This window comes from Streptomyces sp. NPDC053079 (genome assembly GCF_044546695.1).
Taxonomy (GTDB): domain Bacteria; phylum Actinomycetota; class Actinomycetes; order Streptomycetales; family Streptomycetaceae; genus Streptomyces.
The window spans coordinates 444516-499000 of sequence record NZ_JBITZJ010000002.1; the positions used below are offsets into that span (position 1 = coordinate 444516).

Consider the following 54485-nt stretch of genomic DNA (forward strand, 5'->3'; position numbering starts at 1 on the left):
TACGTCACCTTTAAACGGGGAGAACCTCCATGCCAGGCGCGATATACGCCGAAGGCCTGGTCAAGACCTTCGGCGACGTCACGGCTCTGGACGGCGTTGATCTCGACGTCCCGGAAGGAACCGTTCTAGGACTGCTCGGCCCCAACGGCGCGGGCAAGACCACCGCCGTGCGCGTCCTCACGACCCTCATCAAGCCCGACCGCGGCAAGGCCGTCGTCGCGGGCATCGACGTACTGAAGAAACCCAACGAGGTCCGCCACTCCATCGGCCTTTCCGGACAATTCGCCGCCGTCGACGAATATCTGACGGGCCGTGAGAACCTCCGGATGGTCGGCCGGCTCTACCAGATGAGCGCGCGCGACGCGAAGGCCCGGGCGGGGGAGCTGCTGGAGCGCTTCAACCTCGCCGACGCCGCCGACCGCGCCGCCAAGACCTACTCCGGCGGCATGCGCCGCCGCCTCGACCTCGCCGCCGCCCTCGTCGTCAGCCCGCCCGTGATGTTCATGGACGAGCCCACTACGGGCCTGGACCCGCGCAACCGGCAGCAGTTGTGGGAGGTCATCCAGGAACTCGTCGCCGGCGGCACCACCTTGCTGCTCACCACCCAGTACCTGGAGGAGGCCGACCACCTCGCGCACGACATCTGCGTGATCGACCACGGCAAGGTCATCGCCCGCGGCACCTCCGACCAGCTCAAGGCGCGTACAGGCGGGGAGCGCGTCGAGCTGGTCGTGCACGAGCGCGGCCACATCGACCTCGCCCTGGAGGTCATGCGCGCCTTCGGCAAGGGCGAGGCCACCGTCGAGGAGCACACCCGCAAGGTCATCGTCCCGGTCTCCGGCGGCGCCAAGCTGCTCGCCGAGGTGATCCGCGAGCTCGACGCCCGCGGCATCGAGCTCGACGACATCGGGCTGCGCCGCCCGACGCTGGACGACGTGTTCATCTCGCTCACCGGGCACGTCGCCGAAGCCGCGGACGAGGCCGACGAGGCCACGGCGAAGGAAGGGGTCACCCCATGAGCGCCGCCCAGGGCACCTACTCCCGGCGGCCCGTCCCCACGGCGCGCGGCGGTGCGGTCCAGTCCGTCCGCGACTCCCTGGTCGTCGCCCAGCGCAATCTGATCCGCATGGCCCGCATACCCGAAGTGGTGATCTTCGGGCTGATCCAGCCGATCATGTTCGTGGTGCTGTTCAGCTATGTCTTCGGCGGCTCGATCGCCGTGGGCGGCAGCACCGACCCCGACCTCTACCGCCAGTTCCTGATGGCCGGCATCTTCGCCCAGACCGTCACCTTCGCCACGGCGGGAGCGGGCGCGGGCATCGCCGACGACATGCACAAGGGCCTCATCGACCGCTTCCGCTCGCTGCCCATGGCCCGCGGGGCCGTGCTCACCGGGCGGACGCTCGCGGACCTGGTGCAGACCGCCCTCACGCTCGTCGTGCTGGCCGTCGTCGCCGTGATCGTCGGCTGGCGCATCCACGAGGGCGTCCTCAAGGCGCTGGCCGGCTTCGCCCTGCTGCTCCTGCTCGGCTACGCCTTCTCGTGGATCGGCGCACTGATCGGCCTGAGCGTCAGAACGCCGGAGGCGGCCACCTCGGGCGGGCTGATCTGGCTCTTCCCGCTGACCTTCATCTCCAACGCCTTCGTACCGGCGGACAACATGCCCACCGTGCTGCGCACCATCGCGGAGTGGAACCCGTTCAGTGCCACGGTGCAGGCGGCGCGGCAGCTCTTCGGCAATCTGCCGGAGGGGTACCCGGTGCCGGCGGCATGGCCGATGCAGCACCCGGTGTGGGCGTCGCTGATCTGGTCGGTGCTGATCATCGTCGCCTTCCGCTCGCTGGCGGTGCGCAAGTACCGCTCGGCGACGGCGTGAGGCGGGGGGCCGCACAGCGCCCCCGGAGCGCGGGAGAGCCCCGGACCCAGGCGGGTCCGGGGCTCTCCGGCGGCAGTGTCCTGCTCGGCCCTGCTCAGCCCTGGTAGGGCTTGGCCTCCAGGATGCGCACCATGGCCTTGCGGCCGTTGGGCAGCTCGTACTGGGCGTCCTCGCCGATCTTCTTGCCGTTCACGCCGGAGCCCAGGGGGGACTGCGGGGAGTACGTCTCGATGTCCGAGCTGGCGTACTCGCGCGAGGCGAGCAGGAAGTCGAGCGTGTCGTCCGGGTCGCCGTCGAAGGCGATGGTGACGACCATGCCGGGGGCCACCACGCCGTCGGCCGCGGGGGCCTCGCCGACCTTGGCGGACTCCAGCAGCTGCGTCAGCTGGCGGACGCGGAGCTCCTGCTTGCCCTGCTCCTCCTTGGCCGCGTGGTAACCGCCGTTCTCTCGCAGGTCACCTTCCTCGCGGGCCGCCGCGATCTTTGCGGCGATCTCGGTGCGAGCGGGACCAGACAGGTACTCCAGCTCGGCCTTGAGCTGGTCGTACGCCTCCTGAGTCAGCCAGGTGACGTTGTCGCTGGTCTGGGTCACAGGTGCTCCTCGTCGGTACTGGGGGAATGCTTGGGGTACATCGCGATAACAAATGAACGCCCTACTCAGAAGGGTGCACCTTCAAAGCGGGGCGAAACCACGAGCCTAACAATTACGTCCGTAAAGGGGGAAGAAGTAAAGGGGAGAAACCGCGCAAGAATCGCGTCAACGCAGGTCAGAGGGGGGTCTATCCCTTTTGACCATGGTGGCGGGTCAGCCGCGGGCCGCGCTCCGGCAGCCCTCGAGCTCCGTGGCGGTGGCCCGACCGGTCGTCCGGACGGTGACCAGCTCCGTGAAGTGGCCCTCGCGGCGGTCGAAGGTCACGTCCTTGCGCGCCACCTCGCCCCCGTCCTCGCCCAGCGAGCGCAGCGTGCACACGCCGGTGGCGTCCTTCTCCTTGCGGATCTCCAGGACCGCCTGCACCGTGTCGTCCGAAACGGTCTTGGAACGCACCAGCTGACCGCTGACGTCCGACTTCGTGACGTAGTGCACACCCGCCCAGGCGACGAAGCCGAGCAGCGCGGCGCCCAGCACCCCGCCGACGATCTTCAGCTTGCGGTCGGCGCGTTCGTCCGCCGAGCGGCCGTAGCGGCCCTCGGGCAGGGCGGCCTGGCGTTCCGCAGCCATGGTCGTTCCTCCTGGGTCTCGTTCACCGGACGCGGAATGAATCGGCGGCCGTTTCGGTCACTATAGGAGGCGCCCCGGCTGACCGATAAGAGGGGCCATGACCAGTGACTGAGGATCGAGCCTTGACTGAGCAGCTCCGACTGATGGCCGTTCACGCCCACCCCGACGACGAGTCGAGCAAGGGCGCGGCCACGATGGCCAAGTACGTGTCCGAGGGGGTGGACGTGCTGGTCGCCACCTGCACGGGTGGTGAGCGTGGCTCCATCCTCAACCCCAAGCTCCAGGGCGACCCCTACATCGAGGAGCACATCCACGAGGTCCGCGCCAAGGAGATGGACGAGGCCCGCGACATCCTCGGCGTCAAGCAGGAGTGGCTGGGCTTCGTCGACTCCGGTCTGCCCGAGGGCGACCCGCTGCCGCCGCTGCCCGAGGGCTGCTTCGCGCTGCAGGACGTCGACGAGGCGGCCGGCGCGCTGGTGAAGCTGATCCGCGAGTTCCGCCCGCACGTGATCACCACGTACGACGAGAACGGCGGCTACCCGCACCCCGACCACATCATGACGCACAAGATCACGATGGTGGCCTTCGAGGCCGCGGGCGACCCCGAGCGCTACCCCGAGGCCGGCGAGCCCTGGCAGCCGCAGAAGCTCTACTACAACCAGGGCTTCAACCGCGAGCGCACCCTGGCCCTCCACGAGGCGCTGCTGGCCCGCGGCCTGGAGTCCCCTTACGGCGAGTGGCTGGAGCGCTGGCTGACGGCCGGCCGCCAGCGGACCCTGACCACGTACGTCCCGTGCGGCGACTTCTTCGAGATCCGCGACAAGGCGCTGATCGCCCACGCCACCCAGATCGACCCCGACGGCGGCTGGTTCCGGGTGCCGCTGGACCTCCAGCGCGAGGTGTGGCCCACCGAGGAGTACGAGCTCGCGAAGTCCCTCGTCGACACTTCCCTCCCCGAGGACGACCTCTTCGCGGGCATCCGCAACAATTGACCCCATGATGAGCGCGACTGCAACCCTCGCCGCCACCCACCTCGTGCCGTTCGCCGCCGAGGAGCTGGACAAGAACAAGGTCACGCCCGGTGTGCTCGGCTTCCTCGTCTTCGCCGTGATCGGCGGGGCCGTGTGGATGCTGATGAAGAGCATGAACAAGCACATGAAGCGGGTGGACTTCGAGGAGGCGCCGGAGCCCTCCGCGGAGGCGCTGCCCGGCGGGGCCGGCAAGACGACGGCGTAGGAGTCGTCCTTCGATCGCCGGACGGGCGGAAGGTCCAGTCCGGCGATTGAGGACGGGGGGTCCGGGGCGGAGCCCCGGTTTCGTGCTGCCGTGGGGAAGGATGGCCCCATGCCGAACCGTCTGGCGCACGAGACGTCCCCCTACCTCCTCCAGCACGCCGGGAACCCGGTCGACTGGTGGCCCTGGTCGCCCGAGGCCTTCGCCGAGGCCCGGCGGCGGGGCGTGCCGGTGCTGCTGAGCGTGGGGTACTCCAGCTGTCACTGGTGTCACGTCATGGCGCACGAGTCCTTCGAGGACGATCCGACCGCCGCCTACCTCAACGAGCACTTCGTCTCCGTCAAGGTCGACCGCGAGGAGCGGCCCGACATCGACGCCGTGTACATGGAGGCGGTCCAGGCCGCCACCGGCCAGGGCGGCTGGCCCATGACGGTCTTCCTCACCCCGGACGCCGAGCCGTTCTACTTCGGCACCTACTTCCCGCCCGAGCCCCGGCACGGCATGCCCGGCTTCGTCCAGGTCCTCGAGGGCGTCCACGCCGCCTGGCGCGACCGGCGCGACGAGGTGGGCCAGGTCGCGGGGCGCATCGTGCGGGACCTGGCGGACCGGACGCTGTCCGTGGACACCGCCCGGCCCCCCGCCGCCGAGGACGCGCACGCCGCGCTGCTGGGGCTGACCCGGGAGTTCGACGCCGTGCGCGGCGGCTTCGGCGGCGCACCGAAGTTCCCGCCGTCCATGGCGCTGGAGTTCCTGCTGCGCCACTACGTCCGCACGGGCTCGGCGGCGGCCCTGGAGATGGCGGGCGCCACGTGCGAGGCGATGGCGCGCGGCGGCATCTACGACCAGCTCGGCGGCGGCTTCGCGCGCTACTCGGTGGACGCCGGCTGGGTGGTGCCCCACTTCGAGAAGATGCTCTACGACAACGCCCTGCTGTGCCGGGTCTACGCCCACCTGTGGCGGGCCACGGGCTCGGAGCTGGCCCGGCGCGTCGCCCTGGAGACGGCGGACTTCATGGTCCGCGAACTGCGCACGGCGCAGGGCGGCTTCGCCTCGGCGCTGGACGCCGACAGTGACGACGGTACGGGGCGGCACGTCGAGGGCGCGTACTACGTGTGGACGCCGCGGCAGTTGCGGGAGGTGCTGGGTGAGGCGGACGCGGCCATGGCGGCGGTCCACTTCGGGGTGACCGAGGAGGGCACCTTCGAGGAGGGCGCCTCCGTGCTGCGGCTGCCCGACACCGAACAGCTGTGGGACGCCGGGAAGGTCGCCTCCGTGCGGACCCGGCTGCTGGCGGCGCGCGATCAGCGGCCCCGCCCGGCACGGGACGACAAGATCGTGGCCGCCTGGAACGGGCTGGCCATCGCCGCACTGGCCGAGACCGGCGCCTACTTCGACCGCCCGGACCTGGTCCAGGCCGCCACGGACGCCGCCGACCTGCTCGTCCGCACCCACATGGACTGGCACGCGCGGCTGTTCCGCACCTCGCTGGACGGCGTCGCCGGCACGCACGCGGGGGTGCTGGAGGACTACGCGGACGTCGCCGAGGGCTTCCTGGCCCTGGCCGCGGTCACCGGCGAAGGCGTGTGGGTGGACTTCGCGGGCCTGCTCCTGGACACCGTGCTGATCCGCTTCACCGACGTGGACGGGGCGCTCTTCGACACCGCGGACGACGCCGAGATCCTCATCCGGCGCCCGCAGGACCCCACCGACAACGCCACCCCCTCCGGCTGGACGGCGGCGGCCGGCGCCCTGCTGACGTACGCCGCGTACACCGGCAGCTCCGCGCACCGGGAGGCGGCGGAGAAGGCGCTGGGCGTGGTGCGGACGCTCGGGGCGAAGGCGCCGCGGTTCATCAGCTGGGGGCTGGCGGTGGCCGAGGCCCTGCTGGACGGACCGCGCGAGGTCGCGGTCGTCGGCCCGGCCGATCACCCGGTCACCCGGCAGCTGCACCACACGGCGCTGCTGTCCACGGCCCCCGGCCTGGTGGTGGCGGTGGGCGAGCCGGGCTCCGAGGAGGTGCCGCTCCTGCACGGCCGAACCCTGCGCGACGGCCGTCCGGCGGCCTATGTGTGCCGGAACTTCACCTGTGACGCGCCCACGGTCGACGCGAAGGCCCTGGCGGAGAAGCTGGGCGGCTGAGGGCGGCGGCGCGCGCCGCGGTGGGGCCCGGAGCCCGGGTCAGCGGGTGAGGCCGCGGACGAGGACGCCCAGGGCTCGGTCGATCAGGGCCAGCGGGTCCTCGGTCTGCCCCTGCTCGACCCAGGCCATCATCGCCTCCTGCATCGCGCCGAGGACGGCGGCGACCGCCACCCGCAGCTCCAGGTCGTGCGGCGGGCGGCCCGTGCGCTCGGCCAGGACGGCGCAGAGCATGCGGCCCGTCCGCGCCATGCCCTCCGCCGACCGGCCGCGCAGCGCGGGCACCTCGTGGACGAGCCGGGTGCGCTGGCGGAGCTCGGCGAGGTCGGTGTCGACGAGGTGGCGCAGGCCGTCCAGGACACCCCGGCGGATGGACTCCAGGGGCGGCTCGCCCGCGGGGCGGGCCCGGATCGCGGCCTCCATCAGCGGGTCGTACTCGTCGGTGAGCACGATGTCTTCCTTGGTGGGGAAGTAGCGGAAGACGGTGCTGGGGGAGACGTCGGCGGCCTCGGCGATCCGGTCGACGGGGGTGGCGTCGTAGCCCTGCTCCGCGAAGAGGCGGTAGGCGGCGCCGCGGATCGCCCGACGGGTCTGGATCTTCTTCCGCTCCCGCAGCCCGAGCCTGGGCCCGGGCTGCCCGGTGGGGGAGGTCTGTGCTGAGGCCATGCCCTGCATTCTCGGTCATCCGTCCGTGACCGGGACCGGCCGGATCCTTGATGCCACACTGACTGTCAGTGCGGTGTGTGACGCTGTGTGCGGGGCAGGGGAACGATCAGTGAAATGATCGGAGGTAGTCATGACGGTTGTGGCTGTGAACGCTCTCGCCGTGCTGGTGGCGGGGTTATGCGTCGGGGGCTATGTGGTGGCCGGCGAGGCGGCCGTGCTCACCGTGGTGCTGGCCGGGGTGGCCTCGCTGGCCTGGCGGGTGGCCGCGGCGTCGAGGCCGCGGCCCGCGAGAGGACGGCGGGTACGGGCCGGGCGCCCGTCGCACCCGGCGTCCGGTCCGTCAGGCGTGGGAATAGGCCACCAGCGAGATGCCCACGTAGTGCGTGACGAAGGCGGCCAGGGTGAGGGAGTGGAAGACCTCGTGGAAGCCGAACCACCGAGGTGAGGGGTTCGGGCGCTTGATCCCGTAGATCACGCCGCCCGCGGAGTAGAGCAGGCCGCCGACGATCACCAGGACGAGGACGGCCACGCCGCCCTTGCGCAGGAAGTCCGGCAGGAAGAAGACGGCGGCCCAGCCCATGGCGATGTAGCAGGGGGTGTAGAGCCAGCGCGGCGCGCCGACCCAGAAGACGCGGAAGGCGATGCCCGCGAGGGCCGCCGCCCAGACCGCCCACAGCAGCACCTGCCCTCTGCTGCCGGGCACCAGCAGCATGGTCAGCGGCGTATAGGTGCCCGCGATGATCAGGAAGATGTTCGCGTGGTCGAGTCGGCGGAGCACGGCCGTCGTCCGCGGGCTCCAGTTGCCGCGGTGGTACAGCGCGCTGATGCCGAAGAGCAGACAGGCGGTCAGTACGAAGATCGCGCAGGCGATCCGGCCCCGGGTGCTGTCCGCCAGTGCGGTGAGGAAGACACCGGAGATGAGCACGGCCGGGAACATTCCCGCGTGCAGCCAGCCTCGCAGCCGCGGCTTGACCGCGTCCGCGACGGAGGAGGGGATGACATCGGGAGGAGCGGCGGTCGCGGCCGCGGCAGAAGCGGAGGGCGCGATTCGCGCTGCGTCGGGCGCGGAAGTCATGCCCGTCATGCTACCTACGCCACCGTAGGTTACGGACCGGTATCGCGTGGCGATGGTCACGGGGGTGCCCCCTGGACAGATCGGATGATGAGTCGGATGATCAAATGAGTGCGGGCGGCACCGGATGAGCGGTCACGAAGCGTCTGGGTCGCAGCCCCCAAGGGGCAACATGTGCAGAGGCGGGTACATACCGGGCATCCCGGTATGCAATTACCCGTTCCACCCTCAACATCTGACGCCGGACAGCGGGTTCCGGCGGGACGGAGCGATCGTGGCGCGCAGCAGTGCGGCTCCCACCACCCTCACCAGCCACCAGGAGCTGATCTCCTGGGTCGACCAGATTGCCGCCCTCACTCAGCCGGACCGCGTGGTCTGGTGCGACGGCTCCGAGGCCGAGTACGAGCGCCTGTGCGAGGAGCTCGTCGCCAAGGGCACCTTCCGCAAGCTCGACCCGGTCAAGCGCCCCAACTCCTACTACGCCGCCTCCGACCCCAGCGACGTGGCGCGCGTCGAGGACCGCACCTTCATCTGCTCCGAGAAGGAGGAGGACGCGGGCCCGACCAACCACTGGAAGGCCCCCGCCGAGATGCGGGAGATCTTCCAGGGCAAGGACGGCGACGGGGGCATCTTCCGCGGCTCCATGCGCGGCCGCACCATGTACGTCGTGCCCTTCTGCATGGGCCCCCTCGGCTCGCCGCTGTCCGCGATCGGCGTCGAGATCACCGACTCCGCCTACGTCGCCGTCTCGATGCGCACCATGACCCGCATGGGCCAGGCCGTCCTCGACGAGCTCGGCACCGACGGCTTCTTCGTCAAGGCCGTCCACACCCTCGGCGCCCCGCTGGCCGAGGGCGAGGCCGACGTCCCCTGGCCGTGCAACACCACCAAGTACATCTCGCACTTCCCCGAGGACCGCGAGATCTGGTCCTACGGCTCCGGCTACGGCGGCAACGCCCTGCTGGGCAAGAAGTGCTACGCCCTGCGCATCGCCTCGGTGATGGCGCGCGACGAGGGCTGGCTGGCCGAGCACATGCTCATCCTCAAGCTCACCCCGCCGCAGGGCGAGGCGAAGTACGTGGCCGCCGCCTTCCCCTCCGCCTGCGGCAAGACCAACCTCGCCATGCTGGAGCCCACGATCTCCGGCTGGACGGTGGAGACCATCGGCGACGACATCGCCTGGATGCGCTTCGGCGAGGACGGCCGCCTCTACGCCATCAACCCCGAGGCCGGCTTCTTCGGCGTCGCCCCCGGCACCGGCGAGCACACCAACGCCAACGCCATGAAGACCCTGTGGGGCAACGCCGTCTTCACCAACGTCGCGCTCACCGACGACAACGACGTGTGGTGGGAGGGCATGACCGAGGAGTCCCCGGCTCACCTCACGGACTGGAAGGGCAACGACTGGACCCCCGCGTCCGGCACCCCGGCCGCCCACCCCAACGCCCGCTTCACCGTGCCCGCCTCGCAGTGCCCGATCGCCGCGCCCGAGTGGGAGGACCCCAAGGGCGTGCCGATCTCGGCCATCCTCTTCGGCGGCCGCCGCGCCTCGGCCGTGCCGCTGGTGACCGAGTCCTTCGACTGGCAGCACGGCGTCTTCCTCGGCGCCAACGTCGCCTCCGAGAAGACCGCCGCGGCCGAGGGCAAGGTCGGCGAGCTGCGCCGCGACCCCTTCGCCATGCTGCCGTTCTGCGGCTACAACATGGGCGACTACATGGCCCACTGGATCAAGGTCGGCAAGGGTGCCGACCAGGACAAGCTCCCGAAGATCTACTACGTGAACTGGTTCCGCAAGAACGACGCGGGCAAGTTCGTCTGGCCGGGCTTCGGCGAGAACAGCCGCGTGCTGAAGTGGATCGTCGAGCGCCTGGACGGCAAGGCCGAGGGCGTCGAGACCCCGATCGGCATCCTGCCGACGCGCTCCGCGCTCGACACCGAGGGCCTGGACCTGCCGGAGGAGGACCTGGACTTCCTGCTCAAGGTCGACACCGAGGTCTGGCGCGAGGAGGCGGCACTGGTGCCCGAGCACCTGAACACCTTTGGTGAGCACACCCCGAAGGAGCTGTGGGACGAGTACCGGGCGCTGGTCAAGCGCCTGGGCTGACCGCTCCTCTTTTTGTCCTCAATCGCCGGACGGGCTCCATTGAGCCCGTCCGGCTAGGGGAAGAGAAAACCCGCGTGGGCGTGCATCCGCTCCGCCGCCAGGGCGGCGCTCGGCGCGTCGCCGCGCTGGGTGGCCACGACCAGGGCCTGGCCCGCCAGCATGTGCGCCCGCTGGTGCAGGGCGGCGAGACGGGCGGGGGCCACCGACCCCGTGGTCGGAGCCGCCCGCAGGGGCGAGTGGCCCAGCAGGCGCTCCACCCGCAGCGCCAGCCGCGCCGCCGCATCGTCCAGCGCGGCCGCCGGCGCCAGCACCCGCAGCTCGTCCGTCACCGTCAGCAGCGCCGTGAAGTGCCCTGCCAGCCGGATGTCCAGCTCCTCCTCGCGGGAGCGGTGCGGGCCGTGTGCGTGGACCGACTTGGTGCGGATCGGTTCGTACATGGATGGCCTCCTGAGTTACCTCTGAAGGCCATCCTAACTTAGACAGCGTCTAAAGTTATTGGCCGTAGCCGTCCAGGAAGTTCCCGATCCGGGTCACGGCCTCCGCCAGATCCTTGGCGTTCGGCAGCGTGACCAGGCGGAAGTGGTCCGGCTCCGGCCAGTTGAAGCCCGTGCCGTGCACGACCATGATTTTTTCGGCGCGGAGCAGGTCCAGCACCATCTGCCGGTCGTCCTTGATCTTGTAGACCTTGGGGTCGAGCCGGGGGAAGGCGTACAGCGCGCCCTTCGGCTTCACGCACGTCACGCCCGGGATCTGCGTCAGCAGCTCGTGCGCGACGTCGCGCTGCTCCAGCAGCCGGCCGCCGGGCAGCACCAGGTCGTTGATCGTTTGCTTGCCGCCGAGGGCGGTGGCCACCGCGTACTGCGCCGGCATGTTGGCGCACAGGCGCATGTTGGCCAGGATCGTCAGGCCCTCGATGTAGCTGTCGGCGTGGGCCTTGGGGCCGCAGACCGCCAGCCAGCCGCTGCGGTAGCCGGCCACGCGGTAGGCCTTGGACAGGCCGTTGAACGTCAGCGTCAGCAGGTCCGGGGCGATTGCGGCGGTCGGGGTGTGGGTCACGCCGTCGTAGAGGATCTTGTCGTAGATCTCGTCGGAGCAGACGATCAGGTTGTGGCGGCGGGCGATCTCCGTCAGGCCGCGCAGCATCTCGTCGTCGTAGACGGCGCCCGTGGGGTTGTTCGGGTTGATGATCACGAGCGCCTTGGTGCGGTCGGTGACCTTGCGCTCGATGTCGGCCAGGTCCGGCATCCAGTCCGACTGCTCGTCGCAGCGGTAGTGCACGGCCGTGCCGCCCGCGAGCGAGACCGACGCCGTCCACAGCGGGTAGTCGGGGGCCGGGACGAGGACCTCGTCGCCGTCGTCGAGCAGTGCCTGCATCGACATCTGGATGAGCTCGGAGACGCCGTTGCCGAGGTAGATGTCCTCGACGGACAGCTCGATGCCCTTGGTCTCGTAGTGCTGCACCACGGCGCGCCGGGCGGCGAGCAGCCCCTTGGCGTCGCCGTAGCCGTGCGCGTCGCCGACGTTGCGCAGCATGTCCTCGAGGATCTCCGGCGGGCACTCGAACCCGAAGATCGCGGGGTTGCCCGTGTTGAGCTTGAGGATGCGGTGACCTGCTGCCTCGAGCCGCATCGCCTCCTCGAGCACCGGGCCACGGATTTCGTAGCAGACGTTGGCGAGCTTCGTTGACTGGATCACCTGCATGACGGCCACCATACGGGGACGTCACGCGGCACGCGCGCCCTTTCCCGCCCCACCGGGAGCGCCCCGGCCGGGCCCCTCAGCCCGCGGGCGAGCGCCTGACCGTGCGTCCCGCCAGAACGTCCGTCCGGCGTCCGTCTTCCATCACAAAGCGTCCGGCAATCAGGACATAAGGAATGCCGGTCGGAAGCGTCCGCGGGGCTTCGAAAGTGGCACCGGAGGCCACCGTCAGGGGATCGAAGAGTACGAGGTCGGCGCGGTGTCCCTCGCGTACGAGACCGCGATCCGGCAGCCGCAACCGGGCCGCGGGCCGCGACGTGAGATGCGCCACGCACTCCTCCAGGGAGAACACGCCCAGCTCACGCGCGTACCGGCCCAGGTAGTGCGGAAACGTGCCGAAGGCACGAGGGTGGGGCTTCGCGCCGTGCAGGATGCCGTCGCTGCCGCCCGTGTGCACGCGGTGCCGCATGATCGCGCGGACGTTCGCCTCGTCCCCCACGTGCTGCAGGATCGTCGGCCCCAGCCGGTCCTCGATCAGCAGCCGGCGGGCCGTGGCGAACGGCGCCTCGCCGCGGTCGCGCGCACAGGCGGCGACGGTCCGGCCCACGTACTCCCCGAGGCCCGGGCCGGCCACGCCGGAGATCTCGACGGCGTCCCAGTCGATCGGCACGCCGTGGCAGCCGTCCGCGCCCGTCACCTCCATGGCGTGCCGGATCCGCCCGGCCGTGGCGTCGTCGCGCAGCCGCGCCAGCACCGCCTCCGGCCCGCCCTCGCTCGCCCAGCTCGGCAGCATCGCGGCGAGCGTGGTGCAGCCCGGCGTGTACGGATAGGTGTCGAGGGAGATGTCGGCGCCGTCCGCGAGCGCGGCGTCCAGCAGGGTCAGCAGCTCGCCGGCGCGCCCGGCGTTCACGCCGAAGTTCATGACGGCGTGGGCCAGGTGCAGGGCGCAGCCCGCCGTGCGCGCGAGGGCGATCATCTCCTCGTACGCGGCCAGGGCGCCCGCCCCGTACGAGCGGTGGTGGGGGCAGTAGTAGCCGTCGTACCGGGCCACGACGCGGCACAGCTCGGTCAGCTCGGCGTCGTCGGCGTACATGCCGGGCGTGTAGGTGAGCCCGGAGGACATCCCCACCGCGCCCTGCTCCAGGCCCTCGGCGACCAGGTGCCGCATGTGGTCCAGCTCGGCGGCCGTGGCCGGCCGGTCCGTCCAGCCGACGGCCAGCATCCGCACCGCGCCCTGCGGTACGAGGTAGGCGGCGTTGACGGCGATGCCCTGGTGGTCGAGCCGGTCCACATACTCGCCGACGGTGCGCCATGTGAAGTCGACGTCGTGGCCGTCGCCGTTCCAGCCGGCGATCGCCGTGCGGATCTGGGGGAGGGTGCGGTCGTCGACGGGCGCGTACGACAGGCCGTCCTGGCCGATGACCTCGAGCGTCACGCCCTGGGCGACCTTGGCCTCGTGGGCGGGGTCGCGGAGGAGGGAGAGGTCGCTGTGGGCGTGCATGTCGATGAAGCCGGGCGCCAGCGCGAGGCCGTGGGCGTCGAGGGTGCGTCTGCCCGTGGGGCGTGGCCCGTCGCCCGGGCGGTGGATCTCGGCGATCCGGCCTTCGGTCAGGCCGACGTCGGCGCGGTAGGAGGGGGTGCCGGTGCCGTCGATGACGCGTACGTCGCGTAAGACGGTGTCCATGGGCGGCGAGTCCTTTCCCCGATCCCGCCCCTTCCCGGGACGGCGGGTGGGCTAGAAGAAGGTGCGGACGTAGTCCGTGACCGTGCCGTCCGCCGTGGCGAGCGGGATCAGGGGCCACTTCTCGAACACCGTGCACGGGTGCGACAGCCCCAGCCCCACCCAGTCCCCGACTTCCAGCTCCGTGTCCCCCGAGAGGGCCACGAACGCGTGCTGGTCGGCGAGCCGGGTCACCGTCAGTCCCTCCGCCGGGCGCAGGGAGCCGTCCCGGGCGGAGCGGACGAGCTGGGGCTCCGGCAGGCCGAGGTCGTAGGAGACGTCGCGCTTGCCCGCGTTGAGGTAGGCCATGCCGGGCTCGGGACGGGAGACGACCTGGGCCCACAGGCGGAAGGCGGGCTGCAGGGCGCCTTCTTCGGGGAGCCGGTTGAAGGGCGTCTTGCTGCGGTACTGGCCGTCGTCGTGGGTGACGTACGCGCCGGAGCGCAGCAGCCTGAGCACCGGCGCGGACAGCGGCGGAAGCTCTGCGAAGACCTCGGCGACCGCGTCGAACCAGGCGCTGCCGCCCGCGCTGACGACGATCTCCTCGACGCCGGCGAAGCGGTTCTCCTTGTCGAAGGCGACGGCCAGCCCGGTGAGGCGGCGCATCCAGGCCCGTACGGTCTCCCCGTCGGCGTCGGGGATCTCCGCCTCGTAGCCGGCGACGCCGACCAGGCGCAGGGTGCCGGTCGCCGCGACGGCGTCCGCGACGCGGGTGGCGTCGGCTTCTGTGCGGACGCCCGTGCGGCCGCCGGTCTCGCCGAGTTCGACGACGACGTCGAGGGGGCGGCCGGCCCCGGCGTCGCGCAGGGTGGCGTCCATCAGCTCGACGCCGCGCACGGAGTCGACGTAGGTGACGATCCGGAGGTCGGCGTCGGCGGCGAGCTCCGCCGCGATCCAGCGCAGGGCGGCGGCGTCGACGACCTCGTTGGCCAGGAAGATCCGCCGGACGCCGAAGGCGCGGTAGACGCGGACCTGGGCGGCCGTGGCGGCGGTGATGCCCCAGGCGCCGTGCGCCAGCTGGCGCTCGAAGAGCCGCGGCGCCATGGAGGTCTTGCCGTGCGGGGCGAAGGCCAGGCCGTGACCGGCGGAGTAGCGCTCCATGACGGCGAGGTTGTGGTCGAGCGCCTCGGCCGACAGGGCGAGCACGGGGGTGGTGAAGCCGCCGGTGAACAGGGAGCGGCGCTCGGCGGCCAGCTCGCCGACGGTCCGGCCCTGTGCGTCCGGGGGCAGGCCCTTGAAGCGGTGGTCGACCCGTTCCTCGGCGAGGCGGGCGACGGCGTCGGCGGCTATGGCGGCCATGCGGGCCTCCCGTGAAGTCGTGATGCAGTCGTCGTGTTGCATTCTCTGCAACATCCATTGCGTGGAGCGCTGCGTGCTGTCTAACATCCCGCCAAGTACCGGGTCAACGGTACGAATCCCTGCGGGCCGGGTCGAGGGGGGCATACGACCGCCATCATGAGTACCCCCATCCCCACCGCCGGCTTATCGGACGTCGACGTCGTCTGCCTCGGCGAAGCCATGGTCGCCTTCCGCCCCACGGCACCGGGCCCGCTCGCCGACGCACCCTCCTTCGAGCGCGGCATCGGCGGAGCCGAGGCCAACGTCGCCTGCGCCCTGGCCCGGTACGGCCACCGCACGCGCTGGGCCGGCCGGGTCGGTACGGACGGCTTCGGGACGTACCTGCTGGAGGCCCTCGCCGCACACGGGGTGGACACCTCGGCGGTGCGGCGCGACCCGGCCCGGACGACGGGCCTGTACTTCCGTACGGCCGGGGAACGGGCGACTGCCGCCGCCCCCGCCCGCGAGCCGTACGCCGAGGTCGCCTACTACCGCTCCGGCTCGGCGGCCTCGGCCATGTCACCGGAGAACGTCGCGCGCGAGGTCGCCTGGTCCGGGCGCGTCCTCCACCTCACCGGCATCACCGCCGCCCTCTCCGCCGGCTGCCTCGCCCTGACGCGCGCCCTGACGGCCCGCGCACCCGGCCGCCCCCTGGTCTCCTTCGACGTCAATTTCCGCGCCCCGCTGTGGCCCGCGGCGGCCGGGGGCCCGCGGACCCTCGCCGCGCTCGCCCGCGGCTGCGACGTCGTCTTCGTCGGCGAGGACGAGGCACAGGACCTCTGGGGCGTCACCGGCGCCGACGCCGTACGGGCCCTCCTGCCCGAGCCGCCGCTGCTGGTCGTCAAGCGCGGCGCCGCCGGGGCCACCGCGTACACGGACGGCACCGTGGTCGCCGTCCCCGCGCCCGCCGTCGACGTCGTCGCGCCCGTCGGCGCCGGTGACGCCTTCGCCGCCGGGTTCCTCTCCGCGACCCTGCGCGGACTGCCGCTCGCCGCCCGGCTGCGGCACGGCCACCTCATGGCCGCCTCCGCCCTCACCGCCGCCGGCGACCTCGGCGAGCCGCCCGCCCGGGCGCGCGCCGACGCGCTCGCGGGCCTGGATCCCGGCGCCTGGGGAAGACTGCGACTCGGACCGGGCTGGGAGGAACACACCGCATGAGCCAGACCGTCGACCGCGCCCTGAGCATCCTGCCGCTGCTCGCCGAGGGACCCGCCAACCTCGAACAGGTCGCGAGCCGCCTCGGCGTGCACAAGTCCACCGCGCTGCGCCTGCTGCGCACGCTGCACGAGCACGGCATCGTCCACCGGCAGCAGGACCAGCGCTACCGCCTGGGCGCGCGCCTCTTCGCCCTCGCCCAGCAGGCCGTCGAGGGCCTGGACGTACGGGAGATCGCCCATCCCCACCTCGTGGCGCTCAACGAGCGGTGCGGGCACACCGTGCACCTCGCCGTGTACGAGGAGGACGAGGTCCTCTACATCGACAAGGTCGAGAGCCGCTACCCCGTACGGATGTACTCCCGCATCGGCAAGCCCGTGGCGATCACCGTCGCCGCCGTCGCCAAGGTGCTGCTCGCCGACCTGCCGGAGCCGGAGCGCCGTACGGTCGCCGAGCGGCTCGACTACCCCGCCTACACCTCCCGCTCGACCCCGCACGCCGCCGCCTTCCTCGAGGAGCTGGGGGCCGTACGGGCCCGGGGCTGGGCCACCGACTTCGGCGGCCACGAGGAGTCGATCAACTGCGTCGGGGCGCCCGTCCGCGGTGTGGACGGCCGGGTGGTCGCCGCCTGTTCGGTGTCCGCGCCGAACGTCGTCGTCACCGCCGACGAACTCCTCGCCCTGCTCCCGCTGGTCCGCCGCACGGCGGACGCGATCAGCGCGGACTACTGCGGAAGCACCCCACCCACGAAGGCGATGCCATGACCGAGAAGACGGCCGTCATCCCCGCCGGCCACACCACTCCTCCCGCCGCGTTCTCGCACGGCGTGCGCAAGGGCAACATCCTCCAGGTCGCCGGCCAGGTCGGCTTCCTGCCCGCCGGGCCGGGCGGCCCCGCCGCCCCGGTCGTCGCCGGGCCGACGCTGCGCGAGCAGACCCTGCAGACGCTCGCCAACGTCCGGGCGGTGCTCGAGGCGGGCGGCGCGAGCTGGGAGGACGTGCTGATGCTGCGCGTCTACCTCACCGACACGGCCCACTTCGCCGAGCTGAACGAGATCTGGAACGCCTACTTCGCCGACCTGGAGCAGGCCCCCGCGGCCCGGACGACGGTCTACGTCGGCCTGCCGCAGGGCCTGCTCATCGAGATCGACGCGATGGCGGTGCTGGGCTGACGCCCGGCCCCGGCCGTTCACCGGCAGTACTGCGCCTCCTTGCCGATGGACCGGTACATGCAGTCCGCGTTCTCCAGCAGCTGCAGCACCGCGTCGCGGTTGCGGGCGGTCTCCCGGTCGATGACCTCGTCGGGCGGGTAGAAGCCGCCCCCGGCGCCGCTCGAGCCCGGGTACATCTCGAAGGTGTAGGCGAAGACCTTCTGGTTGCCCCACAGCCAGTCGTCGATCGTGCCGTCGGTGATGTAGAGGTCGCTCGACTGCTCGGGGGTGTAGCGGTTGCTGGCGGCCATGGACTTGCCGACGGTCGCGAAGGCGTCGCGGTCGTCCTTGGTCATGCCCGGCGCGGTGTCGTCGTACGTCCAGCCGAACGGCCACAGCACCAGCTCGCTGTAGGTGTGGAAGTCGATGGCGGCCTTGATCTGCTGCTTGCCGCCCACGATCCGGCTGCGGACGAAGTCGGCGACGACCTTCACCTCGGGCGCCGACTCGGGGGCGGTGCCGCGGTACGTCTCGGAGCCCGTGCTGCCGGAGGAGCCGCCGCAGCAGCCCCACTTGTAGTCCCAGTTGCGGTTGGGGTCGGTGCCGCGGGCGGAGGAGCCGGCGTTGGGCTGGCGGTTCTTGCGCCAGCTGCGGTAGCTGCCGGTGGCGATGTCGTACTCGCCGCCGTCGGGGTTGAGGTCGGGCACGACCCAGATCACGCGCTCGTCCACCATCTTGGTGACGCGCGCGTCCTTGCCGTACTGGGAGCCGAACTCCTCGATCAGGTACAGGGCCATCTCCACCGTCAGATGCTCACGGGCGTGCTGGTGGGCCGTGAAGAGCACCTCGGGCTTGGCCGCCGCGCCACCGGGCGGCTTCTTCGCACCGTTGGTGATCTTCACGGCGACGATGTCCCGGCCCTCGTAGGACTTGCCGATGACCTGCTTGCTCATGATGGCGGGGTGCGCGGCGACGTCCGCGTCGATCTCCGCCATCGCCTCCTTGTAGTTGTGGTACTTCGCGTCCGCGGGCGGGAAGTCGAACGGCGTGGCCTTGCGGCCCTCGCTGCGGTCCGGCGGCCCGGGCAGGACCCGGACCGGGTAGCCCAGGCGGCGGACGCGCTCGACCTGTGCGGCGTCCGCGCTGATCACGACGGAGCCGGGGCGGACGGCGTCGACGGACGCTCCGGTCGCGGCGACGGCCGTGCGCTGGGCCGCGGTCCTCGGCCCGGTGACCTCGTACGACCGCGAGCGTTCCGCGCTGTTCGACGACGCCGGTGTGGCCATGGCCAGGGCGAGTACGACGGCGGTGGCGGCCGTCGCCACTTTGCCGCGCAGCCTGCGGGACCGCGGGATTCGGGGGGTGGGGGGTCGCATGCGGCCTCCTGAGGGGTCCGTTCGTGCGACGAATGCGGTGGGTGAGCCTTCCCAGTGTTCGAGTAGTGACATGAACCGGTCAAGCGCCGCCGTGCGGGTGAATCAGGCCAACTTCCCCTTCACATCAGACTGGCTGATTGCCTGTCGGTATCACCGGCCCCAACAATGCTCACGTCAATCCGAATGCGCTGTGTGATCGGAGAGGACCACCCCCCATGAGACGACCCCTCGTCTGTGCGCTCACGACCCTGCTGTTCGCGGGCGGCGCGACCGTCGCCGGGACCGGCGCCGCCGGCGCGGCGCCGCAGGAGCGGACGGAGTCGACCAAACCCAAGGCCGTCGACTTCGCCGGCACCGTCGCGCTCAGCAACTGCTCCGGTTCCCTCGTCCGTCTGCCGGGCTCCGCCGACACCGACCCCGCCCTCGTCCTGACCAACGGCCACTGCCTGGAAACGGGCATGCCCGGCGCCGGCGATGTCATCACCGACCGGCCCTCCAGCCGGAGCTTCAGCCTCCTCAACTCCACCGCGGGCAAGGTCGCCACGCTGCGGGCCGTCAAGATCTCGTACGCCACGATGACGGACACCGACATCACCCTGTACGAGCTGAACACCACCTACGCGAAGATCAAGCAGCAGTACGGCATCAGCGCGCTCGCCCTCTCGGGCGACCGCTCCACCGCCGGGACACCGATCAAGGTCGTCTCCGGCTACTGGAAGCGGATCTACACCTGCAACGTCGACGGCTTCGTCCACCAGCTGCGCGAGGCCGACTGGACCTGGAAGGACTCGCTCCGCTACACCCCGTCGTGCAACACGATAGGGGGCACCTCCGGCTCGCCCGTCGTCGACGTCAACAGCGGCAAGGTCGTCGCCGTGAACAACACCGGCAACGAGAGCGGCGAGCGCTGCACGATGAACAACCCGTGCGAGGTCGACGAGAACGGCCAGGTCACCGTGCGCCGCGGCATCAACTACGCCCAGCAGACGTACGGCATCACCAAGTGCTTCGGCACGGGCAACAAGCTCGACCTCGACCTGCCGGGGTGCGAACTGCCGAAGCCGTCCGAGGACGACGAAGAAGGGATGGCGGCCCTGCGCTGAGGCCGTCCGGCCACCACCCGTCGACCCCGTGCTCCCGGCGTCGGGCGGGCCGGAACTCCGGTCCGCCCACCGGCCCGTGGCGAAAATCGAGGAACGGTTCTCAGCCGCTCCATTCGTGGATAAAGTGCGGAGGCACCTAGCACCGGGCAGTATCGATCTGCGACCGCCGGAGCCCCAAGCGGCCGGAGTGAACGGGGAAGCCGACGTGCCGATTGCGATAGCGGTCACCAGCTCCGACCTGGTGCTCCCCCCGCCCGGCGGGCCCGCACCGGCCGCCGCGGTGCTCCAGCCCCCCGAGGCGCAGCCCCTGGAGACGGCCGTCACACAGGCGGCCCTGCTGCTCGAGCAGTGCGGCCATCTGGTCGTGCTCTACCCCGACACCCTCCCGCCCGCGTACGTACGGCGCCTGCACACCGTGCGGTCGGTCCTGGAGAGCGACCGCGTGGCCCTGCTGCCGGTGGCGCTGCCTCCGCTCGCGGTGGCCGTACTGGCGCGTCAGTTAAGGCAGTTGTCGGTCTCGGACCTGAGTCCCGGCGTGCTCGCGTCCGCCGCGCGGCTGCTCGCGCACTACATCTACGCGGGCGCGCAGCTGGCCTCCGTCTCCCGGCTCGACCACGTGGACGTCGGCCTCGGCGCGCACGTCACCTCCCTCCTGCCCGGCGCCCACTTCGGCGTGCTCGTCAACCCGGGCAGGCAGCTGGTGCGCACCGCCGCCGGCGAGGTGCCCGACGGCCCCGGCTTCGCCACCCGGATGACCGTCGCCCGGGGCAGGCCCCGCAAGGGCGAGGACTGGGTGACCGACACCGTCGCCCCCGCCTGGCGCGTCCAGGGCGTCCAGGAGATCCAGCCGCTGCCCGCCGAGTCCCGGCGCTGGTGGGGCACCCACCGCGCGGTGGAGTTCGCCGCCGCCATCCCCGACCCGACCGTGCTGTACCAGCTCGTCGCGTCCGTGCGACGGGACGAGTGCCACTGGTGCGGCCTCGAACTCATCGGTGACCGCTGCGGGTTCTGCTCCGCGCCCGTGCCGCGCACGGGCACCGCCCACGCCCTCGACCCGCCGCCGGGTACCGGGCGGAGGGCCACGGCCCCGGCGGCCACGGGCCGGGCCGCGCCGGCGGCCCGCCGCTAGCCCGCGCGCCGGGCCCGCCCGACGGGCCACCACCCGGTCACATCCCCTACCGAGGTCCCGAACGAGGTTCGCCGTCCCATGAATTCACGCCAGCGCCGCGGGGTCGTCCTGCTGCTCCTGTCGGTCCTCTGTGCCGTCGGCGCCTTCGCCGGAGTGTTCTCGGTCATCCACGACGCCGAGTCGAAGGTCGGCCCCGAGACGACCGCCTACCGGCTCAAGTCCGACGTCCCCGCCTACCAGGACCTGGAGCGGGAGACCGGCGCGTTCGAGAAGATCTCCATGCCCCGCCGCTGGCTGCCCGCCACCGCGGTCACCGACCTCTCCGCCGTCCGCGGCAAGATCGCCGTGACCCCGCTGCGGAAGGGCTCGCTGCTGCAGAAGGACATGATCGTGGCCCGGCCCGCGCTCGCGGCCGGCAAGCAGGAGATCGCCATCATGATCGACGCGGCGACGGGCGTGGCGGGCAAGATCCGGCCGGGCTCGACGGTCAACATCTACGCCACCTTCGACGCCAAGGAGCAGGGCGCCAAGCCCGTGTCGAAGGTCATCGTCAGCGGCGCCCAGGTCATCGACGTGGGCAAGCTGGCCCCCTTCAAGCGGGACGGGGAGGGCCGGGGGAGCGGCACCACGACACGGCAGGCCGGGGAGGCGGTGCCGATCACGTTCGCCCTGGACACCAAGGACGCGCAACGCGTCGCGTACGCCGAGTCGTTCGCCTCCCACGTGCGGCTCGCCCTCGTCGCGCCCGGCAGCGACGGGACGGTCAGCGGCGGCGACCGCACGTACACCCTCGACGGCGACAAGTAGTCCGGAAGCGGCCCGGAAGGAGTCCAGCGGTTGTTGTGGATGGAGGCAGGGACACGGTGACGATCAGAATCCTCCCGGCCGTCGGCGACCCGGACGCCGCCCGCGCCGTCAGCGGGCTGCTCGGTCAGCTCCCGGGCGTCGAACCACTGCAGACCGTCGGGGACTCCACCCGCCTGCTCGACACCCTCGCCGTGCTGGCCGCGGCCTCGGTCGACGACCTGCCGGAGGTCGTCCTCGTCCACGAGCGGCTCGGGCCCGTCCCCGCCCTCGAACTCATCCGTGAGATCGCCCTCCGCTTCCCGGCCACCGGCTCCGTCCTCCTCAGCGCCGAGGCCGGGCCCGCGCTGTACGCCGCCGCCATGGACTGCGGCGCCCGCGGCCTGGCCGCACTGCCGCTGTCGTACGAGGAGCTGGGCACCCGTGTCCAGGCCGCCGCCCACTGGGCCACGGGCGTCCGCCGCCACCTGGGCGCGGGCGCGGCGGCCGAAGGCCGGCCGGGGCCGGGCGGCGGCCCGGGCGGCAAGCTGGTCGCGGTCGTCGGGGCCAAGGGCGGGGTCGGCACGACCGTCACCGCCGTCCAGCTCGCCCTCGCGGCCCGTGCGGCCGGGCGAAGCGTGGCGCTGGCGGACCTGGATCTGCAGTCGGGCGACGTCGCCTCGTATCTGGACGTGCAGTTCCGGCGGTCGATCGCCGATCTGGCGGGCATCAACGACATCTCGCCGAGGGTGCTGCAGGACGCCGTCTTCCCACACCCCACCGGGGTCGGCCTGCTGCTGGCCCCGGCGGAGGGCGAGCGCGGCGAGGAGGTCGGCGACCTCGCCGCGCGGCAGATCGCCGCCGCCCTGCGCGGCCGCTACGAGCTCGTCATCGTCGACTGCGGCACGCAGATCACGGCCGCGGGGGCCGCCGTGATCGAGACGGCGGACGTGGCCTTATTGGTCACGACGCCGGACGTGGTGTCCGTCAGGGCTGCCAAGCGCATGGTCCGGCTCTGGGAACGGCTACAGATCCGCAAGCCCGAGGAGACGACGACCGTGGTCAACCGCCACACCCGCACCGCCGAGATCCAGCCGCCCCTCGTCGCCCGGACCACGGGCACCCGCACCGCCCGCACCACGATTCCCGCCGGCTACAAGGAACTTCAGGGCGCCGTCGACTCCGGCCGGATGCAGGACCTGGACGCCCGCTCCGGGGTCCGCCAGGCCCTGTGGACCCTGGCCGGCGAACTGGGCCTGGCCGCCCCCGCCCCGCGCGGCGGCGCCGCCCACGCCGGGCACGCCGACCGGTCCATCACCGGCGGCCTGCGGCGCCGCCGCGCCATAGGGGGCGGCGGCCCCGAGACCCCTGCGAGCGGCGGTACGGGCCCGGACCAGCTGGCCCCCGTGCCCAGCGGCTCACCCCTGCCGCTGAGCCGCTTCCGCCGCCGCGGCGGGGACCGCGGCCAGATCGCGGTGGAGTTCGTGGGCCTGCTGCCCCTGATCCTCGTCGCCCTGGCGGTGGTCTGGCAGTGCGTCCTGGTCGGCTACACCTACTCCCTGGCCGGCCACGCGGCCGACAAGGGCGCCCGCGCGGGAGCGGTGGGCCGCGACTGCCCGGCGGCGGCCCAGTCGGACCTGCCGAGCGCCTGGCAGAGCAAGCCCACGTGCGGCCCCCAGGACGGCGTCTACCGCGCGAGCGTGCGCCTGAAGGTGCCGGTGCTGTTCCCGGGCTCGGTGGACTGGCCGTGGCCGGTGGAGAGCACGGCCGGCGTGGCACGGGAGGACTGAGGGGATGGCGTTACGACCATCAGTCCGTGCCGGGCACAATCCAGCCCGTCCGGCGTTTGAGGACCGGGGGTCCGGGGGCGGAGCCCCCGGAAGAGACAGAGGCTCCGCCTCCGTCGAATTCCTCGGCTTCCTCCCCGTCCTTCTCCTCGTCGCCCTCGCCGCCCTCCACCTCGGCCTCGCCGCCTTCGCCGCCCAGCAGGCCGGCACCGGCGCCCGCGCCGCGGCCCGCACCGCCACCCTCGACGAACCGGAGGCCACCCCCGCCGGGGCGGGCGGCGCGGCGATGACGGGCTGGGTCGCGGACCACGCCACCGTCGCCGCACAGCCGTGCACGGCCGCCGACACCCGGATCACCGCCACGGTCACCGTGACCGTCCCGGCGATCGTCCCCGGCGCGGACTTCACCGTCACCCGCCGGGCGACGATGCCCTGCCCGGCGGCAGCCACCGAGATCGCGGCCCCGGGCGGCGCCCCATGAGCCTGAGAGCCCGCATCGTCGCCCCCGAGGCCCCGCCCGACGGCCGGGAGTCGGACCACCTCGTCCCCGTCTACCGCGCGAAGCTCCTCGAGGAGATCGACCTCGCCGAGATGTCCGCGCTCGCGGCCGGTGAACGCCGCTCCCGCCTGGAGCGTGTCCTCGGCCACATCATCAGCCGCGAGGGCCCGGTCCTGTCCACGGCCGAGCGCGACCGCCTCATCAGACGGGTCGTGGACGAGGCGCTCGGCCTCGGGGTGCTGGAGCCCCTCCTGGAGGACCCGTCCGTCACCGAGATCATGGTCAACGGCCCCGACCAGGTCTTCGTCGAACGGGCCGGCCGCGTGGAGCCCGTACCCGTGCGGTTCGCCTCCAACGAGCAGCTGATGCAGACCATCGAGCGCATCGTCTCCACCGTCAACCGCCGCGTGGACGAGTCGAATCCGATGGTCGACGCCCGCCTGCCCTCCGGCGAGCGCGTCAATGTGATCATTCCGCCCCTCGCGCTGAACGGCGCCACCCTCACCATCCGGCGCTTCCCGCGCGCCTACACCCTGCGCGAGCTGATCGGCATGGGGACGCTGGACGAGCACATGCTGATGCTGCTGGCCGCACTCGTACGGGCGAAATTCAACGTCGTCGTCTCCGGCCCCACCGGCGCGGGCAAGACGACGCTGCTGAACGCCCTGTCCGGGCTGATCCCGGACGGCGAGCGCATCATCACCGTCGAGGACGCGGCAGAGCTGCAGCTGCAGCAGTCGCACGTCATCCGGCTCGAATCGCGCCCGCCCAACGTCGAGGGGAAGGGCCGCATCACCATCCGCGACCTCGTACGCAACTCACTGCGCATGCGGCCCGACCGCATCATCGTGGGCGAGGTGCGCGGCGGGGAGACCCTCGACATGCTGCAGGCCATGTCCACCGGTCACGACGGTTCGCTGGCGACCGTGCACGCCAACAGCGCCGAGGACGCGCTGATGCGGCTGCGGACGCTGGCGTCGATGTCGGAAGTCAGGATCCCCTACGAGGCGTTGCGCGACCAGATCGACAGCGCGGTGGACTGCCTGGTCCAGCTCACGCGCACCGCGGACGGCTCGCGCCGCATCGCGGAGGTCGCGCTGCTGGACTCCGCGGGCGGCGCCGGCTGGGGCGGCGGCTCCCGCCTCGTGACCGTGTGCCGCTTCGACGCCGAGCCGATGGGCCCGGACCGCGTCGTACGGGGGACGTTCGCGCACTTCCCCCTCCCGGAGCGGGTGGCGGAGCGGCTGCGGCTGGCCGACGAGGCCGTTCCGCCCGCCTTCGGGGTCGCCGCGTTCCCCAGTGAGCTCACCACCCGAGAGGCCGGGCAGAACGGAATGACGCATGGCTGACATGAGCGGTCCCGCGACGCTGACCGCCGGCGCCACCCTCCTGTGCGGGGCGCTCGCCGTCGCGGGCGTACGGGCGTACGTCACCGGCCGGGACCGCCACCAGGCGCTGGTCGAGCGCCTCTCCGACGCCCCGCCCCCGCCGCCGGCCGGGCGGACGCGCTACTTCGGGCGTACGGACCGGTGGCTGCGCGCCACGCGCTTCGGCAGGCGGCTGGAGCTGCGGATCGCCTCGACGGGCCTGGACGTCACGGTGGGCGAGTTCACGGCGTGCGTGGCGGGCACGGCGGCCGGCCTGTGGCTGCTGGCCTCCACCGTGCTCGCACCGTTCTTCGGACCGCTGGCGGCGATCGTCGCGCTCTGGTCGGCCCACGCCTTCCTGGCCTGGCAGCGACGCAAGCGGATCGAGAAGTTCATCAACCAGCTGCCGGAGCTCTCCCGCATCCTGGCCAACGCCACGCAGGCCGGCTTGGCCCTGCGCACGGCCCTGGGCATGGCCGCCGAGGAGATGGAGGCCCCGGCGGGCGAGGAGCTCGCCAAGGTCGCCGACCGGCTCGCCGTGGGCCACTCCGTCGACGAGGCCCTGGGCGAGCTCGCCGAGCGGCTGCCCTCGCGGGAACTGGTGGTGCTGGTGACGACCCTGGTGCTCTCCAATCGCGCGGGCGGCACGGTCGTCAGCTCGCTGCGCAACCTCACGGCGACGCTGGAGGAGCGCAAGGAGACGCGGCGCGAGGTGCGCACCCAGCTGTCCCAGGTGACGGTGACCGCTTACGTCGTGCCCCTGATGGGCATCGGGACACTGCTGCTGATGGACCGCATCGCGCCGGGCTCCATCGAACGGATGACGGCCGACTGGCTGGGACAGGCGGCGGTCGTGGCCGCCTTCGGCCTGTACGGGCTGGGGTTCTTCCTCATCCGCCGGATGTCGAAGATCGACGTGTGAGGGGGTGGAGGCGATGGGGCTCATGGGATTCCTGCTGGCGCTGACGGCCGGGGCGGCCGTGGCGGGGGCCTGCTACGGCGTCGCGCTCCTGCGCGGCGAGGCCAGGCTGCCGCCCGACCTGGCCCTCGCCCTGGAGGTCGGCTCCACCCGTACGTCGGCCGTCGGTTCGGCCGTCGACCGGCTCGGCATGCGGTACGCGCCGCTGGTGCTGCGGATGATGGGCGACAAGCGCGTGGCCAAGGTGCGGCGGCGCATCGACCGGGCGGGCAACCCGGGCGGTCTGACGGTGGACCGGTACGCGGCCCGGCGCGCTGTCTACGGCGCGCTCGGCTTCGGCGGCGCGCTGGTCATGCTGGGCAAGGGGCAGCCCCTGCTCGCGCTGCTGCTGGTCGGCTTCGGGCTGTTCTGGATCGAGGTCGGCATCTGGGCGGCCGTGCGCGAGCGCCGCGACGCGATCGAGCGGACCCTGCCGGACTTCCTGGACGTCCTCGCGGTCGTGGTCAGCGCGGGCCTGGGCTTCCGCCAGGCGCTGGACCGGGTCGCGGAGCGCTACGAAGGGCCGTGGGCGGACGAGCTGCGGATCACCCTGCGCCAGATGGACATGGGCGTCAGCCGCCGGCAGGCGTTCGACGAACTGCGCAAGCGCAATGACTCGGAGCAAGTCGCCCAACTCGTCACGGCGTTGCAGCAGGGCGAGGAGCTGGGCGCCCCGATCGTCGACACGCTCATCGGCATCGCCACGGACATGCGCCGCACGGACGCCCAGCTCGCCCGCCGCAGGGCCGCGCGGACGGTGCCGAAGGCGACGATGGTCATCACGACGTTCATGGTCCCGGGAACGGTCATCCTGCTGATTGCGGGATTCTTCCTGGGATCCGGTACGGATTTCGGCTCCATCACGGGGGATTGAGGTGCATACGTCGATGCGGTCGGTCGCCGGTGCGCCATTGTCCGGGACATGGCCTGTGAGAGGAGACCCCACCATGCCGAACGCTTCCCAGCACATATCACCGCACCACGCCGCGCCCTGCTCGGAGGGGGCGGGAACGGTTCCGCGGCCGGGCCCGATGCTCATGTCGGTGGAAATGCGTAAAGACCGTGAAGGACCTTCGCGCCTGCAATCGGATGTGGGACATTCGACGTCCGAGGGCGCGGCCGAGCGGGGGTGAGACCCATGGTGTCCCAACTGCCTTATGGGGGAAGGGAATGGAGTCGTACTCGCGCAGTGACTCACCCGCCGGCCCGCAGCGGTCCGGCGGACACCGCCCATGGAGGGCAAGATGATGCGGAAGCCGATGCCGGAGCCGATGCGCAAGCGCCTGGGGCGGGACCGCGGGTGCCGCGGGGACGATCGCGGCCAGACCTCGATCGAGTACCTGGGCATCATCGCCGTGGTCGTGGCGATCATCCTGGTGCTGATGACGACGGACTTCGGCACGATGATCGCGACCGCCATCACCAACAAGATCACGCAGATCACCGGCTGAGCCGCCGCCCCGGTGGGTCCGACGCGGGCCAGGCGTTCCCCCTGTACATCACGGCCGTGGCCGCGCTGCTCTTCCTCGCACTGGTCTTCTTCGCAGTCGGCCGGGCCGGGGCCACCAAGAACGGCGCCCAGACCGCCGCCGACGCGGCCGCGCTGGCGGCGGCCCAGGACTACCGGGACCAGCTGCTGACGGGCTTCCTCGCGGCCCTGGGCACGGGCGGCGGCTGGAACGACTGGCTCGCGGGCCGCGGCGCCGAGGCCGGCCGGGCCTGCCAGGCGGCGGCCTCCTACGCGGACCTCAACGGCGCCCGGCCGGACATCACCTGCGACGAGGCGGGCGGGCCCGGCTCGTTCACGGTGACCGTCACCTCGGCGAAGGCGGTGGGGGACTCGGCCGTACCCGGGACCGAGAACCGGCACGCCACGGCGACGGCGAAGGCGGTCGTCGCACCCCGTTGCACCGCCGGGCCGCCGAAGCCGGCGCCGGAGCCTCCGCGCCCGGAGGGCACTCCTCCGGCGGACGGCGGGCAGCAGCGGCCGCCCGGCCCGGCCCCTCTCCCCGGCCTCGACCTCACCTGCGGCGACAAGGTGCTGGTCATCGACCCCAAGCGCCCGGACGCGGTGGTGAGGGCCACGGACCTGTTCGCCGTGCACCTCGCCGACTGACCGCCGACCGACCCGCTGACCGACCAGCAAAGGAACGTACCCATGAGCTCGAGGATGGCCAGAGCCGGAGCGGCGCTCGCGGTCGTCATATCCCTCGCGGTGGCCGGTTGCGGCGGCGAAGGCGACGACGGGGACAAGAAGATCGACCTGGACTCGGCGAAAGCCACCGCGGCCCCCCGGACCGGAAGCGCCACGGCCCGGCCCGCCCCCCGGCCGACGGAGACGATCGGCGAGATCAAGGGCCCGGAGGGGATCGTCGTCACCCTCCACTCGGCCGTGCGCGACAAGGGCGGCTTCGTCACGGTCAACGGCACGGTCGCCAACCGGGGCACCAAGCCGTACACCCCGCTGACGTGGCGCTCCAAGGAGACGGAGCTCAAGTCCCAGTCCTCGGTGTCCGGGGCCTCGCTGATCGACCAGGCCGGCAAGAAGCGCTATCTCGTCCTGCGCGACACGGACGGGGAATGCCTGTGCACCACGGGCCTCGTGGGCATCCGCCCCGAGGAGAGCCGCGCCGTCTTCGCCCAGTTCCCGGCGCCGCCCGACGACGTCAAGGAAGTCGACTTCCAGCTGCCGACCATGCCCTCCGTCCGCATCAAGATCTCGGGGTGAGGACCGATGCCGTCGACGATCCTCCACGGCACGGTCACGGCCCTGGCCACGCTTCTCCTGGCCACCACGGCCGCCCACGCGGACAGCGGGCCCGGCACCCCCGCGAACACCACCCCACCGGTGAAGATCGACGCCGGCGCGCCCGGCCTCAAACTGCGCTCGGGCGCGAAGCTCGCGCCCGGCCGCGTCCTCGACATCAAGTCCGTCGTCGAGACGGACGGCGGCGAGGAACGCCGTGAGGACACCAACGTCAACGTCACCTTCGCCCTGCAGGCCGAGGTCCTCTTCGACAAGGACAGCGCCGAACTGAGCGGCGCCGCGACCGCCCGGATCGGCGCCATCGCGAGCGAGGTCAGGAAACAGCACGCGACGGCCCTGCGCATCTTCGGCTTCACCGACAACCTCGGCTCGTCGGACCACGGCGTGGCCCTCTCCAAGGAGCGCGCCAACGCGGTGCAGAGGCAGCTCGCGAAGGACCTGGGCTCGTCGGCGATCCGCTACGAGATCCGCGGATACGGCGAGCAGTACCCGATCTCCGACAACGGGACGGAGGACGGGCGCAGGAAGAACCGCCGGGTGGAGGTCAGCTTTCCGAGGAGGTAGGAGGGGCCGGCCCTTGGCGCGGGGCCGGTCGGGAGGGCACCCTCTGTGAGTGGACAACGACACGAGAACCGATGAACCGACCCCGCAACCGACCTCCGACGGCAAGGTGGCGGAGGGTACATGGGGCGCGCCCCTGGTCCTCCTCATACCGGTGCCGCTGATCAGGTACCTGAGCGACCTCTCCACGCCGTGGCTGGTCACGGCGTGGGTTCTGGTGGCAATCGTCGCCGTGCTGACGGTCGCGGGGTGGGTGAGCGTGGTCCGCCACGGTGCGCGGGGCGCCAAGGGGTGGGGTACGTGCGTACTGCTGCACGCCAGCCTCGTGTTCCAGGTGACGGCTCTCGCCTGAGGTCAGTGCGGCAGGCCCAGACGGCGGGCGTGGAGTTCGGCGCGGGCCGCTTCCAGGAGGCGGCCCATCCAGTTGCGGCCGTCGCCCTCGTGGCCCCAGAAGGCGATTTCGGAGAGGGTGAAGGAGTTCGCCCGGTAGAGGATGCGGGCCGATCCCGTGGCGGTCAGGATGTCGGCGAGTGCGGGGTGCCGGTCGTACTTGGCCCGCAGGAGCGCGGCCATCACCGCCGTACGGGCCTCCGGGGCCGGATCGATGGCCTGCCAGGCCTCGTGAACGCTCGGATAGGTGACGTCGCCGATGCGGATGGGAGCGGGGTATTCATTGCGGAGGGCCTCGGCCGGGCCGGGTTCCTCGGGCCAGTCTCCCGGCGCGTGCCACTGGTGGAGCAGGACGGATCCGTCCGCCGACTCCGGCTGGGGCGCCCGATCCCTTCGGGTGAGCCACTCCAGCGGATCGCCCCACTCCTCGTCGAAGTAGTCCAGCGACTCCTGGTACTCCTCCGGCGTCACGTCCCCGCCGGGGCCTATGGCCAGGTCGTACAGCGGGCCGTCCCCCACGGAGTGATCCGCGAGCGCCGCGTGCCGCTCGTGCTCGGGGATTTCCTCGTACGCGGCACGCAGCACGGCCCGCCGCTCCTCGGTGGGATCCGCGCGGAACTCGTGCAGGGCGCGCCAGGCCCGGTCAGTGGAGTCGGGCCGGCCGTTCAGGTCGTCGATGTCGTCGCGGATCTCGGCGTACAGCGACTCCGGCGTGAGATGGCCGTTGACCTTGCTGAACTCCCACTGGACCGTCTCATGGACCGCCGCCCGCGCCCCCTCCTCGAACCGGGTCACGATCCTGCCCCGGCGCAGGTCGGCGGCGAACTCCTCGAGCGTGAGCAGCTCCCAGCAGTCGATCAGCCCGTCGGCGTAGATGCCGAGCTGTACGAGGTAGTGGTGGTCGCCGTTGCGTACGAACGCGGGGCGGGACAGCCCCGGTATCCGCTCGCCGTCGACGATGCGGAAGGTCGGCTGCTTGCTCACCGGGGGAGTCTAGGCCCTGGGAGAAGGAGCAGCCGCGGGCTGCTGGACCACGATGAATGCGGTACCCCGCGTGAGATCGATGGCGGAGCGAGGAGGCGCACCGTCGCTCTCGTCCTCCCGGATCAGCCCCTCCACCCGCCGCTGGTCCAACTCCACGGTCTTGTTGCTGTTCACGGAAGGCGTGAACTCGTCGAAGGCGACGGCGGACAGGGACACTTTGCGGCGCTGCGGCAGCCACGGTATGGCCTTCGTCAGCCGGGCCCATGTTCTGTCCAGCAGGGCGAAGAGGAACAGCGCGCAGGCGAGCGCCGGGAGGGTCAGAGCGAACGCCATCAGCATTGGTTACTCCCCTTACCTTTGCGAAGATCAAGGGAACAACGTAGGCCGAGGTCATGACGTTCCCGTAGCCCACCCCCGGTGCCCGGCCTGTTCAGAGCAGGTGGTCCGCCTTGCCGGCTTTGATGTCGCGGATGAGCGTGCGGAGTGCTTCGCGGGTGTCGGTGAGGTAGTGGTCTTCCGCTCCGTTGACGGCGATGTAGGAGTGCCCGTCGCGGTCGGTGCCTATCCGGAAGCAGTTCGCGCCTTCGCCACAGCAGGCCTCTTCCCAGGTGATGTGGTTCATGGAGCTCCTCAGAGGAGGTGATCGGCTTTGCCTGCCTTGATGTCGCGGATGAGGGCGCGTAACGCTTCGCGGGTGTCGGTGAGGTGGTGGTCCTCGGCGCCGTTGACAGCGATGTAGGCGTTGCCAGCGGTGTCGGTGCCTATTCTGAAGCAGTTGTTCCCCTCGCCGCAGAAGGGGACTTCCCACGTAATGTGGCTCATAGGTGCCTTCCTTATAGGTCGTGCATAACGGTGCGCATGAAGTCCCGCGAGTGCGCTGCGCTCAGGGCGGCCGTATCCATCCAGTCGAGGTGCGTACGGTATTTGATGAGCTGTGATTCGGCATGGATGAAGTCTGGGCCAGCCTCCGAATCGACCTGGACCGTGTCCAGTTGCCTCACGGGGCCCTCGGCATACAAGGTGGCATGCCCCGCGCCGGGGAACGCCCCGGTGCCGACGGGCACTACGCGAAGCAGGATGTTGGGGCGTTCTGACGCCTCGATGAGGTAGTTCAGCTGGCTCTCGGCTACCTTCCTGCCGCCGAACTGCATGCGAAGCGCCGCCTCATGGATGAACCCCACGTAGCCGAGTGGTTCCGCGCGTTCGAAGACCTGCCGTCTCTGCATCCGGTGTGCCACGCGAAGCTCCACCTCCAGTCTCGGCAAGCGGGGAAGCACTGCTTCGAAGATCGACCGAGCGTAGTCCTCAGTCTGGAGCAGGCCGGGAAGGTGCATCACCTGTGACGTCTGTACCCGTACCGCATGCCACTCCAACTCGGCGATATCCAGTAGCCCGGCAGGCAGGGTCCCCCTGAACTGCTCCCACCAGCCTCGCTCCCGGCTACCGGCCATGGTGGCCAGCGCCTCGATGTAATCGCTGTCGTTGGAGGCGTAGTTGCAGGCGAGTGTCCGCACCCGATCCGGTGTGATGACTCGGACGCCGGACTCGATGTTGGAGATCTTCGTCCGGTCTACGCCGAGCAGTGCGGCGGCGTAGTCGGTCGAAAGACCGGCAGCGGTGCGCATCTTTCGCAGCTCGGCGCCGAGTCGTCGCTGGCGCTCGGTAGGTGTCTTCCTGGGAGGCATGCCCCCTTCCTACAGGTGCTGAGCGGGTCGCCCGTACACACTCAGCTGCCCATCACTCGATCGAGGCAACGATCCACCGAAAATGTGGCACGCGTGTCACGCCCGTCGGTAGCTTCCGTCGTGCAGCGCAAAACCCCGCGTCAGCCGGAAGCGCATCCGCGAACATGCCCGCATCCTCCTGCCCTGGGAGGGGTGTGTCCGCGCCAGGGAGACAAGCCACCGGCGCCGGTCCGAAGCGCCTGCGCGAGGCCTAACAATCGCCCACCCCACACCGGGAGCCGCCCCATGTCGGTATCCGCATCCGTATCCGCGCCGGTCAGCCTCTGCCCACTCGTCACTCCGGCCACCCGCGAACCGGCCGAGCACCTCCGTCACACCCCCACCGCCCTCCGCGAGCCGGCCACCCTCGCCTACAGCTACGCCATCCCCGGCGAACCGCACGCCGCATCCGTAGCGCGCAGCAACGTGTACAACGCCCTACGGGCACACGGCCTCACCGAACTCGAGGCCCCCGCCCTCCAAGCAGCCGGCGAACTCGTCGCGTGTGCGGCGATGTTCGAGCCCGGCAGGACCCTCTACCTCTCCCTCGGCTGGAAGGACGACGGCGTCCGCATCGTGCTGTGGGACCCGCACACGAAGCACGCCGACCCCCGGTACTCGGCCCAGTGCACCGCGCGCCGCAACAAGATGCTCTACCTGCTGGCGTGCGTGGTGCACGAGTGCGGTGGAAGCTGGGGCATCGACAAGCCCGCGCCCATGCGTGAGGGCACCAGGGTCTGGGTCAACCTCCCCCGCGCCGGCGCCGCCTCCTTCGGCAAGGCCCGCTGTTGAAGCGTCCCGTATGGCCGAGGTCCCCCACTGCGGTGGGGTTCGGGGACGGATATGGACGGGCCGGGCGGCGGGCCGGACAATTGCCCGCACGAAACGCCCCGAGGTGACCGGGAAGTAGGGGATTGGGATGGTTGCCGTGCTGGTGCAACGAGCCGCCAGGCTCACGGACACGTTCGCCGACAAGGCCATCGGCAGGGAGGCCCCGCGGGCTCTCCAGTTCTGCGGCAAGCAATGCCGAAACCCCAACCAGTGCGGGGGCTTCTGCCCCCTCTGCGTCCTCGGCCGTTGCGTCTAGCGCCCCGCGCATCGTGCTGTACGTCAGAACGGGGTTGTGCGGCGTGCTGGTCGTCGTCTTCCTCGCGGCCGCGGTGTCGAAGTGCCGCAGCCGCAGCGCATTCGCCGGGTTTCGGGCCGCGGTAGCCGCATTGATGCCTGCCGCCGCACATGTGGGCCCGGCGATCGCGGTCGGCGTCATCGCGGCCGAGTGGGCCGTCGTGGTGCTGCTGGCGGTGCCCGGCACCGTCACCGTGGGGTTCGCGCTCGCGGCGACGGTGCTGGGGGCGTTCACGGCGGTGACCGTCACGGCAGTGCGCCGTAGGAGCGGGGTCGGGTGCCGGTGCTTCGGGGCCCGGGCCAGGCCGGTCGGGGCCGTGCACGTCGTGCGCAACGTCCTGCTGCTGGCCGCGGCCGTGGCCGGGCTTGTGTCCGGACTCCTGCCCGCGGCGGGGCCGGGGGCCCCGGCCGGCGTCGCGGTGGCCGCAGGCGTCGGTGGGGGAGCCGGGTTCCTGCTCACCGTGCTCGACGAGCTCGTGGACGTGTTCACCTCGCCCGATCCCCTTCTCTGAGAGGCGTATCCCCCATGGGGCTGCTCGTCGCGGTGGTCGTCGTGCTCGTGGTCACGGCAGTGCTGAATCTGACCCTTTCCGTCGGATTGGTGCGGAGGATTCGCCGGCATACCGACGTGCTGAACGGCCTGGTGGCCGACGACCGGGGGCTTCTGCCCGTGAGCACGCGGATCCCGGAGTTCACGGCCGTAGCGGTCGACGGCACGGTCGTGGGGAAGGGCACGTCGGACCCGCCCGAACTGGTCGTGCTCCTGTCGGCGGACTGCCCGGCCTGCCACGACACCCTGCCGGACCTCGTCGCGTACATCGGGGCCGCGGGCCATCCGCCCGAGCGCGTTCTGGCGGTCGTCTGCCACGCCCGGGACGGTACGGACGCGGCCACCGCCATGGTCGAGGCGCTCGCGGGCATGGCCACGGTGGTGGAGGAACCGTGCGAGGGCGGGGTCGTCGGGCGGGCGTTCTCCGTCGACGGGTTTCCCTCGTTCTACGGAGTCGACGGCGGAGTGATCACCGCCGCCGCCCGTGCCGTGCACCTGCTCGCCGTGCCGCGGCAACAGCCCCTTCCCGAACCGCAGTAGGCCGCAACAGTCCGTGGCGGACGGTCGCGCACCCCGTGGGTACCAGGGCAGGATGGGCCGCCCGGAGGGGTAGGGGAGCGGTGAGGGAGGCGGGACATGAGGGGCGGGCTCGTCGGTGTGGCGACGGCGTTCTGCGTGTTCGTGGGGGGTGCCGGACGGGCCGGGGGCGTCGAGGGGGCCGACGACGCGGTCGCGTACCGGATGGCACCTGGCGCGATCGCGGTGCGCGGCTCGGCCGGTGGCGCGGACGCGCCGCTGCTGAAAGCGGACGCGAGTACGTACACGGACAGCCTGAAGCCCGGGGAGCGGAAGTACTACAGCGTCGAACTGGACGCACAGTCCAGCGCCTACGTCTCCGCCGTCGCCGTGCCGACGCCCGGCGCGGCGATGGGGCTGCGGGACGGCATCGACGTGTCCTTACAGGCGGCCGACGGGACCTCGTGCGGCGCCGGCCGGCACCGCTCGTTCCTGTCGGCCGGAGGCGCTTACCCCGTCGCCGACTACGTCGAGCGCATCGTGAAGCCGGGCGGGGCCTGTGGGGCGGCCGGGGTGTACCGGTTCGTCGTGGAACGGGGGGACGCGGGCGGCGGGGACGGTTCGGCGGTGCCGGTGGAGCTGAAATTCACGGCCGAGCCGGCACAGAAGGGCGAGGCCGACGGTCCGACGGCCCCCGGGACCTGGAGTTCGCAGGCGCCGTCCAAGGTGCCGCAGGGGGAGGGGGAGCCGATCACGGGCGGGACCGGGTTCAACGACGCCGCCGAGCTGCGTGCGGGCGCATGGAAGGACGAGCTCCGGCCCGGTGAGACCCGCTTCTACCGGGTCTCCGTGGATTCCGGCGAACAGCTCTTCGCGGACGCCGAGTTCGGACTGGCGCAGAGCTCCGGGCCGTTCGTGGTGAGCGGCGTACGGGTGGGGCTCAGCAACGCCGCCCGGGGGTACGTCATGAACAAGACCGGCCCCTACCAGGGCAAGCCGACGACCGTCTCCCTGGCCACGCCCCCGGCGGCGTACGGCAGCGGCAACGGCGGTGAGGCCGCGCGCGGCATGCGCTTCGCGGGCTGGTACTACCTGCAGGTCAGCCTGAACCCCAAGGTGCGCCAGGCCACGCACGACGGCCGGGTGCCCGTCACCCTGCGGGTCGACGTCGCCGGCGCGCGCAGGGCTGATCAGGGGTTCGGGAAGATGCAGGGCGGCGGCGTCGGCGGCGAGCTGGTGGCTGCGGCGGGCACCCGCAGGAACGAGCGGATGAGGGTCATCGGCTACGCGGGCATCGGGACGGGGACGGCGCTGCTGGTGGGGCTCGGCGCCTGGACCCTGATCGCGCGCCGCCGCGACGGCTGAGTCACCGCGACGGCTGACTCACTGCGGGCCGATGCCGACGCGTACGCCGGGGAGCAGTCCCCAGCGCGCCATGGCCCCCGCTTCGGCCTCCAGGACGTGGCGCGCCCTGAGCCGCGGGGCTCCCAGGCGGCCGGGGCGCATGGTGCGCACGGCCAGCACGGTGAAGTCCCGGGACAGATAGGCCACATCGATGGGGAAGCGCATGCCGAAGGTGTGGACGCTGCCGGCGGGGGTGAGCAGCAGGGCCCCCTCGACGGAGTCACGGCCGAGGAGGCCCCGGGTGCGGGCGCGGTAGGAGGCGGCGATCTCCAGCGGGACCGGCAGGGGGGCCGGGGCCAGTGGAGCGTCACCGATGCGGAGTTGGGCGAATCCGTCCTGCCAATCGGCCATGCCGGAAGGTTATCCACAGGGCGAAGCGGAGGTCGGCGTTCGTCCGTAATCTCGGGGCATGTACTGGCTGTTGATCGTCGTTGGCGCTCTGTACGGCGCCGTGGCAGGGGCGTTGGTGCCGCGCGCCCGGTACCGGCTGGCCGTGGAGCCGGAGGAGGAGTGGCGGGCGATCGGGGAGTGCGGGCACGCGGTCGGCGGCTGGGCGGGGCCGGCCCGGTGCGGGGTGTGCGGGGGGAGGTACGGGCCGGGGGCGCTGTGGCCGGCCGGGGTGACCGCGGTGCTGTGCGGCGGGCTCGCGGCGGCGGTGGGGGTGCGGCCCGAGCTGGGGGTGTGGTGGGCGGCGGTGCCGGTGGGCGTGCTGCTGGCGGCGGTGGACTGGTCGGTGCGGCGGCTGCCGGACGTGCTGACGCTGCCGCTGGCGCTGGGCGTGGCCGCTCTGCTGGGGGTGGGCGCGCTGATACCCGGGGCGGCCGGGTCGTGGCCGCGGGCGCTGCTGGGCGGGCTGGCGCTCGGGGGCGCGTACCTGGCCCTGTATCTGCTGCACCCGAGCGGACTGGGCTTCGGGGACGTGAAGCTCGCGCTGGGGCTGGGGTGCGCCCTGGGGTGGTACGGGTGGTGGGTGCTGGTCCTGGGCGCGTTCGCGGGACTGCTGCTCGGCTCCCTCTACGGAATGGGGCTCATGATCACGCGGCGGGCGGCGGTGATGCCGCTGGGGCCCTTCCTGCTCGCGGGGGCATGGCTGGGGGTGGCGGGAGGAGGGTATTGGACTGGTTGATCCAAAAACTGTTACGGTCGGGTCATGGCCCGACCGAGGAAGTTCGACGAGGAGCGGGCGGTCGACGCCGCGCTGGAGGCGTTCTGGACCGCCGGGTACGAGGCGACCTCGACCCAGGATCTGTGCGAGGCCACCGGTCTGGGCCGCAGCAGCATCTACAACACCTTCCACAGCAAGCGCGATCTCTTCCGCCGGACCCTCGCCCTCTATATGGAGCGCAGGACCGGCGAGCTGAACGAGCTGCTCGACAGCGAACTGACGGCGCGTGAGAAAGTGCGCGCCATCTTCGAGCGTGTCGTCGAGGAGGAGGCCGAGCACGGCCGGGGGTGCTTCTTCGTCAACACCGCCGTGGAGCTCGCCGATCGCGACGCCGAGGTGGCGGGCGAGCTGGAGCGCGACTACCGGCGCCGGCTCGAGTCGCTCACCGCGGCCATCGACGCCGGGCGGCGCGGCGGCGACATCGACCCCGCCAAGGACGCCCGCGCGCTGGCCCACTTCGTGATCGCCACCGTCAGCGGCATCCGGGTCTCGGCCCGCGCCGGGGCCGGCCGGGACGTACTGGAGAGCGTCGCCCGGACGGCCCTCGCCGCCATCTGATTCCCGGGGCGCCGAGCCCCGGGGTGCCCCCTCGCCGTTCCCTCCTCCCTTTGCCCGGCCCTGTCATGCCCTGATTTTGAACCGACCGATACAAAACCGAGGAGTGCTGTGCCCCGCGCTGTATACGTGCTGGCCCTTGGCGTGTTCGCCATGGTGACCAGCGAGTTCGTCGTCGCCGGACTGATGCCCCAGATGGCCGACGGGCTGCACGTCACCATCCCGCAGATCGGCTATCTGATCACCGCCTTCGCGGTCGCCATGTCCGTCGGCGGCCCGTTCCTGACCATGACCGTGACGAAGCTGCGCCCGAAGCGGGCCCTGGCGGTCCTCTTCGCGGTCTTCCTGTTGGGCAATGTGCTGGCCGCCACCGCCTCCGACTACGCGGTCATGGTCGTGGCGCGCGTCGTCACCGGCGTGGCCTCGCAGGCCTTCTTCGGCGTCGCCCTCTCCATCTGTGCCCAGGTCACCCGCCCGGAGGTACGCGGCCGGGCCATCGCCGTCACGATGAACGGGCTGATGCTCGGCACGCTGCTGGGCCTGCCGCTGTCCACGCTGATCGGGGAGCACCTCGGCTGGCGTGCGGCCTTCTGGGCCATAGCCGTCCTGACCGTGATCGCCGCGCTGTGCACGGCCGTCGGCGTGCCGCACCTGGAGCACGCCGACGGCGGCGGAAGCCTCCGTGAGGAACTGGGCGTCTTCCGGAACCGCACCCTGTGGCGGGTGCTCTCCACCAGCACCTGTGTCATCGGCGCGACGTTCTGCGCCTTCAGCTACCTCAACCCCATCCTCACCGAGGTCACCGGGTTCGCCGTCGGCACCGTTCCGCTGCTGCTCATCGCCTACGGCGCCGCCACGGTGATCGGCAACAGCGTCGTCGGGCGGCTCGCCGACCGGTATGCCGTGCCCGTCCTGTTGTGCGGTCTGGTGCTGAACTTCTTCTTCCTCGTCGGATTCGCCCTGCTGGCCCATCTGAGCGTCCCCGCAGTGATCTTCATGCTGGGTATCGGCCTGGTCGGCGTCACCATGAATCCGGCCATGGTCACGCGCGTTCAGCGCACCGGCAACGCCCGGCCGCTGGTCAACACCATCCATTCCTCCTTCATCACCTTCGGCATCGTGATCGGATCCTCGGTCGGTGGAGTGGTCATCGGCCGCTTCGGTCTGCGGTCGCCGCTCTGGCTGGGCGCGGCCATGGCCCTGGTCGGCGTCGCCACGCTCGTACCCGATCTGCTGCGACGCGAGCGGCCGGACCGTATATCTGAAGAAATGCCGCAAAAGGTGGCCATACGGGTGTGAGCGCGCCCCTGGCGATGACGGCGAGCCACCGGCCGACACGCGGGTGACGTCAAGAACGTCGGAAATTGACGTCAGGCCGATGATGAATTTGCAAGACATTTTCCGCGGGCGCGGTGGCCGGGATTCCGCTACGAACCGGATGGCTGGTTCTGCGCCTTCGCCCAGCGCTGAAGGGCTCGACGGACCTCGAAGCACCCCTGTGCGCCCCCGCGTTCAAGATCAATTGGATGGCCGCAAGTCAGCACGCCACGCATTGTCACCCCCGTCGGTGCACGAAGCACGGCCTCGGACCGGTTATGGTGGAAACCCCCCCTCGGGCCGGTCCGTATCCCCCCCACGGACCGGCCCGTTTTTCTTCCCTGGCGGTCACTCTCCGTGTCGAAGCGTGCGAAGCCCGCGAGTTGATCGTGAAGACACGCCGGGCCGGCCCCGTGTCGCGCTTGAGTTGATCTAGGAATCTCCGCGGCGGGCCCAGATGTTGACGCCCTCCGTGCTGACCGCCAGGGCATCGATTTCGGCCAGCTCCGCCTTCTCCAGCGGCGCCGCGCGCAGCGCGGCGATGTTGGCCTCCAGCTGGCCCACGCTCGACGCCCCGATCAGCGCCGAGGTCATGCGCTCGTCCCGGAGCACCCAGTTCAGCGCCAGCTGCGCCAGCGACTGGCCGCGCCGCGCGGCGATCTCGTTCAGGCCGCGCAGCCGCCGCACGACGTCGTCGGTCAGCAGCCCCGGGTCCAGGGACTTGCCCTGGGCGGCCCGCGAGCCCTCCGGGATGCCGGAGAGGTACTTGTCGGTGAGCAGCCCCTGGGCGAGCGGCGCGAAGGCGATGCAGCCCATGCCCTCGTCCTCCAGGGTGTCCAGCAGCGCGTCGTCCTCCGTCCAGCGGTTGATCATCGAGTAGGACGGCTGGTGGATCAGGGCCGGCACACCCATCTCGCGCAGCAGCCGCGCGGCTTCGCGGGTCTGCTCCGCGCTGTAGGACGACACGCCCGCGTACAGCGCCTTGCCCCGCTGGACGGCCGACGCCAGGGCGCCCATCGTCTCCTCCAGCGGCGTATGCGGGTCGAAACGGTGCGAATAGAAGATGTCGACATAGTCGACACCCATCCGGGCCAGCGACGCGTCGAGCGAGGACAGCAGGTACTTCCGCGATCCCCACTCCCCGTACGGGCCGGGATGCATCAGATAGCCGGCCTTGGTCGAAAGAATGAGTTCGTCCCGGTAGGGCCGGAAATCCTGGGCGAAGAGCTTGCCGAAGTTCAGCTCGGCGGAACCGGGCGGCGGCCCGTAGTTGTTGGCCAGGTCGAAGTGGGTCACCCCCAGGTCGAAGGCCCTGCGCAGGATGGCCCGCTGCGAGTCGAGGGTGCGGTCGTCGCCGAAGTTGTGCCACAGTCCCAGGGAGATGGCGGGCAGCTTGAGCCCGCTGCGGCCCGTACGCCGGTACTCCATGGAGTCGTAGCGCGTTTCGGCCGCGCGGTAGAGCGAGGGATCGGTCATGTGCATCTGACTATCACGGTCCTGTGACAGGCCGAGTTGGGTCCTCGCGACACGCTGGCAGTAGTGTGGCGCCCTCGGGGCGACCGCCGTGGCATGGAGGGGCAGGAAGAGTGAAGTTGCGCGACCTGGTGTACAGGCTTTACGCACGCCGGGTGGAAGGCCGCCTCGACCACGACCAGGTGCCCAAGCACATCGGTGTCATCCTCGACGGCAACCGCCGCTGGGCGCGTGCGGACGGCCGCACGCTCGAGCAGGGCCACCAGGCCGGCGCCGACAAGATCTCCGAGCTGCTCGGCTGGTGCGCCGAGACCGACGTCGAGGTCGTCACGCTCTGGATGCTCTCCACGGACAACCTCGACCGCCCGGCCGACCAGCTGGGCCCGCTGCTGAACATCATCGAGAACACCGTGCGCGACCTGGCCGCCGACGGCCGCTGGCGCGTGCACCACGTGGGCACCCTCGACCTCCTGCCGGACCGCACCCAGTCCGTGCTGAAGGAGGCCGAGCAGGCCACCGTCGACGTCGACGGGATACTCGTCAACGTCGCCGTCGGCTACGGCGGCCGCCAGGAGATCGTGGACGCGGTGCGCTCCCTGGTCCTCGAGGCGGCGGACCACGGCACCTCGTTCGAGGAGCTGGCCGAGATGGTGGACGTCGACCACATCACCAAGCACCTGTACACGCGCGGCCAGCCCGACCCGGACCTCATCATCCGCACCAGCGGCGAGCAGCGGCTGTCGGGCTTCATGCTCTGGCAGAGCGCCCACTCCGAGTACTACTTCTGCGAAGTCTTCTGGCCCGCCTTCCGCAAGGTCGACTTCCTGCGCGCGCTGCGGGATTACGCCGCGCGACACCGCAGGTACGGGAACTGACGGGGTGCGCCCGAGGGCCTTCCGGCCGGGGGTGCGGGGGTTGTCCCCCGCAGGATGCAGCCTGCGCGCGCTGCGGGACTACGCCGCGCGACACCGCAGGTACGGGAACTGACGGAACGCCGGTTCGGGTAAGGGTGGCACGGCAGTACGAGTAACGGTGGATTAATCGTTCACCTGCTCGTCGCATATGCCGTTGCATGGGCAAGCGGTCCAGCGGGAATATCCCCTGCAGGCCGACGGTCGGAACTGCGACCGTCGCTCTGCCAGCGAGCGGCATGGGGCCGCCCGCCCGGGAGGCCCTTTGCACCAGGACGACGACCGTACGGACCGAGCGGACCACAGGGTCCGCGCGGCCGCCGCGGCGGGCCGGTCGGCCGGCCCCCCTGGAAGGGCATGGACCCGGCCCACTCCCCGCGCCCCCGTTCCTCACGACGGCGGTGCGCCCTTACCTCTGCACGAGGGGGTTCGTCCACCCGTGGTGACCAGCAAGCAGCGCCGTGATAGCGACCGGCGCACCTATGTCCTCGACACCAGCGTCCTGCTGGCCGATCCAGGAGCCATGTCCCGCTTCGAGGAGCACGAGGTCGTGCTGCCCGTGGTGGTGGTCACGGAGTTGGAGGCCAAGAGGCATCACCCCGAGCTCGGCTACTTCGCCCGCAAGGCCCTGCGCCTGCTGGACGAGTACCGGGTGCAGTACGGCCGGCTCGATTCGCCGATCCCGATCGGCGAGCTGGGCGGCACGCTCAGGGTGGAACTCAACCACTCGGACCCGGGCATACTGCCCGCCGGCTACCGCCTCGGCGACAACGACTCGCGCATCCTCGCGGTCGCACGCAACCTCCAGGCCGAGGGGTACGACGTCACCGTCGTCTCCAAGGACCTGCCGCTGAGGATCAAGGCGTCGTCCGTCGGACTGCTGGCCGAGGAGTACCGCGCCGAGCTGGCGATCACCGACTCCGGCTGGACCGGCATGGCGGAGCTCACCGTCACGGCCGAGCAGGTGGACGAACTGTACGCCGCCGAGCGCGTGCACGTACCGGCAGCCTGCGAACTCCCGGTGCACACCGGGCTGGTGCTGCAGTCCGAGCGGGGCAAGGCACTCGGCCGCGTCGCGGCGGACGGTTCGGTCCGGCTGGTGCGGGGCGACCGCGAGGCGTTCGGGATCCATGGGCGCAGCGCCGAGCAGCGCGTGGCGCTGGACCTGCTGCTGGACCCCGAGATCGGGATCGTCTCCATGGGCGGCCGGGCCGGTACGGGCAAGTCGGCGCTGGCGCTGTGCGCCGGGCTGGAGGCCGTGCTGGAGCGCCGGCAGCACCGCAAGGTGATGGTCTTCCGCCCGCTGTACGCCGTGGGCGGGCAGGAGTTGGGCTATCTGCCGGGCAGCGAGGCCGAGAAGATGAGCCCGTGGGCCCAGGCCGTCTTCGACACGCTCTCGGCGGTGACGACCTCCGAGGTCATCGAGGAGGTCGTGGGGCGCGGCATGCTCGAGGTCCTGCCGCTCACCCACATCCGCGGCCGGTCGCTGCACGACGCGTTCGTCATCGTCGACGAGGCCCAGTCGCTGGAGCGCAACGTCCTGCTGACCGTGCTGTCGCGGATCGGCGCCAACTCCCGGGTGGTGCTCACCCATGACGTGGCGCAGCGCGACAACCTCCGGGTCGGACGGTACGACGGGGTGGTCGCCGTGGTCGAGAAGCTCAAGGGCCATCCCCTCTTCTCACACGTGACGCTGACGCGTTCGGAGCGTTCGCCCATCGCGGCGCTGGTGACCGAAATGCTGGAGGACGGCCGCATCTGAGGGGACTGGGGCGGGGCTGAGCAGATACGTACGGCGGCGGCGCGCGGCGAAGCCAAGGAGCTTAGCCGCGCGTTGTCGTGCCGCGTCGAGGTTTCCGTGAAAGCGCAGGAGTAAACGGAGTGTGAGCTTTCCCACGTGACCGGGAATTGCCTCCGAGCGTGCCGTTCGGGCAGAGTCTGGGTCCTGTCAGGCCCCGCATACGGCACTTGAGTCCCTCCAGGGACAGTGCTTCACCAGCAAAACTGAACAGCGTCGCCGTATGCCGCCCGAGCACATGCGGACCTCCTTCGCGGGAGGGCCCACCGGGTCCGTGCCTCCAGTGACCGGCCGGTCCCTCGTGGGGCCGGTGCAATCGGAGGCCAGCGCCAGGGGCACGATCGCGTCCGCGAGGTCACCCATGCGGGCGATGCTGGAAGGAAAACGTGTGAGCCGGATTTCTGTCCGGGGATTCGCCGTGGCCTCTGCCACCGCGGTCACCACCGTCGGCGCCGTTGTGGGTGTCGCCGCGGGCAACGACCAGGGCGCGACCGACAGGGTCGAGGCCACCGCTGCCGACGCGACGCTTCTCGCGGACATCCCCGCAGGACAGAACGTCCAGGCCCAGACCGCTTCCCTCACGCAGCAGGCGGACACGCAGGCCGAGGCCGCCGACACCGCCGCGAAGAAGGACGCCGAGGAGTCCGCGCGCAAGCAGGCCGCGGAGGACGCCACCGCGAAGAAGGAAGCCGCTGAGGAAGCGGCGAAGAAGAAGGAGGCCGAGGAGAAGGCCAAGGAGCGCGACAAGGAAGAGGTCAGCAGCCGTTCGGCTACGCGTGACGCCTCTTCGTTCGCGGTCAAGGGCTCCTACTCGGTCGCCGAGGTCCAGGCCATGGCCCGGCAGATGGTCCCCGCGGACCAGTTCCAGTGCTTCAGCAACATCGTGAACAACGAGAGCACCTGGGACTACACCGCCACGAACCCGTCCTCGGGTGCGTACGGCCTGGTGCAGTCGCTGCCCGCCAGCAAGATGTCCTCCGCGGGCGCCGACTGGCGGACCAACCCGGCCACGCAGATCAAGTGGGGCCTCGGCTACATGAACGAGTCCTACGGCAGCCCCTGTGGCGCCTGGTCGTTCTGGCAGGCCAATCACTGGTACTAGGCCCCCGGGCCTTACCCCGTACAGCTGTCGAAGCCCCCGGCCGATGCGGCCGGGGGCTTCGTCGTATCCGGGGAGAGGTAACGTCGACGCGGATGGTCACGGGGGAGTGGGGGTAGAGGAAGAAGAATGTCCAGATTGCCACGATGGGTCGGAGGCCTCGGTACGGGGCTGATACGGCTCGCCGAACGGCTCGACGCCCGCAAGGCGGGTACGGGGCCCGAAGCCGAGCCCGAACCCGCGCCCCGGTCCGCGTCCGTACGCCCGTCAGCTCCCGGTCCCGACTCGGATCCGGCCGTCATGCCCGCACCCGAGCACGTCCCCCCGCCGCCCGGCGGGGCGCCCGCCGCGGCCGGCCCGCGGCCCGATCCCGTCGCCGCCGTCCCCTGGGGCGTGCGGGTCGCGGCCGAGGTCGGCTGGCGGCTGCTGGTGCTGGCCGGAACGCTGTGGGTGCTGATGCGGGTCATCAGCGCCGTGCGCCTGGTGGTGCTGGCGTTCGTCGCCGGCCTGCTGATCACGGCGCTGCTGCAGCCGACCGTCGGATGGCTGAAACGGCGCGGTGTGCCGCGCGGGGTCGCCACCGCGATGACGTTCGTCTCCGGCTTCGTCGTCATGGGCCTGGTCGGCTGGTTCGTGGTGTGGCAGGTCACGGAGAACCTCGACGACCTGTCCAAGCAGGTGCAGCACGGTATCTCGGAGCTCAAGCGCTGGCTGCTCAACAGCCCGTTCCATGTCACCGAGGACCAGATCAACAACATCGCCGACAAGCTCAGCGAGGCGATCGGCACCAACACCAAGGACATCACCACGGCGGGCATAGAGGGCGTCCAGGTGATCATCGAGGTGCTGACCGGCATCCTGCTCGCGATGTTCAGCACGCTCTTCCTGCTCTACGACGGCCCCAAGATCTGGCAGTGGCTGCTCAAGCTGGTGCCGACCGCGGCCCGTGAGGGCGTGGCGGGCGCGGGCCCGCGCGCGTGGGCGACGCTGACGGCCTATGTGCGCGGCACGGTGATAGTGGCCCTGATCGACGCGATCTTCATCGGCATAGGGCTGTTCTTCCTGGACGTGCCCATGGCCGTGCCGCTGGCCGTGTTCATCTTCCTGTTCGCCTTCATCCCGCTCGTGGGTGCGGTCGTCTCCGGTGCGCTGGCGGTCGTGGTGGCGCTGGTGACGCGCGATGTGTTCACGGCGGCGATGGTGCTGATCGTGGTCCTCGCGGTGCAGCAGATCGAGGGCCACGTCCTGCAGCCCTTCATCCTCGGCCGTGCGGTGCGCGTCCACCCGCTGGCGGTGGTCCTCTCGGTGGCCGCCGGTTCCCTGGTCGCCGGCATCGGCGGCGCGGTGGTCGCGGTGCCGCTGGTGGCGGTGACCAACGCGGTCGTCGGATATCTGCGGGCCTACGCGAAGGAGGCCGCCGAGAAGGCGGCGCGGGCGAGGCTGGACGTCACGCCCGAGGAGGCGGCGGCGGTGGCGGCACCGCCACACTCGCCCCCCGCGTGACACACGCATGACGAAGCGGGCCCCGACCTCTGGTGAGGTCGGGGCCCGCTTCGGCGTCGTGCGACGGTCAGCCGTTCAGCACGGCCTCGGCGTCCAGGGTGGCGCCGACGGCCTGGAGGACCGAGGCGATCTTGAACGCTTCCTGGATCGTCTCGCGCTCCACGCCGGCCTTGCGCAGCACCTGCTCGTGGGAGTCGAGGCACATGCCGCAGCCGTTGATGGCGGAGACCGCCAGGGACCACAGCTCGAAGTCGACCTTCTCCACGCCGGGGTTGCCGATGACGTTCATCCGCAGACCCGCGCGCAGGTTGCCGTACTCCGGGTCCGACAGCAGGTGCCGGGTCCGGTAGTAGACGTTGTTCATCGCCATGATCGCGGCAGCGGCCTTGGCGGCGGTGTACGCCTCGGGGGAGAGGTTGGCCTTGGCCTCCGGCTCCAGCTCGCGCAGCACGATCGGCGAACGGGTCGCGATCGCGCAGGAGAGCACGGTGCCCCACAGCTGCTGCTGCGGAAGGTCGGAGTTGCCGATGACCGAGCCGAGGTTCAGCTTCAGGTCCTTGGCGTAGTCCGGTATGGCGGACTTCAGCTCATCGAGCGCCATGGGGAATCAGCTCACTCGCCGGCGAGGAGCTTGACGGCGTCGAGGGTGTCCTCGCCCTTGGACCAGTTGCAGGGGCACAGCTCGTCCGTCTGCAGCGCGTCGAGGACCCGCAGGACCTCCTTGGGGTTACGGCCGACGGAGCCGGCGGTCACCATGACGAACTGGATCTCGTTGTTCGGGTCCACGATGAAGACGGCGCGCTGGGCGTAGCCGTCCTCGCCCTCGACGCCACAGGCCTGCATGAGCTCGTGCTTGGCGTCGGCCAGCATCGGGAAGGGCAGGTCACGCAGGTCGGCGTGGTCCTTGCGCCAGGCGTGGTGGACGAACTCGGAGTCGCCGGAGACGCCGAGGATCTGGGCGTCACGGTCGGCGAACTCGTCGTTCAGCTTGCCGAAGGCCGCGATCTCGGTCGGGCACACGAAGGTGAAGTCCTTGGGCCAGAAGAAGACGACCTTCCACTTGCCCTCGTAGGTCTTGTTGTCGATCTGCGCGAAGGCCTTGTCCGCGTCGAGGTCCACACAGGCGGTCAGGTCGAACTCGGGGAACTTGTCACCGACAGTGAGCACGCGCTCTCCTTGCAACGGAGGAAAGCCCTGTTCATGGGGTTTCCTGCGGGTTGGACGAGAACCACAGTGCCACAGGAGGCATTGATAGCGGAAATAGCTAGACTGGGTCGTGTTGATCGGAGGTGGTTATCAATGACGTCGTCCATAGCCCAGCCCGTGCCGCCGGCGCGGCCCCGCCAGCCCAGCTTCGCCCAGCTCCGGGCGTTCGCCTCCGTGGCCGAGCACCTGCACTTCCGGGATGCCGCGAGCGCCATCGGGATGAGCCAGCCCGCCCTGTCGGGGGCCGTCTCGGCGCTGGAGGAGCTGCTCGGGATTCAGCTTCTCGAGCGTACGACGAGAAAGGTACTGCTCTCTCCCGCGGGTGAGCGGCTGGCCGCCCGGGCCCGTACGGTGCTCGACGCCGTCGGCGACTTCATGGAGGAGGCCGACGCGGCCCGCGCGCCCTTCACGGGCGTCCTGCGGCTCGGCGTCATCCCGACCGTGGCGCCCTACCTGCTGCCCATCGTCCTGCGCCTGGTCCACGACTCCTACCCGGACCTCGACCTCCAGGTCCACGAGGAGCAGACCTCCTCCCTGCTGGACGGCCTCACCCAGGGGCGGCTCGACCTGCTGCTGCTCGCCGTGCCGCTCGGCGCGCCCGGCGTCACCGAAATCCCCCTGTTCGAGGAGGACTTCGTCCTCGTCACGCCCTGCGACCACTGGCTGGCCGGGCGGGGCGACATCCCCCGTGCCGCGCTGCGCGAGCTGGACCTGCTGCTGCTGGACGAGGGGCACTGCCTGCGCGACCAGGCCCTCGACATCTGCCGCGAGGTGGGGCGTACGGAGGGGACGCCGATGACGACGAGCGCGGCCGGGCTGTCCACGCTGGTCCAACTGGTCGGCGGCGGCCTCGGGGTGACCCTGCTGCCGCGCACCGCGCTGCGCGTGGAGACCGGGCGCAGCGACCGCCTCGCCACCGGGTACTTCGCCGAGCCCGCGCCCTCGCGGCGCATCGCGCTGGCCATGCGGTCGGGGGCGGCGCGGCAGGGGGAGTTCGAGGAGTTCGCGGCCGCGCTGCGGGTGGAGCTGGGGCGGCTTCCGGTGCGGATCGTCGACTGAACCGCCGTACGGGCAAGGGGTGCTGACCCCCGTCCAGTGCCCCTTGCCCGTACTTCCGGTGCGGTCTACTCCGCCCGGAGTCCGTCCGGGCGCATCATGCGCCACAGCGGTGGCAGCGCGGCGAGCGTGACGAGCGCGATGACGCCGAGGCCCAGGCCCACGACGGGCAGGAAGGCGAACCGGTCCGGTACGGGGACGTCGAACGGCGACAGCATCGACCGGCCGAGGGCGAGCCCTCCCAGGACGGCGAGCGGCATGCCGAGGGCCACCGGGACCGCGGTCTGCCACACCACCGACCAGGCCACGGTCGAGCGGGGTGCCCCGAACGCGGCGAGCGTGGCCAACGGCCGCCTGCGCTCGCGCAGTTGCTCCACCGTGGTCAGCAGCAGGCTCGTCGCGACCAGGCCCAGGGTCATGGCCGCCGCCCAGGGCAGGATGCCCAGCATGGTGCCGTACTCACTGGCCCCGTCCTGATCGGGGAGGTACCGGATCTCATGACCGGGGCCGATGGCGGCGCTGGTGTTGCGGACGTGTTCCAGGGCGTCCGGGAACGGCGGTAGGAGCTGGACCAGCAGGTCGGCGCCGGCGTCCGGCAGGCCGCGGACGTCCACGGCGGAAGGGGTGGCCAGCACCGCGGCGTCGACCGGCCGGAAGTCGGACGTGTCCTGCCGTGTCACCACGGGAGCCGTCGCCGGCACGGTCCAGCGCGGTACGTCCCCGGCGTCGCGCCGCAGGCTGAGGTCCGTGCCGGGCCGCACCGGTACCGGGTTGTGCGGGGTGCCCCGGTCGACCACGAAGACGTCGCCGTCCGCGCAGGACTCCAGCCCGGCCGCCCGGCGCAGGGACGCGCAGTCACCGACGGCGAGCGTGACGATGCCGCGGTCGCCGGCCCGTGCCACCGGGACGTGTGTCAGGCCGGCCACGGACCGGACGCCCCGCGTGCCGCGGAACCGCTCGGCGAGCGCCCGTGCGTCGTCCCCGGGCCCCAGCCGCATCGACACGCCGACGACGTCCCGCTCCTCGGCCCACGACGACGCGGGAGCGCCCACGCCGGCGAGCAGTGTCTGTACCGCGATCGCACCGGCCACCGCGACGGTGATGCCGGTGACGGCCCGGGAGGCGGGGCCGCTGTCCAGCTGCAGCCGCCGGATGGCGAGCTGCCAGGACGGCGGGCCGCCGCGCAGCCGGCGGACGACGGCTTCGACCAGCCAGGGCAGCAGCGTGACGACGCCCAGGAGGACCAGCGTGCTGCCGACGACCGCACCCAGACCCCGGTAGTCGAGCATCCCTTCCTCCGCCGCGATGCGGAGCCGGAGGGCGTACGGCGCCAGCACCACCAGGCCCGTCACGGGCACGGCGATCCGCCACCACATCCGGCGCCGCGGTCGCGCCTGCCCGCGCACCACGCCCAGCGGCTCGATGGCGACGGCGCGCAGCGCGAACAGGGCGATGACGACGGCCGCCAGCGGCACCCCGAGCACGATCAGCGCGAGGGACAAGGGGCCCGGCGTGAAGTCGGCCGGGAAGAAGCCGGTGCCCCGCAGGGACAGCCGCGGCGCGAACTGCCGGGCGCCGGCGAAGAGCGCCCCGCCGAGCGCGAGGCCGAGCAGCGAGGCGCACACCGTCTCGCCGGCCGCGACGCGGCGCGTCGTGCGGTTGTCCGCGCCCACCAGCCGTAGGGCGGCGAGCCTGCGATCGCGGCGTTCGCCGCCGAACCGCACGGCCGTGGCGATGAGCACGCACACCGGCAGCAGCAGGGCCGCGCAGGCCATGCCGCCCAGCAGCGTCTCGGCGGGGCCAGGCTGGGGTTCGCCGAAGCCGTCGCCGAAAGCGGTGATGCGTGAGGGTTCCGTCGGGAGGTGGCCGCGGACGGCGAGATGGTCGTCGCCCGCGTAGTAGAGGAGCTCGTCGGGGCCCTTGAGCCCCTGGTCGCCGACGGTGCCGGCGATGCGGTGGGGCAGCCGCTCGCGCAGCAGCGCCCCCCGTTCGGAGGTGAGCAGATCGCGCAGGGCGGGGGAGACCGCCATCTCGCCCGGCGCGGGCAGTGCGGTGACGCCCGGCGGCTTCGGCGCCCGCGGCCCCTCCGGCCGCAGCAGCCGGCCCCGGATGCTCCGGCCCCGGTAGACGGTGTCGGCCTCCTGCACCAGCAGGGTCGCCGCACCGGCCCGGTCGGCCGTCCGGCCGTCGTCCCCGCGCGCCTCGGCCCGGGTGTTCCGGGCGTCCAGCGCCTGCGGCAGCGCGGCGGCGAACAGGAGCAACGCCACACCGATGCCGACGCCCGCCGCCGTCAGGGCGGTGCGTAGCAGGCCCGCGCGGCCGCCGGTGACGGCGAAGCGCACCCCCATGGCCAGGTCGCGGGCCCAGCCGCGTAAGACGGTCACCGCGCACCCGCCATGTCCCGTGCCCTGCCGTCGCGCACGATGACCTCGCGGTCGGAGTAGGCGGCGATCCGGGCGTCGTGCGTGACCAGCACCACGGCCGCCCGGGTCTCCCGCGCGGCGTCCGTCAGCAGCTCCATCACGCGCTCGCCGTTGAGCGAGTCCAGGGCGCCGGTGGGCTCGTCGGCGAAGATCACCCGCGGGGCGGTGACCAGGGCCCGGGCCACGGCGACGCGCTGGCCCTGGCCGCCGGAGACCTCGCCGGGGCGCTTGGCGCGGGTGTCGGACACCTCAAGGCGCTCCAGCCACCGCAGGGCCTGCTCCTCGGCATCCTTGCGCCGGAGGCCGCCCAGCCGGAGCGGCATGGCGACGTTCTCGACGCAGGTCAGCTCGGGTATGAGCCGGCCGAACTGGAAGACGAAGCCGAAGTCGCCCCGCCGCAGGGCGCTGCGCCCGGCGTCCGGCATCTTCGTCAGCTCGTGGTCGCCGTAGCGCACGGAGCCGGCGTCCGGGCGCACGATCCCGGCGAGGCAGTGCAGCAGGGTGGACTTGCCGGAGCCGGAGGGGCCCATGACGGCGACGACCTCGCCGGGGTGGACGGAGAAGTCCGCGCCGTCGAGCGCGACGGTCAGCCCGTAGGACTTGCGCAGGCCCGTGGCGGCGAGGATCGATCCGGCGGGCGTCATGTGCGCACCGCCGAGGCGAGCTGGTCCAGGCGGGCGGCGGTCAGCTCCAGCCAGCGCAAGTCGGCCTCCAGGTGGAAGAGCGCGTGGTCGCAGATGAGCTGGTCGGCGAGGTCGCCGCCGCGCTTGCGCCGGGTGAGCTCGCGCATCAGGCGCAGGTGCTCCGAGCGCTGGCCGTCGAGGAGGTCGGCCGCGTCGCGGCCGGTCAGCAGCGCGAGGACGACCTTCGTGTAGAGCGTGGACTGCAGATACGGCTCGGGCTTCTCGGGCTGGGCCAGCCACTGCCCGACGTCGGTGACGCCGGCGTCGGTGATGGCGTAGCGCTTGCGGTCGGGGCCGCCGCCCTGTTCGACCCCGTCCACCTCGACCAGGCCGTTCTTCAGCAGTCGCGACATCGTCGCGTAGACCTGGCCGTAGTGCAGGGGCCGGTCGTGACCGAAACGTTCGTCGAAGGCGCGCTTGAGGTCGTAGCCGTGGCGGGGTCCGGACTCCAGCAGGCCGAGGAGCGTGTGTCCGATAGACATGGAAAGGACTCTACATCGCGTGTATACACGCTGTGTATAGGCGTGCATGAAGAAGCCGGAGCCCCAGATGGTGCCCGGTTGCTCCGGCTTCGTCCCGGTTACTCCGACTTCGGGGGGCGGCCCTGCTTGCGGATCGCCCCGACGTCCTTCGGCAGCCGGCCGGCGTCGGCCAGGGCCTTGCGGAGCAGGAACTCGATCTGCGCGTTCGCGCTGCGCAGCTCGTCGTTCGCCCAGCGGCTCAGCGCGTCGTGGACAAGCGGGTCGAGCCGCAGCAGCACCTGCTTGCGCTGCTGCGGCCGTCGGGGCCGGTCCTCCGTCACTGGTAGAGGGTGCCGGTGTTCAGGACGGGCTGGGCGGCCCGGTCACCGCACAGCACCACCATCAGATTGCTGACCATGGCCGCCTTCCGTTCCTCGTCCAGTTCCACGATGCCCTGCTCGCTGATCCGCTCCAGGGCCTGCTCCACCATGCCGACCGCGCCCTCCACGATCAGTTTGCGGGCGGCGACGACCGCGCCCGCCTGCTGGCGCTGGAGCATCGCCGAGGCGATCTCGGGCGCGTAGGCCAGGTGGGTGAAGCGCGACTCGATGATGCGCACGCCGGCCGCCTGGACCCGCAGGTGCAGCTCGGCGGCGAGCTTCTCGGTGATCTCCTCGGCGTTGCCGCGCAGCGAGAGGGCGTCCTCGTCGTGCGCGTCATAGGGGTACTCGATGGCGATGTGCCGCACGGCGGCCTCGGTCTGGGTGGAGACGAACTCCTGGAAGTCCTCCACCTGGAACATCGCCTGCGCGGTGTCCTCCACCCGCCACACCACGACGGCGGCCAGCTCGATGGGGTTGCCGTACGCGTCGTTGACCTTCAGTACGGCGGTCTCGTGGTTGCGGACCCGGGTGGAGAGCTTCTCGCGGCTGGTGAAGGGGTTGACCCAGCGCAGGCCCTCGGTGCGGATCGTGCCGCGGTAGCGGCCGAAGAGCTGGACGACCTGGGCCTCGCCCGGGGAGACGGTGTTCAGCCCGCACATCGCGATGACCGCGGCGAGGGCCACGAGGATGCCGGCGGGGATGAGCGCCACGGACAGGGGCTTGCCTATGACGGCCCCTGCGACGACGGCCCCGGCGCCGGCGAGCAGCCCCAGGAGGCCGAGCAGCAGGGCCAGGCCGCCGCCGATGTCATTGGCCGCGACCTCGCGGACCGGCGGCCTCGACGTGGTGTCCGGCGTGGCGCCGGAAGTGGTCTCGGACATGGGTGAGCCCCCCTGTTCATGCTGGCTGCGCGGCGGCCGGAGCGTGCCTCGCACTGTCTAGCAAAGTGATAGCACATTATGGCCCTGTACGGTTTCCCGCACTACGCCGTACCGGGTTCCCGCCATCCGGGGTGCTGTATGTCACGTCCGTTATTGCCGTGATCGATGGGCGTTTGGCGGCAGATGCGGTGTTAGCTTCGTGAGCTGGGTTGGGGGCGGACGGACTGGAGCTACGGGAGAGATGGGCCGAGCGGACGCGCGACGAGCGCAGAAGAAGGGCAGTAGCCCTGAACGGGGCGGCAAGAAGCCCAAGAAGACCGGCATACGCCGGTTCTTCACCTGGAAGTTGCTGCTTGCCTACTTCCTTGGTGTGATCGCCCTGGGGTTGGGGTCGTTCTACGCCCTGTACCTGTACGTGGACGTGCCCGGCAAGGGCAACGAGGCCGCGAAGGCGCAGAGCAACGTCTACAAGAACCAGAAGGGCGAGGTGATCGCCCGCCTCGGCGAGGTCAACCGCGAGGAAGTCCCGCTGACGAAGGTTCCCAAGGACGTCCAGAACGCCGTCGTCGCCGCCGAGAACAAGAAGTTCTGGACCGACCCCGGCGTGGACCTCAAGGGCACCGCGCGCGGCATCCTCAACACCGTGATGGGCCGCGGCAAGCAGGGCGGCTCGACGATCACCCAGCAGTACGTCAAGAACTACTACCTGGACCAGCGTCAGACCGTCACCCGCAAGGTGAAGGAGCTGATCATCTCGCTGAAGGTCCAGGACCAGAAGCCGAAGGAAGAGATCCTCGCCGGCTATCTGAACACCAGTTACTTCGGCCGCAACGCCTCCGGCATCCAGGCGGCGGCCCGCGCGTACTACGGCAAGGACGTCGACAAGATCACCCTCGAGGAGGGTGCCTACCTGGCCGCGCTGCTCCAGGCGCCGAGCCAGTACGACTGGGGGACGGCCAGCGACGCCGGCAAGAAGAACGTCGAGGCCCGCTGGAACTACGTGCTCGACAAGATGGTCGAGCAGAAGTGGCTCGACCCGGGCAAGCGCCAGACGATGAAGTTCCAGCCGCCTGGCCAGCCCAAGGCCCCGGAGGGCCTGACCGGCTCGAACGGCTACCTCGTGCAGGCCGCCCGGCAGGAGATGATCCGGGACCTCAAGCGTCAGGGCCGCCCGGAGAGCG

58 protein-coding genes (1 of these 58 only partly in view) are annotated in these 54485 nt (G+C 71.4%); 35 read left to right on the forward strand and 23 right to left on the reverse strand.

Annotation, left to right across the window (positions count from 1 at the left end):
* Positions 1–29: 29 nt before the first annotated feature.
* Positions 30–1019: an ATP-binding cassette domain-containing protein gene (locus ACIGXW_RS09270; RefSeq protein ID WP_399571553.1), complete on the forward strand. Its 990-nt coding sequence runs from the start codon at positions 30–32 to the stop codon at positions 1017–1019.
* Positions 1016–1876, forward strand: coding sequence for an ABC transporter permease (locus tag ACIGXW_RS09275; RefSeq protein WP_399571556.1), 861 nt, complete (start codon positions 1016–1018; stop codon positions 1874–1876). The genes ACIGXW_RS09270 and ACIGXW_RS09275 overlap by 4 nt, the downstream gene beginning before the upstream one ends.
* A 94-nt stretch (positions 1877–1970) precedes the next feature.
* On the opposite strand, the gene greA is transcribed toward ACIGXW_RS09275, so the two are convergent.
* Both greA and ACIGXW_RS09285 read right to left on the reverse strand, forming a co-directional pair.
* Positions 1971–2468, reverse strand: coding sequence for a transcription elongation factor GreA (greA, locus tag ACIGXW_RS09280; protein WP_071961727.1), 498 nt, complete (start codon positions 2466–2468; stop codon positions 1971–1973).
* A gap of 213 nt (positions 2469–2681) precedes the next feature.
* Positions 2682–3095: a DUF4307 domain-containing protein gene (locus tag ACIGXW_RS09285; RefSeq protein WP_071961726.1), complete on the reverse strand. Its 414-nt coding sequence runs from the start codon at positions 3093–3095 to the stop codon at positions 2682–2684.
* Positions 3096–3217: 122 nt separating this feature from the next.
* Here ACIGXW_RS09285 and mca point away from each other — a divergent pair, with 122 nt between their 5' ends.
* The 3 genes from mca to ACIGXW_RS09300 all read left to right on the forward strand — a co-directional run bounded on the left by mca (position 3218) and on the right by ACIGXW_RS09300 (position 6467).
* Complete coding sequence (mca, locus tag ACIGXW_RS09290; protein ID WP_071961725.1) at positions 3218–4087, forward strand: mycothiol conjugate amidase Mca; 870 nt, start codon at positions 3218–3220, stop codon at positions 4085–4087.
* 7 nt (positions 4088–4094) lie between these two features.
* Complete coding sequence (locus tag ACIGXW_RS09295; RefSeq protein ID WP_104531531.1) at positions 4095–4331, forward strand: hypothetical protein; 237 nt, start codon at positions 4095–4097, stop codon at positions 4329–4331.
* 108 nt (positions 4332–4439) lie between these two features.
* Entirely contained in the window at positions 4440–6467 is a 2028-nt protein-coding gene (locus tag ACIGXW_RS09300; protein WP_399571559.1) for a thioredoxin domain-containing protein, read from the forward strand.
* 39 nt (positions 6468–6506) lie between these two features.
* On the opposite strand, the gene ACIGXW_RS09305 is transcribed toward ACIGXW_RS09300, so the two are convergent.
* A complete protein-coding gene (locus tag ACIGXW_RS09305; protein WP_399571562.1) occupies positions 6507–7139 on the reverse strand; it encodes a TetR/AcrR family transcriptional regulator in 633 nt (210 codons plus the stop codon).
* Positions 7140–7470: 331 nt separating this feature from the next.
* The gene (locus ACIGXW_RS09310; protein WP_399571564.1) at positions 7471–8205 is read right to left on the reverse strand and encodes a hemolysin III family protein; all 735 of its coding nucleotides are present in this window, start codon (positions 8203–8205) and stop codon (positions 7471–7473) included.
* 271 nt (positions 8206–8476) lie between these two features.
* Between ACIGXW_RS09310 and ACIGXW_RS09315 the strand changes: the two genes are divergently transcribed.
* The gene (locus ACIGXW_RS09315) at positions 8477–10306 is read left to right on the forward strand and encodes a phosphoenolpyruvate carboxykinase (GTP) (protein ID WP_399571567.1); all 1830 of its coding nucleotides are present in this window, start codon (positions 8477–8479) and stop codon (positions 10304–10306) included.
* Between the two features lie 53 nt (positions 10307–10359).
* On the opposite strand, the gene ACIGXW_RS09320 is transcribed toward ACIGXW_RS09315, so the two are convergent.
* The 4 genes from ACIGXW_RS09320 to ACIGXW_RS09335 form a co-directional block, all read right to left on the reverse strand.
* Positions 10360–10743 carry a hypothetical protein gene (locus ACIGXW_RS09320; protein ID WP_399571569.1) on the reverse strand — a complete coding sequence of 128 codons (384 nt, stop codon included), beginning with the start codon at positions 10741–10743 and terminating at the stop codon, positions 10360–10362.
* A 55-nt stretch (positions 10744–10798) separates the two neighbouring features.
* Positions 10799–12007: a pyridoxal phosphate-dependent aminotransferase gene (locus ACIGXW_RS09325; RefSeq protein ID WP_360906433.1), complete on the reverse strand. Its 1209-nt coding sequence runs from the start codon at positions 12005–12007 to the stop codon at positions 10799–10801.
* A 76-nt stretch (positions 12008–12083) separates the two neighbouring features.
* Positions 12084–13688: an amidohydrolase family protein gene (locus tag ACIGXW_RS09330; protein ID WP_399571571.1), complete on the reverse strand. Its 1605-nt coding sequence runs from the start codon at positions 13686–13688 to the stop codon at positions 12084–12086.
* A 51-nt stretch (positions 13689–13739) separates the two neighbouring features.
* Positions 13740–15023, reverse strand: coding sequence for an alanine racemase (locus ACIGXW_RS09335; protein WP_399571573.1), 1284 nt, complete (start codon positions 15021–15023; stop codon positions 13740–13742).
* A 156-nt stretch (positions 15024–15179) separates the two neighbouring features.
* Between ACIGXW_RS09335 and ACIGXW_RS09340 the strand changes: the two genes are divergently transcribed.
* Genes ACIGXW_RS09340 through ACIGXW_RS09350 form a run of 3 tightly spaced genes read left to right on the forward strand, consistent with a single transcriptional unit; the run spans position 15180 to position 17388 of the window.
* Positions 15180–16220: a sugar kinase gene (locus tag ACIGXW_RS09340; protein ID WP_399571575.1), complete on the forward strand. Its 1041-nt coding sequence runs from the start codon at positions 15180–15182 to the stop codon at positions 16218–16220.
* The gene (locus ACIGXW_RS09345) at positions 16217–16981 is read left to right on the forward strand and encodes an IclR family transcriptional regulator (RefSeq protein WP_399571577.1); all 765 of its coding nucleotides are present in this window, start codon (positions 16217–16219) and stop codon (positions 16979–16981) included. Before ACIGXW_RS09340 ends, ACIGXW_RS09345 begins: the two co-directional genes overlap by 4 nt.
* On the forward strand, positions 16978–17388 hold the full coding sequence (locus ACIGXW_RS09350; RefSeq protein WP_399571580.1) for a RidA family protein: 411 nt from the start codon (positions 16978–16980) through the stop codon (positions 17386–17388). Before ACIGXW_RS09345 ends, ACIGXW_RS09350 begins: the two co-directional genes overlap by 4 nt.
* A 17-nt stretch (positions 17389–17405) precedes the next feature.
* Here ACIGXW_RS09350 and ACIGXW_RS09355 read toward each other — a convergent pair whose 3' ends face one another.
* Complete coding sequence (locus tag ACIGXW_RS09355; protein WP_399571583.1) at positions 17406–18743, reverse strand: M14 family metallopeptidase; 1338 nt, start codon at positions 18741–18743, stop codon at positions 17406–17408.
* 215 nt (positions 18744–18958) lie between these two features.
* On the opposite strand from ACIGXW_RS09355, the gene ACIGXW_RS09360 reads away from it, so the two are divergent.
* From ACIGXW_RS09360 to ACIGXW_RS09420, 13 genes are all read left to right on the forward strand, one after another.
* A complete protein-coding gene (locus tag ACIGXW_RS09360; RefSeq protein ID WP_071961718.1) occupies positions 18959–19846 on the forward strand; it encodes a serine protease in 888 nt (295 codons plus the stop codon).
* Positions 19847–20051: 205 nt separating this feature from the next.
* The gene (locus ACIGXW_RS09365) at positions 20052–20975 is read left to right on the forward strand and encodes a hypothetical protein (protein WP_079273554.1); all 924 of its coding nucleotides are present in this window, start codon (positions 20052–20054) and stop codon (positions 20973–20975) included.
* 78 nt (positions 20976–21053) lie between these two features.
* Positions 21054–21782 carry a Flp pilus assembly protein CpaB gene (cpaB, locus tag ACIGXW_RS09370; RefSeq protein ID WP_399571586.1) on the forward strand — a complete coding sequence of 243 codons (729 nt, stop codon included), beginning with the start codon at positions 21054–21056 and terminating at the stop codon, positions 21780–21782.
* Between the two features lie 56 nt (positions 21783–21838).
* Positions 21839–23548, forward strand: coding sequence for a P-loop NTPase (locus ACIGXW_RS09375; protein WP_399571588.1), 1710 nt, complete (start codon positions 21839–21841; stop codon positions 23546–23548).
* A gap of 4 nt (positions 23549–23552) precedes the next feature.
* The gene (locus ACIGXW_RS09380) at positions 23553–24026 is read left to right on the forward strand and encodes a TadE/TadG family type IV pilus assembly protein (RefSeq protein WP_399571590.1); all 474 of its coding nucleotides are present in this window, start codon (positions 23553–23555) and stop codon (positions 24024–24026) included.
* Positions 24023–25393, forward strand: coding sequence for a CpaF family protein (locus ACIGXW_RS09385; protein WP_071961715.1), 1371 nt, complete (start codon positions 24023–24025; stop codon positions 25391–25393). The genes ACIGXW_RS09380 and ACIGXW_RS09385 overlap by 4 nt, the downstream gene beginning before the upstream one ends.
* Position 25394: 1 nt before the next feature.
* Entirely contained in the window at positions 25395–26333 is a 939-nt protein-coding gene (locus ACIGXW_RS09390; protein ID WP_399572491.1) for a type II secretion system F family protein, read from the forward strand.
* 22 nt (positions 26334–26355) lie between these two features.
* Positions 26356–27243, forward strand: a complete 888-nt coding sequence (locus ACIGXW_RS09395) for a DUF5936 domain-containing protein (RefSeq protein WP_360907519.1) — start codon at positions 26356–26358, stop codon at positions 27241–27243.
* Between the two features lie 397 nt (positions 27244–27640).
* Entirely contained in the window at positions 27641–27820 is a 180-nt protein-coding gene (locus tag ACIGXW_RS09400) for a Flp family type IVb pilin (protein ID WP_399572493.1), read from the forward strand.
* Entirely contained in the window at positions 27817–28485 is a 669-nt protein-coding gene (locus tag ACIGXW_RS09405; RefSeq protein ID WP_399572494.1) for a pilus assembly protein TadG-related protein, read from the forward strand. Before ACIGXW_RS09400 ends, ACIGXW_RS09405 begins: the two co-directional genes overlap by 4 nt.
* A 42-nt stretch (positions 28486–28527) precedes the next feature.
* Complete coding sequence (locus ACIGXW_RS09410; RefSeq protein WP_071965763.1) at positions 28528–29097, forward strand: hypothetical protein; 570 nt, start codon at positions 28528–28530, stop codon at positions 29095–29097.
* Between the two features lie 6 nt (positions 29098–29103).
* Positions 29104–29700 carry an OmpA family protein gene (locus ACIGXW_RS09415; protein ID WP_399571592.1) on the forward strand — a complete coding sequence of 199 codons (597 nt, stop codon included), beginning with the start codon at positions 29104–29106 and terminating at the stop codon, positions 29698–29700.
* 49 nt (positions 29701–29749) lie between these two features.
* Entirely contained in the window at positions 29750–30049 is a 300-nt protein-coding gene (locus ACIGXW_RS09420) for a hypothetical protein (protein ID WP_399571595.1), read from the forward strand.
* A 2-nt stretch (positions 30050–30051) separates the two neighbouring features.
* Here ACIGXW_RS09420 and ACIGXW_RS09425 read toward each other — a convergent pair whose 3' ends face one another.
* The 5 genes from ACIGXW_RS09425 to ACIGXW_RS09445 all read right to left on the reverse strand — a co-directional run bounded on the left by ACIGXW_RS09425 (position 30052) and on the right by ACIGXW_RS09445 (position 32756).
* A complete protein-coding gene (locus ACIGXW_RS09425; protein WP_399571598.1) occupies positions 30052–31071 on the reverse strand; it encodes an NADAR family protein in 1020 nt (339 codons plus the stop codon).
* Between the two features lie 9 nt (positions 31072–31080).
* Entirely contained in the window at positions 31081–31404 is a 324-nt protein-coding gene (locus ACIGXW_RS09430) for a DUF6191 domain-containing protein (protein WP_399571601.1), read from the reverse strand.
* Positions 31405–31501: 97 nt separating this feature from the next.
* Positions 31502–31693, reverse strand: coding sequence for a hypothetical protein (locus ACIGXW_RS09435; protein WP_399571604.1), 192 nt, complete (start codon positions 31691–31693; stop codon positions 31502–31504).
* An 8-nt stretch (positions 31694–31701) separates the two neighbouring features.
* The gene (locus ACIGXW_RS09440) at positions 31702–31893 is read right to left on the reverse strand and encodes a hypothetical protein (protein ID WP_399571607.1); all 192 of its coding nucleotides are present in this window, start codon (positions 31891–31893) and stop codon (positions 31702–31704) included.
* Between the two features lie 11 nt (positions 31894–31904).
* Positions 31905–32756, reverse strand: a complete 852-nt coding sequence (locus ACIGXW_RS09445) for a helix-turn-helix domain-containing protein (RefSeq protein ID WP_399571609.1) — start codon at positions 32754–32756, stop codon at positions 31905–31907.
* A gap of 285 nt (positions 32757–33041) precedes the next feature.
* Here ACIGXW_RS09445 and ACIGXW_RS09450 point away from each other — a divergent pair, with 285 nt between their 5' ends.
* From ACIGXW_RS09450 to ACIGXW_RS09465, 4 genes are all read left to right on the forward strand, one after another.
* Complete coding sequence (locus ACIGXW_RS09450) at positions 33042–33587, forward strand: ATP-binding protein (RefSeq protein WP_399571611.1); 546 nt, start codon at positions 33042–33044, stop codon at positions 33585–33587.
* Between the two features lie 308 nt (positions 33588–33895).
* A complete protein-coding gene (locus tag ACIGXW_RS09455; RefSeq protein ID WP_399571614.1) occupies positions 33896–34432 on the forward strand; it encodes a MauE/DoxX family redox-associated membrane protein in 537 nt (178 codons plus the stop codon).
* Between the two features lie 14 nt (positions 34433–34446).
* Positions 34447–35010, forward strand: a complete 564-nt coding sequence (locus ACIGXW_RS09460; RefSeq protein WP_399571616.1) for a TlpA family protein disulfide reductase — start codon at positions 34447–34449, stop codon at positions 35008–35010.
* Between the two features lie 96 nt (positions 35011–35106).
* Positions 35107–36351 carry a hypothetical protein gene (locus tag ACIGXW_RS09465; RefSeq protein WP_399571619.1) on the forward strand — a complete coding sequence of 415 codons (1245 nt, stop codon included), beginning with the start codon at positions 35107–35109 and terminating at the stop codon, positions 36349–36351.
* 18 nt (positions 36352–36369) lie between these two features.
* On the opposite strand, the gene ACIGXW_RS09470 is transcribed toward ACIGXW_RS09465, so the two are convergent.
* Positions 36370–36741, reverse strand: coding sequence for a DUF192 domain-containing protein (locus ACIGXW_RS09470; protein WP_399571622.1), 372 nt, complete (start codon positions 36739–36741; stop codon positions 36370–36372).
* Between the two features lie 58 nt (positions 36742–36799).
* Here ACIGXW_RS09470 and ACIGXW_RS09475 point away from each other — a divergent pair, with 58 nt between their 5' ends.
* The 3 genes from ACIGXW_RS09475 (at position 36800) to ACIGXW_RS09485 (ending at position 39409) form a co-directional block, all read left to right on the forward strand.
* Positions 36800–37516: a prepilin peptidase gene (locus ACIGXW_RS09475; protein ID WP_399571625.1), complete on the forward strand. Its 717-nt coding sequence runs from the start codon at positions 36800–36802 to the stop codon at positions 37514–37516.
* Between the two features lie 24 nt (positions 37517–37540).
* Entirely contained in the window at positions 37541–38113 is a 573-nt protein-coding gene (locus ACIGXW_RS09480; RefSeq protein WP_071965635.1) for a TetR/AcrR family transcriptional regulator, read from the forward strand.
* A gap of 108 nt (positions 38114–38221) precedes the next feature.
* A complete protein-coding gene (locus ACIGXW_RS09485) occupies positions 38222–39409 on the forward strand; it encodes an MFS transporter (protein WP_399571627.1) in 1188 nt (395 codons plus the stop codon).
* Positions 39410–39859: 450 nt separating this feature from the next.
* On the opposite strand, the gene mgrA is transcribed toward ACIGXW_RS09485, so the two are convergent.
* Entirely contained in the window at positions 39860–40903 is a 1044-nt protein-coding gene (gene mgrA / locus ACIGXW_RS09490) for an L-glyceraldehyde 3-phosphate reductase (protein ID WP_177338186.1), read from the reverse strand.
* A 110-nt stretch (positions 40904–41013) separates the two neighbouring features.
* Between mgrA and ACIGXW_RS09495 the strand changes: the two genes are divergently transcribed.
* The 4 genes from ACIGXW_RS09495 (at position 41014) to ACIGXW_RS09510 (ending at position 46211) form a co-directional block, all read left to right on the forward strand.
* Complete coding sequence (locus tag ACIGXW_RS09495; protein ID WP_071964631.1) at positions 41014–41775, forward strand: isoprenyl transferase; 762 nt, start codon at positions 41014–41016, stop codon at positions 41773–41775.
* Between the two features lie 475 nt (positions 41776–42250).
* A complete protein-coding gene (locus ACIGXW_RS09500) occupies positions 42251–43573 on the forward strand; it encodes a PhoH family protein (RefSeq protein WP_399571630.1) in 1323 nt (440 codons plus the stop codon).
* A gap of 406 nt (positions 43574–43979) precedes the next feature.
* The gene (locus tag ACIGXW_RS09505; RefSeq protein WP_399571632.1) at positions 43980–44711 is read left to right on the forward strand and encodes a transglycosylase SLT domain-containing protein; all 732 of its coding nucleotides are present in this window, start codon (positions 43980–43982) and stop codon (positions 44709–44711) included.
* 126 nt (positions 44712–44837) lie between these two features.
* Positions 44838–46211 (forward strand): AI-2E family transporter, encoded by a 1374-nt coding sequence (locus ACIGXW_RS09510; RefSeq protein WP_399571635.1) that lies wholly within the window; start codon positions 44838–44840, stop codon positions 46209–46211.
* 67 nt (positions 46212–46278) lie between these two features.
* Here ACIGXW_RS09510 and ACIGXW_RS09515 read toward each other — a convergent pair whose 3' ends face one another.
* Both ACIGXW_RS09515 and ACIGXW_RS09520 read right to left on the reverse strand, forming a co-directional pair.
* Entirely contained in the window at positions 46279–46812 is a 534-nt protein-coding gene (locus ACIGXW_RS09515; protein WP_071965633.1) for an alkyl hydroperoxide reductase, read from the reverse strand.
* A gap of 11 nt (positions 46813–46823) precedes the next feature.
* On the reverse strand, positions 46824–47378 hold the full coding sequence (locus ACIGXW_RS09520) for a peroxiredoxin (RefSeq protein WP_071965632.1): 555 nt from the start codon (positions 47376–47378) through the stop codon (positions 46824–46826).
* Between the two features lie 132 nt (positions 47379–47510).
* Between ACIGXW_RS09520 and ACIGXW_RS09525 the strand changes: the two genes are divergently transcribed.
* Positions 47511–48476: a LysR substrate-binding domain-containing protein gene (locus ACIGXW_RS09525; protein ID WP_399571638.1), complete on the forward strand. Its 966-nt coding sequence runs from the start codon at positions 47511–47513 to the stop codon at positions 48474–48476.
* Between the two features lie 65 nt (positions 48477–48541).
* Here ACIGXW_RS09525 and ACIGXW_RS09530 read toward each other — a convergent pair whose 3' ends face one another.
* The 5 genes from ACIGXW_RS09530 to ACIGXW_RS09550 all read right to left on the reverse strand — a co-directional run bounded on the left by ACIGXW_RS09530 (position 48542) and on the right by ACIGXW_RS09550 (position 53304).
* Positions 48542–50857, reverse strand: coding sequence for an ABC transporter permease (locus ACIGXW_RS09530; RefSeq protein WP_399571640.1), 2316 nt, complete (start codon positions 50855–50857; stop codon positions 48542–48544).
* Positions 50854–51540 carry an ABC transporter ATP-binding protein gene (locus ACIGXW_RS09535; protein ID WP_399571642.1) on the reverse strand — a complete coding sequence of 229 codons (687 nt, stop codon included), beginning with the start codon at positions 51538–51540 and terminating at the stop codon, positions 50854–50856. The genes ACIGXW_RS09530 and ACIGXW_RS09535 overlap by 4 nt, the downstream gene beginning before the upstream one ends.
* A complete protein-coding gene (locus ACIGXW_RS09540; protein ID WP_399571644.1) occupies positions 51537–52061 on the reverse strand; it encodes a PadR family transcriptional regulator in 525 nt (174 codons plus the stop codon). Before ACIGXW_RS09540 ends, ACIGXW_RS09535 begins: the two co-directional genes overlap by 4 nt.
* Before the next feature lie 98 nt (positions 52062–52159).
* A complete protein-coding gene (locus ACIGXW_RS09545) occupies positions 52160–52381 on the reverse strand; it encodes a hypothetical protein (RefSeq protein ID WP_360906511.1) in 222 nt (73 codons plus the stop codon).
* The gene (locus tag ACIGXW_RS09550; RefSeq protein WP_399571646.1) at positions 52378–53304 is read right to left on the reverse strand and encodes an SPFH domain-containing protein; all 927 of its coding nucleotides are present in this window, start codon (positions 53302–53304) and stop codon (positions 52378–52380) included. The genes ACIGXW_RS09545 and ACIGXW_RS09550 overlap by 4 nt, the downstream gene beginning before the upstream one ends.
* 241 nt (positions 53305–53545) lie before the next feature.
* Here ACIGXW_RS09550 and ACIGXW_RS09555 point away from each other — a divergent pair, with 241 nt between their 5' ends.
* Positions 53546–54485 carry the start of a transglycosylase domain-containing protein gene (locus tag ACIGXW_RS09555; protein ID WP_399571649.1) on the forward strand. 1334 nt of this gene lie beyond the right edge of the window, so only the first 940 of its 2274 coding nucleotides appear in the window; it begins with the start codon at positions 53546–53548; its stop codon lies beyond the right edge, outside the window.

Bases quoted from the DNA above. Each gene is read 5' to 3' on its own strand.
- ACIGXW_RS09385 (WP_071961715.1), top strand. From the start codon at position 24,023: ATGAGCCTGAGAGCCCGCATCGTCGCCCCCGAGGCCCCGCCCGACGGC.
- mgrA (WP_177338186.1), bottom strand. From the start codon at position 40,903: ATGACCGATCCCTCGCTCTACCGCGCGGCCGAAACGCGCTACGACTCC.
- ACIGXW_RS09345 (WP_399571577.1), top strand. From the start codon at position 16,217: ATGAGCCAGACCGTCGACCGCGCCCTGAGCATCCTGCCGCTGCTCGCC.
- ACIGXW_RS09525 (WP_399571638.1), top strand. From the start codon at position 47,511: ATGACGTCGTCCATAGCCCAGCCCGTGCCGCCGGCGCGGCCCCGCCAG.
- ACIGXW_RS09450 (WP_399571611.1), top strand. From the start codon at position 33,042: ATGTCGGTATCCGCATCCGTATCCGCGCCGGTCAGCCTCTGCCCACTC.
- ACIGXW_RS09535 (WP_399571642.1), bottom strand. From the start codon at position 51,540: ATGACGCCCGCCGGATCGATCCTCGCCGCCACGGGCCTGCGCAAGTCC.
- ACIGXW_RS09475 (WP_399571625.1), top strand. From the start codon at position 36,800: ATGTACTGGCTGTTGATCGTCGTTGGCGCTCTGTACGGCGCCGTGGCA.
- ACIGXW_RS09395 (WP_360907519.1), top strand. From the start codon at position 26,356: ATGGGATTCCTGCTGGCGCTGACGGCCGGGGCGGCCGTGGCGGGGGCC.
- ACIGXW_RS09460 (WP_399571616.1), top strand. From the start codon at position 34,447: ATGGGGCTGCTCGTCGCGGTGGTCGTCGTGCTCGTGGTCACGGCAGTG.
- ACIGXW_RS09330 (WP_399571571.1), bottom strand. From the start codon at position 13,688: ATGGACACCGTCTTACGCGACGTACGCGTCATCGACGGCACCGGCACC.
- ACIGXW_RS09270 (WP_399571553.1), top strand. From the start codon at position 30: ATGCCAGGCGCGATATACGCCGAAGGCCTGGTCAAGACCTTCGGCGAC.
- ACIGXW_RS09320 (WP_399571569.1), bottom strand. From the start codon at position 10,743: ATGTACGAACCGATCCGCACCAAGTCGGTCCACGCACACGGCCCGCAC.
- ACIGXW_RS09380 (WP_399571590.1), top strand. From the start codon at position 23,553: ATGGCGTTACGACCATCAGTCCGTGCCGGGCACAATCCAGCCCGTCCG.
- ACIGXW_RS09400 (WP_399572493.1), top strand. From the start codon at position 27,641: ATGCGCAAGCGCCTGGGGCGGGACCGCGGGTGCCGCGGGGACGATCGC.
- ACIGXW_RS09540 (WP_399571644.1), bottom strand. From the start codon at position 52,061: ATGTCTATCGGACACACGCTCCTCGGCCTGCTGGAGTCCGGACCCCGC.
- ACIGXW_RS09445 (WP_399571609.1), bottom strand. From the start codon at position 32,756: ATGCCTCCCAGGAAGACACCTACCGAGCGCCAGCGACGACTCGGCGCC.
- ACIGXW_RS09435 (WP_399571604.1), bottom strand. From the start codon at position 31,693: ATGAACCACATCACCTGGGAAGAGGCCTGCTGTGGCGAAGGCGCGAAC.
- ACIGXW_RS09350 (WP_399571580.1), top strand. From the start codon at position 16,978: ATGACCGAGAAGACGGCCGTCATCCCCGCCGGCCACACCACTCCTCCC.
- ACIGXW_RS09430 (WP_399571601.1), bottom strand. From the start codon at position 31,404: ATGGCGTTCGCTCTGACCCTCCCGGCGCTCGCCTGCGCGCTGTTCCTC.
- ACIGXW_RS09470 (WP_399571622.1), bottom strand. From the start codon at position 36,741: ATGGCCGATTGGCAGGACGGATTCGCCCAACTCCGCATCGGTGACGCT.
- ACIGXW_RS09360 (WP_071961718.1), top strand. From the start codon at position 18,959: ATGAGACGACCCCTCGTCTGTGCGCTCACGACCCTGCTGTTCGCGGGC.
- ACIGXW_RS09465 (WP_399571619.1), top strand. From the start codon at position 35,107: ATGAGGGGCGGGCTCGTCGGTGTGGCGACGGCGTTCTGCGTGTTCGTG.
- ACIGXW_RS09305 (WP_399571562.1), bottom strand. From the start codon at position 7,139: ATGCAGGGCATGGCCTCAGCACAGACCTCCCCCACCGGGCAGCCCGGG.
- ACIGXW_RS09325 (WP_360906433.1), bottom strand. From the start codon at position 12,007: ATGCAGGTGATCCAGTCAACGAAGCTCGCCAACGTCTGCTACGAAATC.
- ACIGXW_RS09310 (WP_399571564.1), bottom strand. From the start codon at position 8,205: ATGACTTCCGCGCCCGACGCAGCGCGAATCGCGCCCTCCGCTTCTGCC.
- ACIGXW_RS09415 (WP_399571592.1), top strand. From the start codon at position 29,104: ATGCCGTCGACGATCCTCCACGGCACGGTCACGGCCCTGGCCACGCTT.
- ACIGXW_RS09295 (WP_104531531.1), top strand. From the start codon at position 4,095: ATGAGCGCGACTGCAACCCTCGCCGCCACCCACCTCGTGCCGTTCGCC.
- ACIGXW_RS09440 (WP_399571607.1), bottom strand. From the start codon at position 31,893: ATGAGCCACATTACGTGGGAAGTCCCCTTCTGCGGCGAGGGGAACAAC.
- ACIGXW_RS09505 (WP_399571632.1), top strand. From the start codon at position 43,980: ATGCTGGAAGGAAAACGTGTGAGCCGGATTTCTGTCCGGGGATTCGCC.
- ACIGXW_RS09480 (WP_071965635.1), top strand. From the start codon at position 37,541: ATGGCCCGACCGAGGAAGTTCGACGAGGAGCGGGCGGTCGACGCCGCG.
- ACIGXW_RS09275 (WP_399571556.1), top strand. From the start codon at position 1,016: ATGAGCGCCGCCCAGGGCACCTACTCCCGGCGGCCCGTCCCCACGGCG.
- ACIGXW_RS09340 (WP_399571575.1), top strand. From the start codon at position 15,180: ATGAGTACCCCCATCCCCACCGCCGGCTTATCGGACGTCGACGTCGTC.
- ACIGXW_RS09410 (WP_071965763.1), top strand. From the start codon at position 28,528: ATGAGCTCGAGGATGGCCAGAGCCGGAGCGGCGCTCGCGGTCGTCATA.
- ACIGXW_RS09285 (WP_071961726.1), bottom strand. From the start codon at position 3,095: ATGGCTGCGGAACGCCAGGCCGCCCTGCCCGAGGGCCGCTACGGCCGC.
- ACIGXW_RS09300 (WP_399571559.1), top strand. From the start codon at position 4,440: ATGCCGAACCGTCTGGCGCACGAGACGTCCCCCTACCTCCTCCAGCAC.
- ACIGXW_RS09550 (WP_399571646.1), bottom strand. From the start codon at position 53,304: ATGTCCGAGACCACTTCCGGCGCCACGCCGGACACCACGTCGAGGCCG.
- ACIGXW_RS09510 (WP_399571635.1), top strand. From the start codon at position 44,838: ATGTCCAGATTGCCACGATGGGTCGGAGGCCTCGGTACGGGGCTGATA.
- ACIGXW_RS09390 (WP_399572491.1), top strand. From the start codon at position 25,395: ATGAGCGGTCCCGCGACGCTGACCGCCGGCGCCACCCTCCTGTGCGGG.
- ACIGXW_RS09355 (WP_399571583.1), bottom strand. From the start codon at position 18,743: ATGCGACCCCCCACCCCCCGAATCCCGCGGTCCCGCAGGCTGCGCGGC.
- ACIGXW_RS09515 (WP_071965633.1), bottom strand. From the start codon at position 46,812: ATGGCGCTCGATGAGCTGAAGTCCGCCATACCGGACTACGCCAAGGAC.
- ACIGXW_RS09335 (WP_399571573.1), bottom strand. From the start codon at position 15,023: ATGGCCGCCATAGCCGCCGACGCCGTCGCCCGCCTCGCCGAGGAACGG.
- cpaB (WP_399571586.1), top strand. From the start codon at position 21,054: ATGAATTCACGCCAGCGCCGCGGGGTCGTCCTGCTGCTCCTGTCGGTC.